At 62.2% G+C, this 57,671-nt stretch carries 34 protein-coding genes and 1 pseudogene (1 of these 35 running past the window's edge); 21 read left to right on the forward strand and 14 right to left on the reverse strand.

Annotated elements, in window-relative coordinates; all coding sequences use genetic code 11:
- Nucleotides 1-133: 133 nt before the first annotated feature.
- Genes HX855_RS30215 through HX855_RS30225 form a run of 3 tightly spaced genes read right to left on the reverse strand, consistent with a single transcriptional unit; the run spans nt 134 to nt 2,583 of the window.
- The gene (locus HX855_RS30215; RefSeq protein ID WP_177083002.1) at nt 134-940 is read right to left on the reverse strand and encodes a sulfite exporter TauE/SafE family protein; all 807 of its coding nucleotides are present in this window, start codon (nt 938-940) and stop codon (nt 134-136) included.
- A 10-nt stretch (nt 941-950) separates the two neighbouring features.
- Complete coding sequence (locus HX855_RS30220) at nt 951-2,195, reverse strand: FAD/NAD(P)-binding oxidoreductase (protein ID WP_177083004.1); 1,245 nt, start codon at nt 2,193-2,195, stop codon at nt 951-953.
- 52 nt (nt 2,196-2,247) lie between these two features.
- On the reverse strand, nt 2,248-2,583 hold the full coding sequence (locus tag HX855_RS30225) for a helix-turn-helix transcriptional regulator (protein ID WP_010166774.1): 336 nt from the start codon (nt 2,581-2,583) through the stop codon (nt 2,248-2,250).
- 86 nt (nt 2,584-2,669) lie between these two features.
- On the opposite strand from HX855_RS30225, the gene HX855_RS30230 reads away from it, so the two are divergent.
- Entirely contained in the window at nt 2,670-3,533 is an 864-nt protein-coding gene (locus HX855_RS30230) for an MBL fold metallo-hydrolase (protein ID WP_177083006.1), read from the forward strand.
- Between the two features lie 7 nt (nt 3,534-3,540).
- On the opposite strand, the gene HX855_RS30235 is transcribed toward HX855_RS30230, so the two are convergent.
- Nucleotides 3,541-4,764: an HD-GYP domain-containing protein gene (locus tag HX855_RS30235; RefSeq protein WP_177083008.1), complete on the reverse strand. Its 1,224-nt coding sequence runs from the start codon at nt 4,762-4,764 to the stop codon at nt 3,541-3,543.
- Nucleotides 4,765-5,454: 690 nt separating this feature from the next.
- Nucleotides 5,455-5,937 carry an Lrp/AsnC family transcriptional regulator gene (locus HX855_RS30240; RefSeq protein ID WP_017476898.1) on the reverse strand — a complete coding sequence of 161 codons (483 nt, stop codon included), beginning with the start codon at nt 5,935-5,937 and terminating at the stop codon, nt 5,455-5,457.
- A gap of 195 nt (nt 5,938-6,132) precedes the next feature.
- On the opposite strand from HX855_RS30240, the gene HX855_RS30245 reads away from it, so the two are divergent.
- The 5 genes from HX855_RS30245 to HX855_RS30265 all read left to right on the forward strand — a co-directional run bounded on the left by HX855_RS30245 (nt 6,133) and on the right by HX855_RS30265 (nt 12,344).
- Nucleotides 6,133-7,368 carry a 3-methyl-2-oxobutanoate dehydrogenase (2-methylpropanoyl-transferring) subunit alpha gene (locus tag HX855_RS30245; protein WP_177083010.1) on the forward strand — a complete coding sequence of 412 codons (1,236 nt, stop codon included), beginning with the start codon at nt 6,133-6,135 and terminating at the stop codon, nt 7,366-7,368.
- Between the two features lies 1 nt (nt 7,369).
- Nucleotides 7,370-8,428, forward strand: a complete 1,059-nt coding sequence (locus tag HX855_RS30250; RefSeq protein WP_177083012.1) for an alpha-ketoacid dehydrogenase subunit beta — start codon at nt 7,370-7,372, stop codon at nt 8,426-8,428.
- Entirely contained in the window at nt 8,429-9,703 is a 1,275-nt protein-coding gene (locus HX855_RS30255; protein ID WP_177083014.1) for a dihydrolipoamide acetyltransferase family protein, read from the forward strand.
- Between the two features lie 3 nt (nt 9,704-9,706).
- On the forward strand, nt 9,707-11,086 hold the full coding sequence (lpdA, locus tag HX855_RS30260; RefSeq protein ID WP_177083016.1) for a dihydrolipoyl dehydrogenase: 1,380 nt from the start codon (nt 9,707-9,709) through the stop codon (nt 11,084-11,086).
- 238 nt (nt 11,087-11,324) lie between these two features.
- Nucleotides 11,325-12,344 (forward strand): branched-chain amino acid aminotransferase, encoded by a 1,020-nt coding sequence (locus HX855_RS30265; RefSeq protein WP_003212864.1) that lies wholly within the window; start codon nt 11,325-11,327, stop codon nt 12,342-12,344.
- Nucleotides 12,345-12,496: 152 nt separating this feature from the next.
- Here HX855_RS30265 and HX855_RS30270 read toward each other — a convergent pair whose 3' ends face one another.
- Nucleotides 12,497-13,393 (reverse strand): GNAT family acetyltransferase, encoded by an 897-nt coding sequence (locus HX855_RS30270; RefSeq protein ID WP_177083018.1) that lies wholly within the window; start codon nt 13,391-13,393, stop codon nt 12,497-12,499.
- Between the two features lie 299 nt (nt 13,394-13,692).
- On the opposite strand from HX855_RS30270, the gene ctlX reads away from it, so the two are divergent.
- The 7 genes from ctlX (at nt 13,693) to HX855_RS30305 (ending at nt 19,733) form a co-directional block, all read left to right on the forward strand.
- Nucleotides 13,693-14,619, forward strand: a complete 927-nt coding sequence (gene ctlX / locus HX855_RS30275; RefSeq protein ID WP_177083020.1) for a citrulline utilization hydrolase CtlX — start codon at nt 13,693-13,695, stop codon at nt 14,617-14,619.
- 11 nt (nt 14,620-14,630) lie between these two features.
- Nucleotides 14,631-15,677, forward strand: a complete 1,047-nt coding sequence (locus HX855_RS30280) for an ornithine cyclodeaminase (RefSeq protein ID WP_177083022.1) — start codon at nt 14,631-14,633, stop codon at nt 15,675-15,677.
- A gap of 367 nt (nt 15,678-16,044) precedes the next feature.
- Entirely contained in the window at nt 16,045-16,824 is a 780-nt protein-coding gene (locus HX855_RS30285) for an ABC transporter substrate-binding protein (protein WP_177083024.1), read from the forward strand.
- Nucleotides 16,825-16,962: 138 nt separating this feature from the next.
- On the forward strand, nt 16,963-17,664 hold the full coding sequence (locus tag HX855_RS30290; RefSeq protein ID WP_010166737.1) for an ABC transporter permease: 702 nt from the start codon (nt 16,963-16,965) through the stop codon (nt 17,662-17,664).
- Complete coding sequence (locus tag HX855_RS30295; RefSeq protein ID WP_177083026.1) at nt 17,661-18,374, forward strand: ABC transporter permease; 714 nt, start codon at nt 17,661-17,663, stop codon at nt 18,372-18,374. Before HX855_RS30290 ends, HX855_RS30295 begins: the two co-directional genes overlap by 4 nt.
- Before the next feature lie 3 nt (nt 18,375-18,377).
- Nucleotides 18,378-19,223 carry an ABC transporter ATP-binding protein gene (locus HX855_RS30300; protein WP_218175719.1) on the forward strand — a complete coding sequence of 282 codons (846 nt, stop codon included), beginning with the start codon at nt 18,378-18,380 and terminating at the stop codon, nt 19,221-19,223.
- Between the two features lie 12 nt (nt 19,224-19,235).
- Nucleotides 19,236-19,733 carry an Lrp/AsnC family transcriptional regulator gene (locus HX855_RS30305; RefSeq protein ID WP_088423914.1) on the forward strand — a complete coding sequence of 166 codons (498 nt, stop codon included), beginning with the start codon at nt 19,236-19,238 and terminating at the stop codon, nt 19,731-19,733.
- 117 nt (nt 19,734-19,850) lie between these two features.
- Here the strand turns inward: HX855_RS30305 and HX855_RS30310 are convergent, their stop codons facing one another.
- The 4 genes and pseudogenes from HX855_RS30310 to HX855_RS30325 form a co-directional block, all read right to left on the reverse strand.
- Nucleotides 19,851-20,684, reverse strand: a complete 834-nt coding sequence (locus HX855_RS30310; RefSeq protein WP_177083028.1) for a TIGR03915 family putative DNA repair protein — start codon at nt 20,682-20,684, stop codon at nt 19,851-19,853.
- Nucleotides 20,681-21,901: a putative DNA modification/repair radical SAM protein gene (locus tag HX855_RS30315; RefSeq protein ID WP_177083030.1), complete on the reverse strand. Its 1,221-nt coding sequence runs from the start codon at nt 21,899-21,901 to the stop codon at nt 20,681-20,683. The genes HX855_RS30310 and HX855_RS30315 overlap by 4 nt, the downstream gene beginning before the upstream one ends.
- Nucleotides 21,902-22,489: 588 nt before the next feature.
- Entirely contained in the window at nt 22,490-23,827 is a 1,338-nt protein-coding gene (locus HX855_RS30320; protein WP_177083032.1) for a lysine N(6)-hydroxylase/L-ornithine N(5)-oxygenase family protein, read from the reverse strand.
- 139 nt (nt 23,828-23,966) lie between these two features.
- Nucleotides 23,967-24,464 (reverse strand): annotated as a pseudogene (locus HX855_RS30325) (sigma-70 family RNA polymerase sigma factor); the annotation flags it as partial.
- A gap of 239 nt (nt 24,465-24,703) precedes the next feature.
- On the opposite strand from HX855_RS30325, the gene HX855_RS30330 reads away from it, so the two are divergent.
- The 3 genes from HX855_RS30330 to HX855_RS30340 are packed head-to-tail and all read left to right on the forward strand — an operon-like array spanning nt 24,704 to nt 29,252.
- The gene (locus HX855_RS30330; protein ID WP_177083036.1) at nt 24,704-25,876 is read left to right on the forward strand and encodes an efflux RND transporter periplasmic adaptor subunit; all 1,173 of its coding nucleotides are present in this window, start codon (nt 24,704-24,706) and stop codon (nt 25,874-25,876) included.
- Nucleotides 25,877-27,850, forward strand: coding sequence for a MacB family efflux pump subunit (locus HX855_RS30335; RefSeq protein ID WP_177083038.1), 1,974 nt, complete (start codon nt 25,877-25,879; stop codon nt 27,848-27,850).
- Nucleotides 27,851-27,857: 7 nt separating this feature from the next.
- Nucleotides 27,858-29,252 (forward strand): efflux transporter outer membrane subunit, encoded by a 1,395-nt coding sequence (locus tag HX855_RS30340; protein WP_177083040.1) that lies wholly within the window; start codon nt 27,858-27,860, stop codon nt 29,250-29,252.
- A 61-nt stretch (nt 29,253-29,313) separates the two neighbouring features.
- On the opposite strand, the gene HX855_RS30345 is transcribed toward HX855_RS30340, so the two are convergent.
- On the reverse strand, nt 29,314-30,933 hold the full coding sequence (locus HX855_RS30345) for a PvdJ/PvdD/PvdP-like protein (RefSeq protein WP_177083042.1): 1,620 nt from the start codon (nt 30,931-30,933) through the stop codon (nt 29,314-29,316).
- A gap of 208 nt (nt 30,934-31,141) precedes the next feature.
- On the opposite strand from HX855_RS30345, the gene pvdM reads away from it, so the two are divergent.
- From pvdM to HX855_RS30370, 5 genes are all read left to right on the forward strand, one after another.
- Nucleotides 31,142-32,512, forward strand: coding sequence for a pyoverdine-tailoring dipeptidase-like protein PvdM (pvdM, locus tag HX855_RS30350; protein ID WP_177083044.1), 1,371 nt, complete (start codon nt 31,142-31,144; stop codon nt 32,510-32,512).
- Entirely contained in the window at nt 32,509-33,789 is a 1,281-nt protein-coding gene (locus tag HX855_RS30355) for an aminotransferase class V-fold PLP-dependent enzyme (protein WP_177083045.1), read from the forward strand. Before pvdM ends, HX855_RS30355 begins: the two co-directional genes overlap by 4 nt.
- 46 nt (nt 33,790-33,835) lie before the next feature.
- Nucleotides 33,836-34,753: a formylglycine-generating enzyme family protein gene (locus HX855_RS30360; RefSeq protein WP_177083046.1), complete on the forward strand. Its 918-nt coding sequence runs from the start codon at nt 33,836-33,838 to the stop codon at nt 34,751-34,753.
- A gap of 151 nt (nt 34,754-34,904) precedes the next feature.
- On the forward strand, nt 34,905-36,566 hold the full coding sequence (locus HX855_RS30365; RefSeq protein ID WP_177083047.1) for a cyclic peptide export ABC transporter: 1,662 nt from the start codon (nt 34,905-34,907) through the stop codon (nt 36,564-36,566).
- A gap of 126 nt (nt 36,567-36,692) precedes the next feature.
- Entirely contained in the window at nt 36,693-40,865 is a 4,173-nt protein-coding gene (locus HX855_RS30370; protein WP_256352945.1) for a non-ribosomal peptide synthetase, read from the forward strand.
- A gap of 154 nt (nt 40,866-41,019) precedes the next feature.
- Here HX855_RS30370 and HX855_RS30375 read toward each other — a convergent pair whose 3' ends face one another.
- The 3 genes from HX855_RS30375 to HX855_RS30385 form a co-directional block, all read right to left on the reverse strand.
- Nucleotides 41,020-43,503, reverse strand: a complete 2,484-nt coding sequence (locus HX855_RS30375; protein ID WP_177083049.1) for a TonB-dependent siderophore receptor — start codon at nt 43,501-43,503, stop codon at nt 41,020-41,022.
- Between the two features lie 337 nt (nt 43,504-43,840).
- The gene (locus tag HX855_RS30380) at nt 43,841-47,074 is read right to left on the reverse strand and encodes a non-ribosomal peptide synthetase (RefSeq protein WP_177083050.1); all 3,234 of its coding nucleotides are present in this window, start codon (nt 47,072-47,074) and stop codon (nt 43,841-43,843) included.
- Nucleotides 47,071-57,671, reverse strand: partial view of a non-ribosomal peptide synthase/polyketide synthase gene (locus tag HX855_RS30385; protein ID WP_177083052.1) — the 3' portion only. The gene runs 2,947 nt beyond the window's last position; the window shows 10,601 of its 13,548 coding nt (coding positions 2,948-13,548); its start codon lies beyond the right edge, outside the window; its stop codon occupies nt 47,071-47,073. Before HX855_RS30385 ends, HX855_RS30380 begins: the two co-directional genes overlap by 4 nt.

Genomic DNA, 57,671 nt, shown 5'->3' on the forward strand with positions numbered 1-57,671 from the left:
TGTAAGAGCGGAACCCTAGGCAGCCGTTACCTAAATAACGGATATGTACCCCACCTCCCCCCCCAATACGCACCAACCAACCCAGCCACCGCCAGATCGCCCCGCTGCGGACGTCGATCAAGGTGCAGCCGGCTCAGAAGGCAGCCCGCCACAACATGCCCACCGCCACCAGCACACACAGGCTGGCGAAGCCGACTTGCAACGTACGCGCCTTGATCACCGAGCACAGGCGCCGCCCCGCCAGCATCCCGACAATGCTCGAACCGATAAACACCCAGCCCATCGGCTCGATACTCACCCCGGCATGAAACGCCCCGATCACGCCAATCAGCGAGATCAGGCTGATCACCATCAGCGAGGTAGCGACGATGCCACGCATCTGCACATCAGTCAGTTGCTTGAACGCCGGCACAATCAAAAAGCCTCCACCCACACCGAGCAAACCCGACACCGCCCCCGTCACCGCACCAAGGGCCGCCAGGGTGGCGGTGCACTTGGCGGTCCAGGAAAAGCGCCCCGTCTGCTGGTCGAGCATGCAGTTCTTCTGGCCCCAGGACGCAGTGCCGTGGTCGCTCGGCCCGGCCTCACGCTTCTCACGCTGCAGCATGCGCCAGGCCACCAGCACCATCAGCGCACTGAACAGGCCCATCAGGACGTTCTCCGGCATCTGATGGGCAAAGAACACCCCCAACGGCGAAAACAGCGCGCCGAGCAGGGCAATCAGCAGCGCCGCGCGGTAACGCACCAGGCCATGGCGCAACCCATCCAGAGCACCCACCGCAGCGGCCGCACCCACCGCGAACAACGACACGGGTGCGGCCTGGGTCATGGTCAACCCCAGCCCCAACACCAGCGCCGGAACGCCCAGAATGCCGCCTCCGGCACCGGTCAAGCCCATGACCAACCCCATCAACACGCCCAGAACACTTGCCAGCAACATAGGGTTTGCCTCAATCCACCTTGGCCAGACGGGTCAGCCACTCGCGGCCCTTAAGCATCCCGTTCCAGTAGAACCACGGCAGGAAGCTCGCCTTGAGGAACCACGCCGAACGCCGCGCCACGGTCGGGTCGAGGGGAAAAGTCGGCAACAGCTTGCCGCCATAGCCGAACTCGGCCAGTACCACCTTGCCCTTCTCCACCGTCAGCGGGCAGGACCCGTAGCCGTCGTACTTGAGCGGCATCGGTGCCTGTTTGCGCAGGGCCAGCAGGTTCTCCGCGACCACCACGATTTGCTTGCGCACCGCCGCGGCGGTTTTCGCATTGGTGGTGGAGCACACATCCCCCAGGCCGAAGATGTGCGGGTAGCGCACATGTTGCAGGCTCTGAGGATTCACTTCACACCAGCCGGCAGCATCGGCCAGCGGGCTCTGGCGGATAAAGTCCGGCGAGACTTGCGGCGGGACCACGTGCAGCAGGTCAAAGGTTTTTTCTTCAACCCGCACATTGCCTTCAGCGTCCTTGATTTCGAACCAGGCCTTGCGCGCCGGGCCGTCGACCTTGACCAGGTTGGAGTTGAACGCCAGTTGCGCCGAGTACTTTTCGACGTACTTCATCAGCGGCGGCACGAAGGTCGCCACGCCAAACAGCGCGGCGCCGGCCAGGTTGAACTCAACGTTGATGTTTTTCAGGTCACCCTGCCTGAGCCAGTGATCGCAGGACAGGTACATGGCCTTTTGCGGGGCGCCGGCGCATTTGATCGGCATGGCCGGCTGGGTAAAGAGCGCCTTGCCATTTTTGAGTTGCTGCACCAATTGCCAGGTGTAGGCGGCGTGTTGGTAGCTGTAGTTGGAGGTCACGCCATGCTGGCCAAGGGTCTCTGGCAGGCCTTCGATCTTTTCCCAGGCCAGGCGCAGGCCCGGGCACACGATGAGGTTTTTCCAGGTGACGCGCTGCCCGCTGTCGAGTACCAGGGTGTGCTCATCGGGCAGTAATTCACTGACGGCCGCCTGGATCCAGGTGACGCCATTGGGCAGCACGTCGGCCATGGGGCGCATGGTCTTTTTCACGTCATACGCACCGCCGCCCACCAGAGTCCAGGCCGGCTGGTAATAGTGGTGGTCGCCGGGTTCGATCAGGATGATGTTCAGGTGCGGGTCACGCTTGAGCAGGCTGGCCAGCAGGCCGATGCCTGCCGAACCGCCACCGATGACAACGATATCGCCACTGATGGTTGGGCCCCAGTGTTGGTCGTTCATGGTCTATGGCCTTTGTTTTAAAAGTGCACACAAGGGTCGCTGCCGTACGGCGTCACGCCCAGCTTTTTATCACTGCGCCGCAGTACAGGCCGGACAGCGTCTTCATCACTTGAATCACTTCGTGGCTGGCCAGCCCGTAGAAAATGTATTTGCCTTCCCGACGGGTGGCCACCAACCCTTCGTCCCGCAGGATGCCCAACTGTTGCGACAGCGTTGGCTGGCGCACGCCGGTCATGGTTTCCAGCTCGCCGACGTTGCGCTCGCCCTGGGTCAACTGGCACAGAATCAACAGCCGGTCTTCATTGGCCAGGGCCTTGAGCAAGGCGCAGGCCTTGGACGCGGAGGCACGCAATTGCGCGACTTCGCCTTCACTCAGGTTCGATTCCATTTGCGTGGGGCTCTCTCTGTCACTTAAGCTCAAAACATTATGTGTAAACATAAAGTGATTGTAACTACTTATTTGGGACAACCGTCATGCCAGCGTTGATTCAATCCTTTCTGGACGAGGCGTCGTCGACCTACACCTACGTCGTCTATGAAACGGACGGTGGCCCGTGTGCCGTCGTTGATTCGGTGCTCAACTACGACCCGGCCTCCGGACGCACCGGCACCGGCCAGGCAGACCAGGTGATCGCGTTTGTGCGCGAGCATGGCCTGCAAGTGCAGTGGTTGCTGGAAACCCATGCCCATGCGGATCACTTGTCGGCGGCGCCGTACCTGCGCCGGCAGTTGGGGGGCAAGATCGCGATTGGCGCGTCCATCAGCAAGGTGCAAGGGGTGTTCAAAAACCTGTTCAACCTGGAGCCGGCGTTTCGGGTGGATGGCTCGCAGTTCGACCATCTGTTTGCGCCCGATGAGGTGTTTCACATCGGCAACTTGAAGGCCCAGGCGTTGCATGTGCCAGGGCATACGCCGGCGGACATGGCTTACCTGATCGATGACCAGTTGATTCTGGTGGGCGACACGTTGTTCATGCCGGATGTGGGGACAGCGCGCTGCGACTTCCCCGGTGGGGATGCGCGCCAGCTCTATGGGTCGATGCGCAAGCTGTTGGCCTTCCCGCCTGACACCCGCCTTTATGTGTGCCATGACTACCCGCCTGAAGGCCGCGCCGCCAAATGCCTGACCACGGTGGCCGAGCAGCGGGCGGGCAATATTCATGTGCATGACGGGGTGGATGAGGCGGCGTTTGTAGCAATGCGCACCACGCGGGATGCCGGGTTGGGCATGCCGACGTTGTTGCTGCCGGCGATTCAGGTGAATGTGCGGGCCGGCGTGATGCCGCCGGCGGAAGACAACGGCGTGGTGTACCTGAAGATTCCGCTGAATCAACTCTGAGCCGGTACTAGTCGAAATACGAAGACGGGGTTTGCGCCAGCCCCGACCACAACTCATCGATGTTTTTAAAGCCCCATTCGTTGGCGCTTTCCCGCCCTACGATTGTGTCAGGCTGCTCCGCCAGGTTTAACACCTCCTGCACAATCGGTAATCGCGAACGCGCTGAGAAAAACACCTTGACCACGGGCTTGAGCAACGACTTCTCGTTTTGCTCAATCACCACGCCAATTCGTCCACTTTTCAGTCGAACCAAGGCGCCTACAGGATAAATGCCCACACACCGGACAAACGCCTGAAACACGCGGGCGTCAAAATGACCTTTCCACTCCGCCATCTTCTGAATCGCATCGGCCGGGTTCCATCCTTGCTTGTAGGGGCGGTGCGAAGTAATCGCATCGTAGACATCGCACACCGCGCCCATTTTCGCGAACAGGCTGATTTGCTCCTGAATCAACCCGTAGGGGTAACCGCTACCGTCGCACTTTTCGTGGTGATGCAAGCACACATCGAGGACACGCTCGCTGATGTGCGGGCACGTGCGCAAGATTTCCGCGCCCTTTACCGGGTGGCTGCGGATCGTTTCGAATTCAGCCGCGGTCAATGCTGCCGGCTTGCTCAGGATAGTTTCAGGAATGGCCATTTTCCCGACATCGTGGAGCAACCCCGCCATGCCTGCTTCCTGCACCAGGGCTGGCGACAGGTCCAACTGGCGGGCCAGAGCGATCATCAATCCACTGACCGCGACCGAGTGCATGTAGGTATATTCGTTGGCTTTTTTCAAACGAGCCAGGCTGATCAATGCATGGGGATGGCGCAGCACTGACTCGGAAATGTCTCCCACCAACTGGGTCAAATGGGTGGGCTCAAAAGCCCGCCCCATGCGTAAGTCACTGAACATCTCGGTGATACTGTGCTTGGCAAAAGCACATACTTTCAGGGCGCGAGCCATCTCACCCTGCATATCCTTACGCGTCGAAACAGCCTTGCGTTTCGACGCTACTGACTTCTTTACCGGCCCCTCCAGGCACATCGTATCCACGGGCCCCACATCACAGCCTTTAAGGGTGTCGATCCAGACCCCCTGAACCCGTGACGCCAGCAACCGTTGCAAGTCATCGCGTCGGTTCAGCAAAAAGCTGCTTTTCCAGAAAGCATGCTCAAGCCACGATCCCTCCAGCTTATGGATGTGCATCCCAAGTCTTACTTGGGATAACAAAATACATCTCAACATATGCCATACCCCCTTCGGGTTTTGAGCCAGATCAGCTCATCGAACATTTCGATACGATCTGCTTAACGTCAGCAGCCCGCCTGAAGAACTCCTGATTGATGGTTGACCGGCGTCCGAACAACTCTGGACCGACAGGCCGAACTTATAAAGGATCGAGTCTATTCTGTCGGCCAGGCGAATACCGGGCAGCCAGTTAGTTTCAATATTCATCACTGAAGAATAAATCTTATTTAGCTTTATCAGCGTCACACTTCATTTTATTAACAACAGAACGCAAATCACACCAAAGTGGGCATGAGACGCAAGTTGAACTTCAAGGACCTCACGGGCATTGTTTTCGCTCTTTACCCTGACGGTCAAACCTACGTAACTAGGGACATTTCCATCAAGACCGGCGTGTTCTCGAGCGCGAAAACAATAGACAATCGAGTCAAATTAAAATTCTGGAGCGTACGACAAATAAGCGTTTGGTCTTCCATTGCTCACCCCCCTTAAAGTTGGAGCTTATCATTACATTATGCTGTGTATACCTAATCAGCCCTGAAATAACAAAGTCCAACCAAAGAGCAGTTACATTGAGTGAAACCAAGTTGATCCACCTATCTAAACGAATAGAACCTGTACTACGTTATATAGCGATGACCCCAACGCCCCACGCAAAATCCGTCCAGTTTGCGACGTGCCACAACTTCAGACCATTAAGCCCCCAGGCGGCAACGGCAGCGCGGTCTTGTAGCGCACCTGCTTGAGGGCAAAGCTGGAGCGGATGTTGGCGACGCCCGGCACCTTGGTTAGGAAGTCCATCATGAAGCGCTCCAACGACTGGATGGTCGGCACCAGCACCCGAATCAGGTAGTCAGGGTCGCCGGCCATCAGGTAGCACTCCATCACTTCCGGGCGATCCGAAATCGCCCCTTCAAACTGCTGCAACGCCAGTTCGTTCTGTTTTTCCAGGCTGACGTGGATAAACACATTGACGTGCAGCCCCAGCAGGTCGGCGTCCAGCAGCGTCACCTGGTCGCGAATCAGTCCCAGTTCTTCCATGGCCTTCACCCGGTTGAAACACGGCGTGGGCGACAGGTTGACCGAGCGGGCCAGGTCGGCGTTGGTGATGCGGGCGTTCTCCTGAAGGGCGTTGAGAATGCCGATATCGATACGGTCCAGTTTGCGCATGAGACAAAACCACCTGTTTATTATGTTTATGCAGTTTTTTTATCCCCAAATGATCTCCAACGCAACGAAACAGAGATAAATATTCTTCTTCGCCGAGCCTATGATTGTTGTAGGACAAGATTTCTTCTACCCGGAGAAGGACTGTCAGCTACCGCGCCCACTACAAGAAATTCACAAGATAGAGCGTAGAAAGCCATGACTCAGCAGTACGAACCACTGCGCCTGCACGTTCCCGAACCCTCGGGCCGCCCAGGCTGCAAGACCGACTTTACCTACCTGCGCCTCACCGACGCAGGCACGGTGCGCAAGCCCCCCATCGACGTAGAACCTGCCGACACCGCCGACCTGGCCAAGGGCCTGATTCGCGTGCTCGACGATCAAGGCCAGGCCCTGGGCCCGTGGGCCGAAGACGTATCGGTCGAGATCAAGCGCCGTGGCATGCGCGCCATGCTCAAGACGCGCATCTTCGACAACCGCATGGTGGTCGCCCAGCGTCAGAAGAAAATGTCGTTCTATATGCAAAGCCTCGGCGAAGAAGCCATCGGCAGCGCACAGGCCCTGGCCTTGAACATCGACGACATGTGCTTCCCCACCTACCGCCAGCAAAGCATCCTGATGGCCCGGGACGTGCCGCTGGTCGACCTGATCTGCCAACTGCTGTCCAACGAGCGTGATCCGCTCAAGGGCCGCCAGTTGCCAATCATGTACTCGGTAAAAGACTTCGGTTTCTTCACCATTTCCGGCAACCTCGCCACCCAATTCGTACAGGGCGTGGGCTGGGGCATGGCTTCGGCGATCAAGGGCGATACCAAGATTGCCTCGGCCTGGATCGGCGATGGCGCCACCGCCGAATCCGACTTCCACACCGCCCTCACCTTCGCCCACGTGTACCGGGCCCCGGTGATTCTCAACGTGGTCAACAACCAGTGGGCGATCTCCACCTTCCAGGCCATCGCCGGCGGTGAAGCCACGACCTTTGCCGGACGCGGCGTGGGTTGCGGCATCGCCTCCCTGCGGGTGGACGGCAACGACTTTGTCGCGGTGTACGCCGCCTCTGCCTGGGCCGCCGAACGCGCCCGCCGCAACCTGGGGCCGACCCTGATCGAGTGGGTGACCTACCGCGCCGGCCCGCACTCCACTTCCGATGACCCGTCCAAATACCGTCCCGCCGACGACTGGAGCCACTTCCCCCTGGGCGACCCGATTGCCCGCCTCAAGCAGCACCTGATCCAGATTGGCCAGTGGTCCGAAGAGGAACACGCGGCGGTCAGTGCCGAGCTTGAAGCCGAAGTGATCAAGGCCCAGAAAGAAGCCGAACAGTACGGCACCCTGGCCGGTGGCCAGATTCCAAGCGCCGCGACCATGTTCGAAGACGTTTATAAAGAGATGCCGGAGCACTTGAAGCGCCAGCGTCAAGAGTTGGGGATCTGACATGAACGATCACAACAACACTATCCAGCTGGAAACCGCCATGACCACCACGACCATGACCATGATCCAGGCCTTGCGCTCGGCCATGGATGTGATGCTTGAGCGCGACGACAACGTGGTGGTGTTCGGCCAGGACGTCGGTTACTTCGGCGGCGTGTTCCGTTGCACCGAAGGCCTGCAGAACAAGTACGGCACCTCCCGGGTGTTCGACGCGCCGATCTCCGAAAGCGGGATCGTTGGCGTGGCCGTCGGCATGGGCGCCTATGGCCTGCGGCCGGTGGCCGAGATTCAGTTCGCCGACTACGTGTACCCCGCCACCGACCAGATTATTTCCGAAGCCGCCCGCCTGCGTTATCGCTCGGCCGGCCAGTTCACCGCACCGCTGACCATGCGCATGCCCTGCGGCGGCGGCATCTACGGCGGACAGACCCACAGCCAGAGTATTGAAGCGGTGTTCACCCAGGTCTGCGGCCTGCGCACGGTGATGCCGTCCAACCCTTACGACGCCAAGGGCCTGCTGATCGCCTCCATCGAAAACGATGACCCGGTGATCTTCCTCGAACCCAAGCGCCTGTATAACGGCCCGTTCGACGGCCACCACGACCGCCCGGTAACCCCGTGGTCCAAGCACCCCCAAGCGCAAGTGCCGGACGGTTACTACACCGTGCCCCTGGATGTGGCCGCCATCGCCCGCCCGGGCAATGACGTGACCATCCTCACCTACGGCACCACGGTGTATGTGTCGCAGGTCGCCGCCGAAGAAACCGGCATCGATGCCGAAGTCATCGACCTGCGCAGCCTGTGGCCGCTGGACCTGGAAACCATCGTCAACTCCGTGAAGAAAACCCGTCGCTGCGTGATCGTTCACGAAGCCACCCGTACCTGCGGGTTCGGCGCCGAGCTGGTGGCGCTGGTGCAGGAGCATTGCTTCCACTACCTGGAAGCGCCGATCGAGCGCGTCACCGGCTGGGATACCCCGTATCCCCACGCGCAAGAGTGGGCGTATTTCCCTGGCCCGACCCGAGTGGGCGCGGCTTTGCATCGGGTTATGGAGGTCTGAATGGGCACGCACGTTATCAAGATGCCGGACATTGGCGAAGGCATCGCAGAAGTTGAATTGTCGGTGTGGCACGTCAAGGTCGGCGACCTGGTAGTAGAAGACCAGGTGCTGGCGGATGTGATGACCGACAAGGCCATGGTGGACATTCCTTCGCCGGTGCACGGCAAGGTGATTTCCCTCGGCGGCGAGCCGGGCGAAGTCATGGCAGTGGGCAGTATTTTGATCAGCATTGAAGTGGAAGGCGCGGGCAATACCCGGGAGTCGGCGTTGTCGGCGGTGGTTGAAGAGGTCGCGCCGGCACCCGCACCGAAAGTGGAAACAAAGGCCGCGCCAGTGGTTGAGCCGAAGCCGGCCGCCAAGCCTGTGGTAGCGGCACAGGCCCCGGTAGCCCGCGAGGTCGATGAACGCCCGCTGGCCTCCCCGGCCGTGCGCAAACATGCGCTGGATGCTGGCATCCAGCTACGACTGGTCCAGGGTTCCGGCCCGGCCGGCCGGATTTTGCATGAAGATTTGGACGCTTACTTGCTCCAGGGTCCGGCGAAAAATACCGGGGCCTCCAACCCGTACGCCGAGCGCAACGACGAGCAGCAAATCCCCGTGATCGGCATGCGCCGCAAGATCGCCCAGCGCATGCAGGACGCCACCCGGCGCGCCGCGCATTTCAGCTATGTGGAAGAGATCGACGTCACTGCCCTCGACGAGTTGCGCGTGCACCTCAACGAGAAACACGGTGCTACCCGCGGCAAGCTGACCCTGCTGCCGTTCCTGGTGCGGGCCATGGTCGTCGCATTGCGCGACTATCCGCAGATCAACGCGCGTTATGACGACGAAGCCCAAGTCATCACCCGCCTCGGCGCGGTACACGTGGGCGTCGCCACCCAGAGCGACGTGGGCCTGATGGTGCCGGTGGTGCGTCACGCCGAAGCCCGCAACCTGTGGGGCACCGCCGAAGAAATCAATCGTCTGGCGAATGCGGCGCGCACGGGCAAGGCCAGCCGCGATGAACTGTCGGGTTCGAGCATTACCCTGACCAGCCTCGGTGCGTTGGGCGGGATTGTCAGCACACCGGTGCTGAACCTGCCGGAAGTGGCCATTGTCGGGGTCAACCGGATTGTCGAGCGGCCGATGGCGATCAAGGGCCAGATCGTGATCCGCAAGATGATGAACCTCTCCAGCTCCTTCGATCACCGGGTGGTCGATGGCATGGACGCGGCGCAATTCATCCAGGCCATCCGTGGCCTGCTCGAACAACCCGCCAGCCTGTTCCTGGAGTAACCCATGTCTCAAACATTGCACACCACGCTGCTGATTATCGGCGGTGGGCCTGGCGGTTACGTGGCAGCGATTCGCGCCGGCCAACTGGGCATCCCGACCATTCTCGTGGAAGGCCAGGCCCTGGGCGGCACCTGCCTGAACATCGGCTGCATTCCGTCGAAGGCGCTGATCCACGTGGCCGAACAGTTCCAGCAAACCAGGCACCACAGCCAGGGTTCACCGCTGGGTATCAAGGTCGATGTACCGACCCTCGACATCAGCAAAAGCGTGGAATGGAAAGACGGCATCGTTGACCGCCTGACCACCGGCGTTGCCGCGCTGCTGAAGAAACACAAGGTTCAGGTCATCCAGGGCTGGGCCAAGGTGGTGGATGGCAAGACCGTCGACGTCGGCGACCAGCGCATCCAGTGTGAACACCTGCTGCTGGCCACCGGTTCGAAAAGCGTCAACCTGCCGATGCTGCCGATTGGCGGGCCGATCATCTCCTCCACCGAGGCCCTGGCGCCGACACACATTCCCAAGCGCCTGATCGTGGTGGGCGGCGGCTACATCGGCCTGGAACTGGGGATTGCCTATCGCAAGCTCGGCGCCGAGGTCAGCGTGGTCGAGGCGCAGGACCGGATCCTGCCGGCCTACGACGCCGAACTGACCCAACCGGTGGCCGAATCCCTGAAGCAACTGGGGGTGAAGGTGTTCCTGAAGCACAGTGTCACCGGCTTTGAGCACAACACCCTGCAGGTGCGTGACCCTGGCGGTGAGACGCTGTCGCTGGAAACCGACCAGGTATTGGTTGCCGTTGGTCGCAAACCCAACACCCAGGGCTGGAACCTCGAAGCCTTGAACCTGGACATGAACGGCTCGGCGATCAGGATCGACAGCCGCTGCCAGACCAGCATGCGCAACGTCTGGGCGATCGGCGACCTGAGTGGCGAACCGATGCTCGCCCACCGCGCCATGGCCCAGGGCGAAATGGTGGCCGAACTGATCAGCGGTAAAACCCGCGAATTCAACCCGGCAGCGATCCCGGCGGTGTGCTTCACCGACCCGGAACTGGTGGTGGTCGGCAAAACCCCGGACGAGGCCAAGGCCGCCGGGCTGGACTGCATCGTGTCGAGCTTCCCGTTCGCCGCCAATGGCCGGGCCATGACCCTGGAGTCGAAAACCGGCTTCGTGCGGGTGGTGGCGCGCCGCGACAATCACCTGATCGTCGGCTGGCAGGCAGTGGGCGTTGGCGTCTCGGAACTGTCCACCGCCTTCGGCCTGAGCCTGGAAATGGGCTCACGCCTGGAAGACGTGGCGGGCACCATCCACGCCCACCCGACCCTCGGCGAAGCAGTACAAGAAGCGGCGCTGCGAGCCCTGGGGCATGCATTGCACATGTAACAGGCGCCCCCCCCAACTAACGGGCGACCACACCCAACTGTAGGAGCGAGCTTGCTCGCGAAAAACCCGAGAACACCGCAGGTCATCAGGTTACCAGCGTCATCGCTCACGGCCTACGCGCAAGCTCGCGCCTACAGGGGGTGCGAACGCACCGGGGAATGAAGTATTGTTGCGCCCATCCAGAAATAAACCATAAGCCTGCCTTCGACCAGGCGGTTGACAAAAGATAGAGGGTGTCATGGGTAACGAAAGCATCAATTGGGACAAGCTGGGTTTTGACTACATCAAGACCGACAAGCGTTTCCTCCAGACCTGGAAAGACGGCGAGTGGCAAAAAGGCACCCTGACCGACGACAACGTGCTGCACATCAGCGAAGGCTCCACCGCCCTGCACTACGGCCAGCAATGCTTTGAAGGCCTCAAGGCCTACCGCTGCAAGGACGGCTCGATCAACCTGTTCCGCCCGGACCAGAACGCCGCGCGCATGCAGCGCAGCTGTGGTCGCCTGCTGATGCCACAAGTGCCGACCGATGCCTTTATCGAAGCCTGCAAGGAAGTCGTCCGCGCCAACGAACGTTTCATCCCGCCGTACGGCACCGGCGGCGCGCTGTACCTGCGCCCGTTCGTGATCGGCACCGGTGACAACATCGGCGTGCGTACCGCGCCGGAGTTCATCTTCTCGATCTTCTGCATCCCGGTCGGCGCCTACTTCAAGGGCGGCCTGACCCCGCACAACTTCCTGATCTCCGGTTACGACCGTGCAGCTCCCAACGGCACCGGCGCAGCCAAGGTCGGTGGCAACTACGCCGCCAGCCTGATGCCCGGCTCCCTGGCCAAAAAAGCCAACTTCGCCGACTGCATCTACCTCGACCCGGCCACCCACTCGAAGATCGAAGAAGTAGGCTCGGCCAACTTCTTCGGGATCACCCACGACAACAAGTTCGTCACCCCGAACTCGCCGTCGGTGTTGCCAGGCATCACCCGCCTGTCGCTGATCGAGCTGGCCAAATCCCGTCTGGGCCTGGAAGTGGTTGAAGGCGACGTGCTGATCGACAAGCTGTCGGACTTCAAGGAAGCCGGCGCCTGCGGTACCGCCGCCGTGATCACCCCGATCGGCGGCATCGAGTACAAAGACAAGCTGCACGTGTTCTACAGCGAAAAAGAAGTCGGCCCGGTCACCCAGAAGCTCTACAAAGAGCTGACTGGCGTACAGTCCGGCGACGTTGAAGCGCCTGAAGGCTGGATCGTCAAAGTCTAAGCAACCGGCTGCCAGCGACACCACAAAACCAATGTGGGAGCTGGCTTGCCTGCGATAGCGGAGTATCAGTCGACACGTTTATTGACTGACCCACCGCCATCGCAGGCAAGCCAGCTCCCACATTTGGTTTCCAGCGTTTGGAAAATCGGGCTTCAGGCCTTATCCATCGGAATATTTTCCAGGATCTTCTTGCCCATGCTGATCCTCGGCTCCGCGCCATACCCCAGCGCCTCATAAAACCCCATCACCGCGTCATTGCCGCTGGTGATCTGCAGGTTGATCTTCATACAACCCAACGCCGTCAACGCCTGCTCCGCATGCCGCACCAGCGAGGCGCCCAAGCCCTGGCGGCGATAGTCGTTATGCACCGCCACCGAATACAGCCAGCCACGATGCCCGTCGTAGCCGGCGAGGATGGTGCCGATCACGACCTTCTTGTCGGTGGCCACAAAGAACAACCCATCATTGACCGCCAGCTTCTTGTCGATCGCCAGGCCCGGCGTGTTGTGCGCCGCGTCATAACCAAACGCCGCCTGCCACAGCGCCACCACCTGGGCCCGATGCGCACGGTCGCGATACACGCCGATGGGATGTCGCGAGGACAACGCCTTCTCCATCACCAGCGTGCGCTCATTGCCGTGGTAAACGTCGCGCACCGTATGGAAACCCAGCTTGGTGTAGAACGGCTCGGCGGTCAGGGAAGACGGCACATGCAGCGAGGTCACCCCGGCTTCCCGGGCGCGCAACTCGATCTCAATCATCAATAAGCGCCCGATGCCCTGCCCTTGCAGCGCCGGATTGACGAACACCGAGCGCACCACATTGGCGTCCAGCGCGGCAGTGGCAACGATCACCTCACCCTGAAGGGCCACCAGCACCGTTCGACGCGCCAGCAACCCCACCACTGCCTCCGGGGTAAAGTTGCTCGCCACCCGCGCAATCACGTCAGCCGGGTAATCCCGGGCGTTGCTGTCATGCAGGGCCGCCAGTATGACCTGGCTGATGCCCTCGGCATCGGTGGTTTGGGCGAGACGAACTTCAGTGGGCATGGGCACTCCTTAATGACGGACTCAATTCCTGCAGCGCCCCCATACTAATGTGGGAGCTGGCTTGCCTGCGATAGCGGTCTGTCAGTCGATACTTGATTGACTGTCAGACCGCTATCGCAGGCAAGCCAGCTCCCACAGTTGATCAGCTTTGTTCCTTCAACCGCACCCAGCAGCCGATTCGGCTGCCCCACCCCGCTTTTCAGCTTTCCCGGCTGAGCCACCGCCTCACTTCAGCCGGGATTCTTCCTTCACACCGCACAAAATAGCCTCACTGCCCAACTCCATGGACCCGTGCACCCATGCAAACCACCAACACCGTCCTGATGATCCGCCCGGCGCACTTCGCCTTTAACCCGGACACCGCGATCAACAACCGCTTCCAGCGCGCGCCCCTCGACCCCGTGGCCGCACAGCAGAAAGCGCTGGAAGAGTTCGACGGCTATGTCGACACCCTGCGCCACCACGGCGTGGAAGTGCTGGTGGTACAAGACACCCCCGCCCCCCATACCCCGGATTCGATTTTCCCCAACAACTGGTGGAGCAGCCACGCCGACGGCAGCCTGGTGCTGTACCCGATGGAAGGCCCGAACCGACGACTGGAACGGGACAAAGGCGTGCTGCAAGTGCTGGAGCAACGCTTCGCGATCCACACCACCATCGACTTCAGCCACCTCGAACACCAGAACATGTTCCTGGAAGGCACCGGCAGCATGGTCCTCGACCGCCAGCACCGCATCAGCTACGCCTGCCATTCCGGGCGTACCCATCAGGATGCCCTGCGCCAGTTCGCCGAACGCCTGGACTATCAGGTGTGCGTGTTCCACGCCGTCGACCGCCACCAGGCACCCATCTACCACAGCAACGTGATGATGAGCGTTGGCCGCGACCTCTCCGTGGTGTGCCTGCAAGCCCTGCCCGACGACCAGGAGCGTCAGGCCCTGGAGCGCTCCTTGCGCGACACCGGCAAAGACATCGTCGCCCTGGACTTCGACCAGTTGGAAGCCTTCGCCGGCAACATGCTGGAAGTCCATGACCGCGACGGCCAGCCGCTGCTGGTGATGTCGGCCAGCGCCTGGGGCTCACTCAAGCCGGCCCAGCGCCAGCACGTAGAGCGCCACACCCGGCCGGTGGTGGTGAACATCGACAACATCGAACGCATCGGCGGCGGCAGTGCCCGCTGCATGTTGGCGGAAGTGCACCTGCCGGCCCGCCCCTCATTTCAATAAGGAGTCTTCCCATGACCCGCTATATCGACGTCAACGACTTGAGCTACCTGGTTTCGCAAAAAGGCCTGCAAACCTGCATCGCCGAGATGGCCGAGTACATCCGCGCCGACTACCTGCGCTGGCAGGACTTTGAAAAATGCGCACGCCTGGCCAACCACTCCCCCGAGGGCGTGATCGAGCTGATGCCGGTGTCCGACGCGTCGCTGTACGCCTTCAAATACGTGAACGGCCACCCGAAAAACACCCAGAGCGGCATGCTCACCGTCATGGCCTTCGGCGCACTGGGGGATGTAGACACCGGCACACCGGTGCTGCTGGCGGAAATGACCCTGACCACCGCGATCCGCACCGCCGCCACCTCGGCCCTGGTGGCGCGCTACCTGGCCCGGGACAACAGTCGCAGCATGGCGCTGATCGGCAACGGTTCCCAGAGCGAGTTCCAGGCCCTGGCCTTCCACACGATGCTGGGCATCAATGAAATCCGCCTGTTCGACATCGACGCCAAGGCCACCGCCAAATTGGCCGCCAACCTGAAAGCCTTCCCGGCGATCAAAGTGATCCTGGCCGGCAGCGTGGCCGAAGCGGTGAAAGGCGCCGACATCGTCACCACCGTGACCGCCGACAAGGCCTACGCCACCATCCTGACGGACGAGATGATCGAACCCGGCATGCACCTGAATGCCGTGGGCGGCGACTGCCCGGGCAAGACCGAGCTGGACCGACGCATCGTCGAACGTGCGCGGGTGATCGTCGAGTACGAACCCCAAAGCCGCATTGAAGGCGAGATCCAGCACATGCCGGAAGATTCGCCGGTCACCGAGCTGTGGCAAGTGATCAACGGCCAGGCGCCTGGCCGTGAAAACCCGCGCCAGGTCACCCTGTTCGACTCGGTGGGGTTTGCCATCGAAGACTACTCCGCCCTGCGTTACGTGCTGGACGTGGCCAAGGCCCTGGACGTGGGCAGCGAACTGGAACTGGTGCCGGACCTCGCCGACCCCAAAGACCTGTTTGCCCGCCTGGCCCAAGCGCCGGCCGCACAGCAGAAAAAGCGCGCCTGAGACCGCTCTGGCCTGCTGCTTTGCGTGAGAGGCAGGCCGGAAAAAGTCGACAGACAAGCCGATTTAGCGGGTGCCGCAGCCGTTTCCGCTGTGACCCGCGTTTTAACAGCACATTCCGCGCGCCGCAGCGAGGGTAAACGACACAAAAAACGCACCATCTTGAAGCATTCTCTCTGGCAAGAAACATCCCAATGTGGCGAGGGAGCTTGCTCCCGCTGGAGTGCGTAGCGCTCCCGGGATTTTGGGGCCGCTGCGCAGCCCAGCGGGAGCAAGCTCCCTCGCCACAAAAGACAACTCACCCTAAAAAATCGCTCAGCTTCAACTTTTCTACTGCCCTGACATCAATTACAAAATATAGGGAATACACATGACTCCGCTCCGATCACTTTTCGCTGCGCTGCTCCTGCCATTGGCCGCCACGGCTGCCCAGGCTCAGGAATGGAAAGAAATCCGCTTTGGGGTCTTCCCCGAATACCCACCGTTTGAATCGGTCGCCGCCGACGGCAGCCTGCAAGGCTTCGACATCGACCTGGGCAACGCCATCTGCGCCAAGCTTGAAATCAAATGCGTGTGGGTCCACAACGAATTCGACGGCATGATCCCGGCCCTGCGCGCGCGCAAGTTCGACGCCATCATGTCCTCCATGGCCGTGACCCCGGCCCGCCAGAAAGTCATCGACTTCAGCGACCGCCTGTTCCTCAGCCCGACCTCGGTGATCACCCGCAAAAGCGCCGACTTCGGCGACACTCCCGAATCCCTCAAAGGCAAGCAGGTCGGCGTGCTGCAAGGCTCGCTGCAAGAGGCCTATGCCCGTGCGCACCTGGCAAAACTTGGCGCGCAGATCAAGGCGTACCAGTCCCAGGAACAGAACTACGCCGACCTGCAAAACGGTCGCCTCGACGCCACCCTCACCGACAAGCTCGAAGCCCAGCTCAACTTCCTGTCAAAGCCTGAAGGCGCCGACTTCAAGACCGGCCCGGCCTTCAAGGACCCGACCCTGCCGCTCGACATCGCCATGGGCCTGCGCAAGAACGACAAGGACCTGGTGGAGCTGATCAACAAAGGCATCGCCGCCGTCCAGGCCGATGGCACCTACGCACAGATCCAGAAGAAATACTTCGGCGATCAGGACATCTACAACGAGTAACGGCCACTCCGCCCCTGTGGGAGCGGGCTTGCCCGCGATGGCGGTGGTTCAGGCACACATATGCCAACTGCCCCACCGCCATCGCAGGCAAGCCAGCTCCCACAGTAAATGTCTGCGCCCCATCGAGATCTCCCCTCCATGAATGAATTCCTCAACTTGCAAGGCTTCGGCCCGCTGCTGGCTCAGGGTGCCTGGATGACGGTCAAGCTGGCGTTCCTGGCGCTGGTGCTGAGCCTATCCCTGGGCCTGATCGCCGCCGGTGCCAAACTGTCCAGCGTCAAGCTGCTGCGGGTTCCGGCCACGCTCTACACCACGCTGATTCGCAGCGTGCCGGACCTGGTGCTGATCCTGCTGATTTTCTACAGCCTGCAACTGTGGCTGAACGACCTGAGCGAAATGCTCGGCTGGGCCTACTTTGAAATCGACCCGTTCACCGCCGGTGTCATCACCCTCGGTTTTATCTACGGGGCGTATTTCACCGAGAACTTTCGCGGGGCGATTCTCAGCGTGCCGGCCGGCCAACTGGAAGCCGCCACCGCCTACGGCCTCAGCCGCTGGCAACGGTTTCGCCTGGTGCTGTTCCCGCAGCTGATGCGTTTTGCCTTGCCAGGCCTTGGCAATAACTGGCTGGTGCTGCTCAAGTCCACCGCGCTGGTGTCGATCATCGGCCTGTCAGACCTGGTCAAGGCCGCGCAAAACGCCGGCAAGACCACCAACGACCCGCTGTATTTCCTGATCCTCGCGGGCCTGGTGTACCTGGTGATCACCACCCTCTCCAACCGCATTTTCAAACGCCTGGAACGGCGCTACAACGTCGGCATCAAGGGGATGGCGCGATGATCGAACTGATCCAGCAATACGGCCTGGCTTACCTGTTCACCGACGGCAGTGGCTTCTCCGGGGTGGCGATGACCCTGTGGCTGTTCATTATCTCGGTGGTGCTGGGCTTCTTTCTGTCGATCCCGCTGGCCATCGCGCGGGTGTCGGAGCACTTCTGGATTCGCTGGCCGGTGGAGGTCTACACCTACCTGTTTCGCGGCACGCCGCTGTATATCCAGTTGCTGATTTGCTACACCGGCCTCTACGGCCTGGACGTGGTGCAGGACAACGCCCTGCTCAACCAGTTTTTCCGCAATGCGCTGAACTGCACCCTGCTGGCGTTTGTGCTGAACACCTGCGCCTACACCGTGGAAATCTTTGCCGGGGCGATCCGCAACATTCCCCACGGCGAGATTGAAGCGGCCAAGGCCTACGGCCTGCACGGCTGGCGCCTGAACTTGTTCGTCGTGGTGCCCGCCGCGCTGCGCCGTGCACTGCCGGCCTACAGCAACGAAATGATCCTGATGCTGCACGCCACGTCCCTGGCGTTTACCGCCACCATCGCCGACATCCTGAAGGTGGCCCGCGACGCGAATGCCGAAACGTTCCTGACGTTCCAGGCCTTCGGCATTGCGGCCCTGTTGTACATGCTGCTGTCCTTTGCACTGGTGGGCCTGTTTCGACTGGCCGAACGTCGCTGGATGCGTTTTCTTGTTCCGACCCGAGGCTAACCCATGAATCAGTCCGCGCAGGCCCTGGCCGCTTACCCCACCGATGTACGCCCTGGCGCCAAACCGGTGGCCGTGGCCGAAAACGCCCACGTCAAACTCCAGGTCGAAGGCCTGCACAAACGCTATGGCGAACATGAGGTGCTCAAGGGCGTCTCACTGAACGCGCGCAACGGCGACGTAATCAGCCTGATCGGCGCCAGCGGCTCCGGCAAAAGCACCCTGCTGCGTTGCATCAACTTCCTCGAACAGCCGGACGCCGGGGTCATTACCCTGGACGGCATCAGCATCGAAATGCAGCAAGGCCGCGCCGGCACCCGCGCGCCGCACCAGGCGCAATTGCAGAACCTGCGCACGCGCCTGGCCATGGTGTTCCAGCACTTCAACCTGTGGAGCCACATGACCGTGCTGGAAAACATCACCCTGGCCCCGCGCCGCGTGCTGGGGGTGAGCGCCGCCGAAGCGGAAAAACGTGCACGGATGTACCTCGACAAGGTCGGCCTGCCGGGCCGCGTGGCGGACCAATACCCCGCCTTCCTCTCCGGCGGCCAGCAACAGCGCGTGGCCATCGCCCGCGCCCTGGCAATGGAACCGGAGATCATTCTGTTCGACGAACCCACCTCGGCACTCGACCCTGAACTCGTAGGAGAAGTCCTTAAAGTCATACAGACGTTGGCTGAGGAAGGTCGTACCATGCTGATGGTCACCCACGAAATGGGCTTTGCCCGACAGGTGTCCAGCCAAGTGCTGTTTCTGCACCAGGGCCGCGTCGAGGAGCAAGGCGGAGCCGACATCCTCGACCAGCCGAACAGCGAGCGCTTGCAGCAATTTCTTTCCAACCGATTGAAGTGAACACCAGACCCCATGGATACCAAGGCCACCGGACCGAACGCTTCCCCTGTGCTGGACCGCATTGATGAAGCCATCATCGACGTGTTGCGGCACCAGGGGCGCATCACCTACGAAAAACTCTCGTCGCTGGTGCACCTGACGCCCAGGCCGTGCCTGGAACGGGTGCGCAAGCTGGAGCGCCGCGGGATCATCCGGGGGTATGGGGCAATCATCGATGTGCAGATGGTTTCGCCGGGGTTGTCACTGCTGGTGCTGGTGGCCCTCTCCAACCAGAGCGGGCGTTCGGCGCAGAAAGCGTTCGAAGCGTGTGTCAAAGCCTGCCCGCAAGTGTTCGAGTGCCAACTGATCAGCGGGCCGTTCGACTACAGCCTGCGCATGCGCTGCCGGGACATGGAGCACTACCGGGTGCTGACGGAAACCTGGTTGAACAATGATGAATTGCACATTGATAAGTTGGTGGCGCATCCGGAGTTGGCGGTCGTAAAAAACACCGCCACCGAACTGGCCTAATCCTCACTTCCCGAAACACTGAAGATCAAATGTGGGAGCTGGCTTGCCTGCGATAGCATCACCTTGGTGTAACTGAAACACCGAGTTGTCTGCATCGCAGGCAAGCCAGCTCCCACATTAACCGTGCCCGCTTGAGATTCTCTTACCCGGCCTGGCCCCAATCATCTTCGCCTGCCCATCCCGCTGCTTGCCCGTGCGCGCCTCGCTGATCAACCCCGGAATCAACTTGCCCTCCGGCAGATTCTTCCAGAACCGGCTCGGCAAATGCCCTTCCATCACCTTGGGGTTCAACCGCGCCGGGTTAAAGATATGGCTGTAATACGTCAGCCACATCGCACTGTGGGGGTCCTCGACATTCTGCGCCAACTGCTGCCATTCCACCGGGCATCGCCGCTGGTGAATCAACTGCTCACCATCGTAATAAACCCCATCCAGGGGCGTGGCGATCATCCAGCGATGGCGGCCCATGCGCCCGACAAAATGCTGGCTGGCCACCTTCAAGATATCGTGGGCCGGCTCATGCCACGCCACATATTCAGGCAACTCCGGCCCCGCCCCTGCCGGCAACGCGATAAACCGCACAAACGCATGCAGGTGATGGGCCTCCCGCTGCACCTGCTTGATCCGCCGCTGCAACTCGCTGCCCAGCTTGTCTCCCGACATCATCGCCGTGCGGTCACCATGGCTGACCCGCCATAACACCTCATACAGCAGGCTCCAACGCTGCTCACCGTGATAACACGCGGCAGATTCCAGCAGTTCCAGCAGCGCCTTGGGAATGCGCGCCTGGAACGGCCCGCACTCGGCGGGGTACTGCTCGTCCGTGGCAAACAGGTCCGCCACCTCGGCAACGCCCCAACTCACATGGCTTGGGTCAATCTGATGGCTGAGCAACCAGCGCGCCTGCTCGCGCCAGGTGCTGAACAGGTTGTCGCATTCCAGGCTGATCATCCCCACAGCCCCATTTGCTGCGGCTGCGGACGGTCTCGCAGTTGTTCACGCAGCAGCACACTGGTGCTTTCCGCTTGCTGGGGGTGGTAGTCGCTGGTGATGAAAAACGGCTTGGCCTTGGCCAGCACGCAACGCATGCGGGCCAGGTCTTCGAAACGGATCTTGCGCTGGCGACGCAGGTCCACCAGCCGCTGGGTGGTGCGCAGGCCGATCCCGGGAATGCGCGCGATCAGGGTTGGCTCGGCGCGGTTCAGGTCCAGCGGGAACACCTCGCGGTGCTCCAGGGCCCAGGCCAGTTTCGGGTCGATGTCCAGGGCCAGGTCACCCGGCCCTTCAAACAGTTCATTGGCGCTGAACCCGTAACTGCGCAACAGGAAATCCGCCTGGTACAGACGGTGCTCGCGCATCAGGGGCGGCGCGGCCAGGGGCACGCTTTTCGGGCTGTTGGGGATCGGGCTGAACGCCGAGTAATACACCCGGCGCAATTTGTAATTGCCGTACAGCGCCTCGGCACTGTGGAGGATGGTGCTGTCGTCGGTGTCATCGGCGCCGACGATCATCTGTGTGCTTTGCCCTGCCGGCGCGAAACGCGGCGCGCGGGGTTCGTTGAGCACGGTCTGCTCGCCGGTATAGATGGTGTGCATGGCCTGCTTGATCGAGACAATCTGCTTCTCGGGCGCCAGGGTTTGCAGGCTCTTGTCGGTCGGCAATTCGATATTCACGCTGAGGCGATCGGCATAGCGCCCCGCCTCGGCAATCAGCGCCGGGTCGGCTTCGGGAATGGTCTTGAGGTGGATATAGCCGCGAAAGTCATGCTCCTCCCGCAGGAGCTTGGCCACCCGCACCAACTGCTCCATGGTGTAGTCGGCCGAGCGGATGATGCCGGAGCTGAGAAACAGCCCGCTGACACAGTTGCGCCGGTAGAAGTCGAGGGTCAGGGTCACCACCTCCTCCGGGCTGAAGCGTGCGCGGGGCACGTCGCTGGAGCGGCGGTTGACGCAGTATTGGCAGTCGTAGAGGCAGAAGTTGGTCAGCAGTACCTTGAGCAAGGACACACAGCGACCGTCGGGCGTATAGCTGTGGCAGATGCCCATGCCGTCGGTGGAACCCAGCCCCGCCTTGCCTTCCGAGCTGCGCTTGGGCGCGCCGCTGCTGGCGCAGGAGGCGTCGTATTTGGCGGCGTCGGCGAGGATGCTGAGTTTTTCGATCAACTGCATGGGGCTTCTACCGATACTGGTTTTTTGTACAGTACCAGCAGCTACGCTCCAATTCCAGTGCCGTCTGTAGGAGCGAGCTTGCTCGCGAAAAACCCGAGAGCGCCGCGTTGAATCAGGATGCGAGCGTCATCGTGGGCGACCTTCGCGAGCAAGCTCGCTCCTACAGTGGGAAGTGGCCGGTCCTCAGCTAGCGGTCGCCATGTAGGAGCGAGCTTGCTCGCGAAAAACCTGAGAGCGCCGCGTTGAATCAGGATGCGAGCGTCATCGTGGGCGACCTTCGCGAGCAAGCTCGCTCCTACAGTGGGAAGTGACCGGTCCTCAGCTAGCGGTCGCCATGTAGGAGCGAGCTTGCTCGCGAAAAACCCGAGAGCGCCGCGTTGAATCAGAATGCGAGCGTCATCGTGGGCGACCTTCGCGAGCAAGCTCGCTCCTACAGTGGGAACTGGCCGGTCCTCAGCTAGCGGTCGCCATGTAGGAGCGAGCTTGCTCGCGAAAAACCCGAGAGCGCCGCGTTGAATCAGGATGCGAGCGTCATCGTGGGCGACCTTCGCGAGCAAGCTCGCTCCTACAGTGGGAAGTGGCCGGTCCTCAGCTAGCGGTCGCCAGCAACAGATCCTGCACCGAACGCCCCTTGCCGCGGCTGCGGTCGTGCTCGTACAGCGACGCGGCAATCTCGTCGGCGCGGATCGGCAGGATCGACAGCAAGGTGTCACTCAAGCCATGGCTGGCCTGGCTGAAACCCTGCATGTAGATACCGGCCTTGCAGCGCTCGTCGGTGACGATGCGGTAGTCGCGGCTGACTTCAAAGTCGCCCATATAGTCCGCCAACGGTGCCAGCAACTGACGATGCATCTGGCGCTCGTAACCGGTGGCCAGCACCACGGCGTCGTAATGGTTAAGGCTGGTTTCGCCGGTGGCGTTATTGCGCAGCGCCAATTCCACACCCAGCGCCCCGGCCGTGGCTTTTTCCACGGTGGTCAGGGTGCGGAACGCGTGACGGGCGATGCCGGAGACTTTCTGGCGGTAGAAGATCCCGTAGATGCGCTCGATCAGGTCCAGGTCCACCACCGAATAGTTGGTGTTGTGGTACTCGTTGACCAGCCGCTCGCGCTCGCTGCCGTTCTGTTGGAACACCAGGTCGGTGAATTCCGGCGAGAACACTTCGTTGACGAACGGGCTGTCGTCCGCGGGCTTGAGGGCCGAACCCCGCAGGATCATGTCCACCTGCACCGACGGGAAGCTGTCGTTAAGGTCGATGAACGCTTCGGCCGCGCTCTGGCCGCCACCGATGATCGCAATGCGCATCGGCTTGCCGTCGACACACGGCTGCTGAGCCATGCGCGCCAGGTACTGGGAGTGATGGAACACCCGCCCATCCTCCTTGAGCCCCTTGAACGAGGCCGGAATACGCGGCGTGCCACCGGCGCTGACCACCACCGAACGGGTGGTACGCACATGCTGCTCACCCTGGCCATCCCGGGAAATTACCCGCAGTGCCTCGACCTGCTGCTGATGCAGGATCGGCTCGATGGCCAGCACTTCCTCACCATACCGGCTCTGCGCCTGGAACTGCCCGGAGACCCAGCGCAGGTAGTCGTTGTACTCCATGCGGCACGGGTAAAAGGTGCCCAGGTTGATGAAATCCACCAGGCGGCCGTGGGCTTTCAGGTAATTGACGAACGAATACGGGCTGGTGGGGTTGCGCAGGGTCACCAGGTCCTTGAGGAACGAAATCTGCAATTCACTCTGGGTCACCAGGGTGTTGCCGTGCCAGCGGTAGTCGGCCTGCTTGTCGAGAAACAGCACGTCCAGCTTGCCCTGGGCTTTCTCGCGTTCCTGCAGGGCGATGGCCAGCGCCAGGTTCGAGGGCCCGAACCCGATACCGATCAGGTCGTGAACGGCGGGCGATGCAATTGCCTGTGTCATTCCAGTGTCCTCTGGATAAGCCCCGTGGCAGTGGGGCAGGAAAGCCTCAGAGACCTGAAGACTGAACAACAGGTCGTGTGTTGATAGGAGACGAGGACAATGAAATAAAATTTACCCGGCTACGGTTTGGACGACGCCCTTAGTGCGCATCCCACTCACGCATGCGTACCCGGCAATGCTTCATGGCATTGACGATGTGCTTTTCCACCACGCTGCGTGAAATGCCCAGGCGCTCGGAGATTTGCACATGTGACAGGCCTTCAAGCTTGCGCAGCAGGAAGCTGTCCCGGCACACCGCAGGCAGCTCGGCCATGGCCCGCTCGAGCATGGCCAGGCGTTGCTCGTGATCCAGGCTGCTGTGGGGTGAGGCAACCGTGAATCGTTCTTCGCTGTCGAGCACCTCCAGCGGCTCCGCATGGCGCAGGACATTGCGCCGGTGACCATCAATCACCAGGTTCAACGCCGTGCGGTACAAAAACGCGCGGGGCTGTTCGATCGGCGTATCACTGGCGCGGGCCAGCACGCGGACGTACGTGTCATGCACTACATCTTCGGCCACCTGTCGGTTGCCCAGCTTGGCGTTCAGGAAACTCACCAACTCGCGATAGTAGTTTTCCAACATGACTCCCGACCGCGTGGCGGCGGTATTAGGTCCTTGGGACGTAGATCACGGCCAGCTCGATGGTGGCAGTTTGAAGTGTGTGTAATTTATAGTAATTCTCATCTAGTTTTAAACAAGACTTGCGTCACAACCGATTATTTTTGTCTGCGGGACCTGTAACCATGTGTGTAACCGCCTAAATTGCCGCGCATTTTCCTCGTCTACCTGTCAGCTTCCCGCGCCTGCGGCCCGATCTTTCCTGGCTGGAACTCTGCATGAAACGTCCTCGACCTGCCCGACGCGCCCTGTTTGTGGTCGCATGCCTGATCCCCGTTATCGCTGTCGCCGCCTGGCAGGTCCTGCCGTCGGGCCGGGACACTCTGGCGACCGTCGTCGTGACCCGCGGCGATATAGAAAGCAGCGTTACGGCGCTGGGTACCCTGCAACCGCGACGCTATGTGGACGTGGGTGCCCAGGCCTCCGGGCAGATCCAGAAGATTTACGTCGAGCCCGGCGATCAGGTCAAGGAAGGCCAGTTACTGGTGGAGATCGACCCATCGACGCAAAAAGCCAAGCTGGACGCCAGCCGCTACGCCATTGAAAACCTGCAGGCCCAACTGCAGGAGCAACGGGCCCAACACGAGCTGGCACAACAGAAGTACCAGCGCCAGCAACGCCTGGTGGCCGGCAACGCCACCCGCGAGGAAGACGTACAAACCGCCAAAGCCGAACTGAACGCCACCCAGGCCCGGGTCAACATGTTCCAGGCGCAGATCGGCCAGGCCAGGGCCAGCTTGCGCAGCGACGAAGCGGAACTGGGCTACACCCGCATCTATGCGCCGATGAACGGTACCGTGGTTGCAGTGGATGCCCGGGAAGGCCAGACCCTCAACGCCCAGCAGCAAACCCCGCTGATCCTGCGGATCGCCAAGCTGTCGCCAATGACCGTGTGGGCCGAGGTATCGGAAGCCGACATCGGCCATGTCAAACCCGGCATGACCGCTTATTTCACCACCTTGAGCGGTGGCGCCCGACGCTGGACCAGCACCGTGCGTCAGATCCTGCCTATCCCGCCCAAGCCCCTGAACGAAACCAGCCAGGGCAGCGGCAGCCCCAGCAGCGCCAGCAAAAGCGGCACGGGCCGGGTGGTGCTGTATACCGTGCTGCTGGACGTCGACAACACCGACAACGCGTTGATGGCAGAGATGACCACCCAGGTATTTTTTGTCGCAGGCGAAGCCAGAAACACCCTGACAGCGCCCGTTGCAGCCCTGCAAAGCAGCCTCAAGGCTGACAGGCAGATCGCCCGGGTGGTGGCGAAAAACGGCAGCATTGAACAGCGCGAAATCCGCCTGGGCCTCAGCGACCGCCTTCGGGTCCAGGTGCTGGAAGGCCTGAACGAAGGTGATCACCTGTTGATCGGCCCGGCCGATGGCAGCGGGGGTTGAATGTCGACCCCACTGATCGAACTCAAGGGCATCCGCAAATCCTACGGCGGTGGTGACACGCCCCAGGTTGACGTACTGCGCGGCATCGACCTGTCGATCCATGCCGGTGAATTCGTGGCGATAGTCGGCGCCTCCGGCTCCGGCAAATCCACTTTGATGAACATCCTTGGCTGCCTCGACCGCCCCACCGAGGGCGATTACCTGTTCGCCGGGGAAAACGTCGCCCAGCTGGACAGCGACGAACTGGCCTGGCTGCGCCGCGAAGCCTTTGGTTTCGTGTTCCAGGGTTACCACCTGATTCCGTCGGGCTCGGCCCAGGAAAACGTCGAGATGCCGGCCATCTATGCCGGCACGCCGGCGGCCGAACGTCACGCCCGCGCGGCCGCCCTGCTCGATCGCCTGGGCCTGGCGTCACGCACCGGCAACCGCCCGCATCAACTCTCCGGTGGCCAGCAACAACGGGTTTCGATTGCCCGCGCCTTGATGAATGGCGGGCATATCATTCTCGCCGACGAGCCTACCGGCGCACTCGATAGCCACAGCGGCAAGGAAGTCATGGCGTTGCTCGATGAGCTGGCCAGCCAGGGCCATGTGGTGATCCTCATCACTCACGACCGGGAAGTGGCGGCCCGGGCCAAACGCATCATCGAAATTCGCGACGGGCTGATCATCAGCGACAACGCCCGGGACAACCCCGAAGCCCGGACCCGCGCCAATCCCGGCGCCCTGCAGGCGGTGGACCTGCGCAAACGCCTGAGCGAAGGGGCGCAAGCCTCCGGCGCCTGGAAAGGCGAGCTGGTCGATGCGCTGCACGCTGCGTGGCGGGTGATGTGGATCAACCGCTTCCGCACCGCTCTTACCCTGCTGGGAATCATCATCGGCGTGGCGTCGGTGGTGGTGATGCTGGCGGTGGGCGAAGGCAGCAAACGCCAGGTGATGGCGCAAATGGGGGCGTTCGGTTCGAATATCATTTACCTCAGCGGCTCGGCGCCCAACCCGCGTACGCCGCCCGGGATCGTCACCCTCGACGATGTCCACGCCCTGGCCACCCTGCCGCAGGTGCAACGGATCATGCCAGTCAATGGTTCCAACGCCGGCGTACGCTTCGGCAATGCCGATCACCTGAGCTATGTCGGCGGCAACGACACCAACTTCCCGGCGATCTTCAACTGGCCAGTGGTGCAAGGCAGCTACTTCACCGAAGCCGATGAGCGGGGCGCAGCCGCCGTCGCGGTGATCGGCCACAAAGTGCGCACCAAGCTGCTCAAGGATGTCGCCAACCCGATCGGCCAATACATCCTGATCGAGAACGTGCCCTTCCAGGTGGTGGGCGTGCTCGCGGAAAAAGGCGCCAGCTCCGGCGACTCGGACAGCGACAATCGCATTGCGGTGCCCTACTCCGCTGCCAGCGTGCGGCTGTTCGGCTCACGCAATCCGGAATACGTGGCGATCGCCGCCGCCGACGCACGCAAGGTCAAGGAAACCGAACACGCCATCGAGCAATTGATGCTGCGCCTGCACAACGGCAAGAAGGACTTCGAACTGACCAACAACGCTGCGATGATCCAGGCCGAGGCTCACACCCAGAACACCTTGTCGCTGATGCTCGGCTCGATTGCCGCGATCTCACTGCTGGTAGGCGGCATCGGCGTGATGAACATCATGCTCATGACCGTGCGCGAGCGCACCCGCGAGATCGGTATCCGCATGGCCACCGGCGCCCGCCAACGCGACATCCTGCGCCAGTTCCTCACCGAGGCGGTGATGCTCTCGGTGGTCGGCGGCATCGCCGGCATCGCCCTGGCACTGATCGTCGGCGGCGTGCTGGTGCTCAGCCAAGTCGCCGTGGCGTTTTCCTTGCTGGCTGTACTCGGGGCCTTTGGCTGCGCCCTTGTGACCGGTGTTGTCTTCGGCTTCATGCCCGCCCGCAAAGCTGCCCGGCTCGACCCGGTCACGGCCCTAACCAGTGAATGATCGACCTATGAAACCGCGCCTCAGCCTGTTGACCGTATGCCTGATCCTCAGCGCCTGCGGCAGTCCCGTTCAACGCCTGGACAGCGGCATTGCCCCGCCGGCCGCCTGGCAGTCACCCCACAGCGCCAGCACCGAACGCGATGACGTGCGCTGGTGGACACGATTCGCCAGCCCCCAACTCAATCAATTGATCGAGCAGGCCCAGGTCGGCAGCCATGACCTGGCCGCCGCCATCGCCCGTGTGCGTCAGGCCCGCGCCGATACGGTGATCGCCGGTGGCTCGCAACTGCCGGAGCTCCAGGGCACAGGCAATGCCAACCGCCAGCAACTGATGCATGGCAATGGCTATCGTCAACTGGACGCCGACAGCAGCAACAAGGCCGTCGATTACTTCGATGTGGGCCTGAGCGCCAGTTACGAGATCGATTTCTGGGGCGGCAAACGCGCCTCGCGCGACAGTGCCGGGTTCAGCCTGCAAGCCAGCGAGTTCGACCGTGCCACGGTCGAGCTGACCTTGCTCAGCGGCGTCGCCAACAGTTATGCGCAGTGGCTGTCCCTGCAGGAACAGAGTCGCATCGCCGAACTGAACCTGGCCAACGCGCAAAATGTCCTGCAACTGGTGCAGACCCGCTATAACGCCGGGTCCGCCACCGCCCTCGAACTGGCCCAGCAAAACGGCCTGGTCGCCGCCCAGCAACGGCAATTGCCAACCGTCCGGCAACAGGCCCGGGAAGCACAGATCAGCCTCGCAGCGCTGCTCGGTCGCCCGGTGCAGGCGCTGCCGTCCAGCCACGAATCCTTCGATCAATTGCAATGGCCGCAGATAGATGCAGGCCTGCCCAGTGAGTTGCTGGCTCGCCGCCCGGACATCGCCCGGGCCGAAGCCCAACTGGCGGCGGCCCAGGCGAATGTCACCGTGGCCCGTGCCGCCATGCTGCCCAAAATCACCCTGAGCGCCAGCCTCGGCTCCGGCGCCAACCAGGCTGACGACTTGCTGCGCAGCCCGTTCTACAACCTCACCGCCGGCCTGGTCGCACCGATATTCAACAATGGTCGCCTGGGCGCCGAGCGTGACAAGGCAACGGCCCGCCAGGAAGAACTGCTGCACACCTATCGTGGCGCAATCATCAACGGTTTCGCGGACGTGGAAAAAGCCCTGAACAGCATTCGCGGTCTTGATGACCAGCGTCAGTGGCAAAGCGAAGAACTGAACCAGGCGCAGACCGCCTTCACCATCGCCCAGGCTCGCTACCAGGCCGGGGCCGAGGATTTGCTCACCGTGCTTGAAACCCAGCGCACGCTGTATGCGGCGCAGGACCAAAATGTACAACTGCGACTGTCGCGGATGCAGGCGAGTATTGCCCTGTACAAGGCTATCGGCGGCGGGTGGCAGGCGCAGTAGTGGATTGACGTCTGCAGCGTGCAATCGCGGGCAGGTTCGCGATTGCACCACAACCCGGGCGTCAAGCCGGGCTGGTCTTGGCCTTCAGATTACGCGCATACCACGGCCGCTGCGGCACGCGACGGAACAGGCTGGCGAGCTTTTTCTCGTCGTTGAGGAAGGTGATGCCTAACGCCAGCTTCATGGTTTCCGGGTCCATCTCCACGGTCTTGCCCCTCTGCAATCCCGGCGTGGTGCTGCAACCGTGGGTGTCCGGTCCGAGCCACGGGTCATCGACTTCAACCCAGCGCCCTGACGCAAACCACGGTACACCGTTGACCACCAGACGGCTGACCTCACCCGGATGGAAACGCTCGTGGGCACGGAACCAGTCTTCGATACGGTCGTCGATCCAGCCATGGAAGTGCCAGAACACCGGGTTGACGTGGGACGAAAACGGATCGCCAAGGAAGTCGTTTTCCAGGCCATACCAGCGCGGGGCGAAATCCGCCGGGTCACGGGCAAAGGGCACCGGCTGACCGTTGGACGGGTCTCGCGGTACCGAGGCCCAGCGCATGTGCAGCCAGTCGTGCAAACCCAACTCGACCTCCGAGCCGAACTGGCCCAGCGTCAGGTTGGCCAGGTAGGCCGGATCGCGGTATTGCGACTCCCAGACCTGGAAATTACTTTCATAGGTCTCGGCCGTTTTCAGGTCACTGACCCAACGGCTGTACTCGTCATCACCGTCCGCGAGCCAGGGCGGCGGCAGCGCCGTGCCGTCATGGTTATCGAAGTAACGGGCGAACCCGACGCGATCGCGAATAAGCTCCGGCTGCGGTAACGGGAAGTATTCCCAGGACGGCAGGTCCTGCATCGAACGCGCCGTGCCGAGCATGTGCCGGTGCATGAAGAAAAAGTCCACGCCCGAGCCGTTGCGGTCCTTGCGCGGCCCACGGGCATCGCGCTCGTTGTCCCGGGGGCCGGGCTGCCAACCGATGCCGCGCAGGGCATCACGCTTGTCCTTGGCCAGGGTGTGCCACTTGTCTCGCGTCGCGTGCCACAACTGGTGAAACAGGCGATGTTCGGGAGCGATCAGCCAGGCCAGCAGCGTCGGATTGAGCGGGGTGCGCTCGCGGGCTTCGGGGAACAGCCGTTTGACCGCGACAAAGCCGTTGTCCTGTACGGGCAACGCCAGCGATCGGTCCAGGCGCCACGCCTTGCCACTGAGGGTGCCTTTGCCCGCATTGCCGAAGTTGGCCCAGACCTCGTCCAGAATCATCTCCAGTTCATAGCTGACGAGCCCGTCGGCACCCACCAGCCGCCAACTCAGCTTCGCCGCGTCAGCACCGGCCAGATCACCCAGAATTCGATAACGGGGTGTTTCGCCGGAACGCAAACGCTCCGCCGTATCGAGGAAGCCGCAGACCCCACGCCCCTTCTGGCCGATGTCGAGGAACACTTGCAAGCCCTGCGCCGGCAATCCTTCAAGGCCCGCGTCATGGCCTTCGAAGCGAATATCCCAGACCCCGCGCAAGGCACTGGCCAGGCGTTGCCCAGCCAGGTCCGCGACGTCGAATGACGCTTCGCCAGGGGTGATCGTCGGATCCGGCTTCGTCCATTCACGGTGCCCGAAATAAGCCGCAGGCACCGCAGCGCCGGTCACTGCCAGACCCGCCATGAACCATCGTCGAGAAATCTTCATTGCCCTACCTGTGTCAGCCGTGAAGCAGGCTTTATCCAAGCTAGAACGTTTGCTCCCGGCACAAATTTATGGCGCGGTGCAAAAGAGCAAGCCGCCGCCCACCGCAATCTTTTGGCAGCCGCCTAAATTCCCTGGCCAATCACTCGTCCCCTCCAGATAGCAAAGGCTTTGCGCCTGCACCTCGATGGCGAACCCGACTGAGATGGCAATGACAAAACCACGTTCGAAAAAGGCTCTATTCATCGGCCTGCCTTTAGCCCTGGCAATCAGTGCCGGTGCAGGCTTTGCCGTATGGCAATACTGGTTCAAGGACGACCTCGGCTATCCGGTCAAAGTCATGAAACAGGCGGATGAATTACACGAACGCATGCTCTCCTTCGACAGCCATGTCAGCCTGTTGCAGAACTTTGGCACCGACGGCCACGAAGCCGACAAGGAGGGTACGGGCCAGTTCGATCTGGCCAAGGCCAGCCGTGGACGGCTGTCGGGCGCGGCGCTGACCATTTTCGGCTGGCCCGAAATGTGGAACGGCCCCGACGCGCCGCACAAGCCCACCGCCGGCTTCATTGATGAAGCCCGCAACCAGCAGGAAATCCGCTACAGGATCATCTCCGGCATGGTGCGCGACTTCCCCAATCAAGTAGCGATCGCCTACACCCCCGACGACATGCGCCGCCTGCATGGCGAAGGCAAGTTCGCGATTTTCATCAGCATGCTCAACGCCTATCCGCTGGGCCATGACCTGAACCTGCTGGACATGTGGACGGCACGCGGCATGCGTATGTTCGCTTTCAGCTACATCGGCAACAACGACTGGGCCGATTCGTCGCGCCCGCTGCCGTTCCTGAATGATTCGCCGGACCCGCTCGACGGACTTTCGGATTTGGGCAAGCAAGCTGTCAAGCGCCTGAACGACCTGGGCGTGATCATCGACGTGTCGCAGATGTCGACCAAGGCACTGGAACAAGTCGCACAGCTGAGCCGCACGCCCCTGGTGGCCTCGCATTCGGCGCCAAGGGCGATGGTAGACATCCCGCGCAACCTCAGCGACAAGGAAATGCAGCTGATCAAGAACAGTGGGGGCGTGGTACAGATCGTAGCCTTCTCGCAATACCTGCGCCCGCTCACCCAGACCACCCAGGACCGCCTCAACGAACTGCGCAAGACGTTCGACCTGCCGCCGCTGCCGAACCTCGCGATGGCGCTGATGCCGGGCGACCCGATCATAGCGGCGTGGTCGGAACAGAAGTTCGGCCAATACGCCAGCCGTCTCTACGCGATCCTCGAAGACGAGCCGAAGGCCAGCCTCAAGGACTTGGGCGACGCTATCGAATACGCGGTGCGCAAGATCGGTATCGACCACGTGGGCATCAGTTCCGACTTCAACGAAGGGGGTGGCGTCAAAGGCTTCGAGAACGTCGGCGAGGTGCGCAACGTGACCGCCGAACTGCTGTCGCGCGGCTACTCCGAGGCTGACATCGCCAAACTCTGGGGCGGCAATTTCCTGCGGGTCTGGGACCAGGTCGAGAAAGCCGCAAAACCGGCGCTGGCCACTGCCCAGGAAACCCCCAAGCCATGAGCAATCGTCGTGAGTTCCTGAAGCAGGCCGGTGTGCTGGCGGCGGCATTGCCATTGGGCGCCAGCCTGCCTGCCCTTGCCGGAGATGCTGCGCCGCCGCCTTTAACCGGGGACAAATGGGCACCCTTGCGTCAGCTGTTCGACCAGGACCCAAACTACCTGCACTTCTCCAACTTCCTGATCACCTCCCATCCCAAACCTGTGCGCGACGCCATCGAGCGTCACCGCGCCGCCCTCGACAAGAACCCCGGCCTGGCAATGGACTGGGACCTGGGCGTGATCGAAGAACGCGAAGAAAACGTCAGGGCCTGGGCCGGTCGCTATCTGCAGGCCAATGCCAAACAGATCGCCCTGACCGGCAGCACCACCGAAGGGCTGGCGACGATTTACGGCGGGGTACATGTGCGCCCGGACCAGGAAATCCTCACCACAGCCCACGAACACTACGCCGTGCACACCCTCCTCGCCCTGCGCAAGGAACGGGATGGCACGCTGGTGCGCAAGATCCGGCTGTTCAAGGACCCGCAGAGCGCGACCAAAGCCGAAATGCTCGCCGCCATCGATACCGCCATCCGCCCGCAGACCCGGGTACTCGGCATGTGCTGGGTGCATTCGGGCAGTGGCATGAAGCTGCCGATCGCCGACATCGGCGCCCTGGTCGACAAGCACAACCAGGGCCGCAGCGATGCCGACCGGATCATCTACGTGGTGGATGGCGTGCACGGCTTTGGCGTGGACAACCTGAGCTTCCCGCAGATGAACTGCGACTTCTTCATCGCCGGCACCCACAAATGGCTGTTCGGCCCACGTGGCACGGGCATTGTCTGTAGCCGTTTCGAAGAGGTCCGGTACGTCACGCCGATCATTCCGACCTTCTCCGAAGCCACGGCGTTTTCCACCACCATGACGCCCGGTGGCTATCACTCGTTCGAACATCGCTGGGCACTGGACGAAGCCTTCAAGTTGCACCTGCAACTGGGCAAGGCCGAGGTTGAGGCGCGCATTCACGGGCTCAACAGCTACCTGAAGCAACGCCTGCTGGAACACCCGCAAATCGAACTCGTCACCCCTTTGAGCCCGGAGCTGTCTGCCGGCTTCACCTTCTTCCGGGTCAAGGGCAAGGACTGCGACAAGATCGCGGCCTACCTGATGCACAACCGGGTGATCGCCGATGCCGTCGACCGCGATGTCGGGCCGGTGGTGCGCACGGCGCCGGGCCTGCTCAACGACGAGGCGCAGATCGACCGTTTCATGGCACTGCTGGTGACCCAGCTCTGAGCCTCGGCCCCCGTGAATTCCTTTCAACCTGTTATCGAGAGAAGTGATGAACAGTGAGCTGCGTAGTTTTTCCTTGATGTCGCTGCCTGCGCTGACGCTGGCCGCCCTGCTCGCCAGCCTGCTGCCAGGATTGGCACAGGCAACCGAGCCGCCCACACCCACGCCGGGCAAAGTTTTCAAGGACTGCAGGGACTGCCCGGAAATGGTCGTGCTGCCCTCCGGCACGTTCACCATGGGCACGCCGGAGGACGAGGTCGGCCGCGAGCCGGACGAAGGCCCTCTGCACCCGGTAACGTTCGCCAAACCACTGGCCATCAGCCGCTTTCAGGTGCTCAAGAGCCAGTGGGACGCGTACCTCGCCGACACCGGTTATGTGATGCCTGACGGCGACAATCGTCCCGGGCGCGCGTGCAAGGCCGGGATTCCCGACTATTCGGGCAGCGACCCGAAAAAACAGTACACCGACCGGCATCCGGCGGTGTGCATGGACTTTGCCGAAGCCGAGGCGTATGTCGCATGGCTGTCGAAAAAAACCGGCAAGGCGTACCGGCTGGTCAGCGAGTCCCTGCGCGAATATGCGGCACGCGCCGGCAGCACTGGGCCCTTCCCCTTTGCGTTCGATGACGGCAAGGCGTACAGCATCGCCAAACACGCCAACACCTACGGCGCCGCCGATGGCTATAACTTCACCTCGCCGGCCGGCAGCTTCCCGGCCAACGCTTTCGGCGTCTACGACATGCACGGCAACGTCTATGAGTGGACAGCCGACTGCTACAGCGAAGACTACGTCGGCGCGCCCAGTGACGGCAGTGCCTGGGTGACGACTGGAAATTGCAAGCTGCGGCGCATCCGTGGCAACGACTGGGGCGAGGCACCGGTGTTCTCGCGCTCAGGCAATCGCAACGCCACCTACGCCGACACCCGCGGCGACTGGATCGGCTTTCGCGTGGCACGGGACTTGTAACCACACCCATTGCAGCGGCGCCGGCCGCTCACTCGTCGCCTGAGCTCTCGATAAACCCGCGGGCGGCTAAATCGCCGCCCGCGGGTTTCGTCTTTTAACCAGCCTAATCCTTGAAACGTTGCCGTCAGCGGCACTAGAAGTGGAACCCTCCATGACCACAAAATCCCGCGGAGCCATCAGTGAAGTCCTCGGCCTGCTCAAGCCCTACCGGGTCGTCGTGGTGCTGTCGATCTTGCTGGGCATGCTCGGTGGCGTCAGCGTCACCGCCCTGCTGGCGACCATCAACACAGCCTTGAATGGCACCGGCAGCCCGTCCACCGAAGTGCTGATCACCTTTGCCGGCCTGTGCGCATTCGCCCTGCTGACGTCGATCCTGTCCGACATCGGCACCAACCATGTCGGCCAGCACATCATTGCCGGCCTGCGCAAATCCCTCGGCGAGAAAGTCCTGCTGGCGCCCATCGAGCAGATCGAACGTTTTCGCAGCCACCGGCTGATCCCGGTGCTGACCCACGACGTCGACACCGTCAGCGACTTCGCCTTTTCCTTCGCGCCACTGGCCATCGCCTTCACCGTGACCCTGGGCTGCCTGGGCTATCTGGCGTACCTGTCGCTGCCGATGTTTGCGCTGCTGCTGGTGGCCATCGTTATCGGTACCGTCGTGCAATACATCGCCCGTGCCAAAGGCATCAGGGGTTTCGAACAGGCGCGCGAGGCCGAGGACGAACTGCAAAAGCACTACAGTGCGATTGCCGCCGGCGCCAAGGAACTGCGGATCCATCGCCCACGCCGCCAACGCATGTTCAGCCAGCGCATCGAAGGCACCGCCGACTACATCTGCAATACCCACATTCGTTCGATCAACACCTTTGTCGTGGCCAAGACCTTCGGCTCGATGCTGTTCTTCGTGGTGATCGGTCTGGCGCTGGCCCTGCAATCGCTGTGGCTGGGCACCGATAAAGCCGTGCTCAGTGGTTTTGTGCTGGTGTTGCTGTACATGAAAGGCCCGCTTGAATACCTGGTCACCACCCTGCCGGTGGTCAGCCGCGCCAACATTGCGTTCAAGCGCATCGCCGAACTGGCCGAACAGTTTTCCTCGCCCGAGCCGCACCTGTTGCTGCGCGAGGCTGCACCGGTGGATAAACCCGTGGTGCAGCAACTGCAACTGCACAACGTGCACTACGCCTTCCCGCCGGTCCAGGGCAGCGCCGCGTTCGAACTTGGCCCGGTCAACCTGAACATCGCCCAGGGCGACATCGTATTCATCGTCGGGGAAAACGGCGGCGGCAAAACCACCCTGATCAAACTACTGCTGGGGCTCTATGCACCGCAGCGCGGTGAAGTCCTGCTCAACGGCCAGGTCGTCGATGCCGCGGCCCGCGACGATTACCGTCAGCTGTTCACCACGATCTTCGCCGACTACTACCTGTTTGATGACCTGGTGCAGGGCGAACACCAGGTTTCGGCGGACACCGACCGTTATCTGGAGCGCCTGGAAATCGCCCACAAGGTGAGCATTCAGGACGGAGCCTTCAGCACCACGGACCTGTCCACCGGCCAGCGCAAACGCCTGGCACTGATCAATGCGTGGCTGGAGGAGCGTCCGGTGCTGGTCTTCGATGAATGGGCCGCCGACCAGGACCCGGCCTTCCGCCGAATCTTCTACACCGAGCTGCTGCCCGAGCTGAAGCAACTGGGCAAAACCATCATTGTGATCTCCCACGACGACCGCTACTTCGATGTGGCCGATCAACTGGTGCGCATGGAAGGCGGCCGGGTCGTCACCCATAAAAAGCCCCTCGAAACCGCCTGAGGGGTTGCGCCTTCCCCGCCGTCAGGAGAGTCGTCCTGGCGGCCTTCAACCTGAATGTTTATCGCCGTGGACCCGACTGTCGGCAACGCTGTCAGCGATCACGGTGCTGCCAACCACGAGAGCCCGATGAACGACTTACTCGATGATGAGGTACTGGCGCTGCTGATGGCAGATGCCGGCGAGCAATCCCAAGGCATCATTGCCCGCCCCCACCCAGAACGGGCGCCACTCTCATTCGCCCAGCAGCGCTTGTGGTTCGTGCAACAGCTGAATCCCGACAGTGGCGCCTATAACCTGCCGCGCGCCGTGCGCCTGACCGGCGCACTGCACGCGCAGCGTCTGGAAACGGCACTGAACGCAGTCGTTGAGCGCCACGATGTGCTGCGCAGCGCGATTGTCGAGATCGACGGCGTGGCGATGCAAGTGGTCGATGAGCACGCGATGTTGACGCTCCTGACCGAAGACCTGCGCCACCTCGACGCCGAAGCACGGGAGCAGCAGATTGCCCAACGCACGCGCGCCGAGGCCGCCAAGCCCTTCGATCTGAAGCAGGCACCGCTGATACGCGCAGCCCTTTTGCGCGTCGCGGATGAAGAGCACCTGCTGCTGTTGACGATGCATCACATTGCCTCGGATGCGTGGTCCAACGCGATTCTGATGCAAGACCTTACCCGGGCGTATGCACAAGCCGCCGTCGGCACTCACTCGCCCTTGCCACGCCCGGCTATTCAGTACGCCGACTACGCCAACTGGCAGCGCGGTGACTATCTCCACAGCCCGGCGTGCAAAGCCAGTGCCGAATACTGGCAACACTATCTGGGCCAGTCCCTTGCGCCCCTCGACTTGCCGGTGGATGTACCCCGCAACGACCAGCACCGTCATCCGGCGGGCAACCAGGATTTCAGCCTGCCCGCGCCGCTGGTCCAAGCCATCAACCGCGTTTGCCGGCAGCACGGGCTCACACCCTTCGTCGTTGCGTTAGGCGCCTGGCAACTGCTCTTGAGCCGCTACAGCGGCCAATACGATTTCACCGTGGGCGTGCCCAACGCCACGCGCAACCGCAGCGAGATCCAGGACCTGGTCGGCTTCTTTGTCAGCACCCAGGTGTATCGCGTGCGCATCGATCCGCAAATGTCGTCCACGGACTTTTTGCTGCGCCTGCGCCGTGAGTCCATGGCGGCGCTGGATCATGCCGATTATCCGCTCGAGCTGAGCTTCGACGACCTGCAGCTGCAAAGCAGCCAACAGATCAACCCGTTGTTCCAGGTGCTGTTCAACTGGCGCACCGAGGCCGCAGGTACCGGGCCGTTGGACCTGGGTGAGCTGACCCTGGATTTCCTTGATGCCGGCATCGGACAGGCCAAGTTCGACCTGTCCCTGGACGTCAGTTACACCCTGAACCGGATCGACGCCAATATCGAGTACAGCCGCGACCTGTATCACTCCGCCACCATCGGGCGACTGGCCGGGCACTGGCAAAATATGCTGCAGGCTCTCACCGAACAACCGGGCATCGCCGTCGGCGAACTGCTGTTGTTGAGCGAGGCCGAGCGCCGCCAGCAACGGCAAGAATGGAATCCACCCGCGTCCACGTTACCGGCTGAGGGTGTTCATCAGCGGTTCGAAAACCAGGCACTGGCCACCCCCCACGCCCTCGCGCTGATTTGCGACGATGTGCGCCTGAACTACGCCCAGCTCAATTCGGCCGCCAACGCGCTGGCGCACACCCTGCTCGCGTGGGGTGTCGGCCCGGAAGTGCGGGTGGGCATCGCCGTCGAGCGTTCCGCGCACATGATCGTCAGCCTGCTGGCGGTGCTGAAGGCTGGCGGCGTGTATGTGCCACTCGACCCGCAATACCCGCAGGAACGCCTGGCATGGATGATCGAAGACAGCGGCCTGAGCGTCCTGCTGAGCCAGCGCGCCTTGCTTGAGCGCCTGCCGTCGGTGCCTGCGGTCAACGTGCTGTGCGTCGATGAGCGGGCGTTGCTCGACAGCCCGCAGAGCGAGAACCCGGTCTGCCGTACCCAAGGCAATAACCTGGCGTACGTGATGTTCACCTCCGGCTCCACCGGCCGCCCCAAAGGCGTGGGGATCACCCAGGCGGCACTGGCTGGACACGCCCAAGTGGCCCTGGATTTCCTTGGCTTGACCCCACAGGATCGCTCGCTGCAATTTGCCACGTTCAACTTCGATGCGTTTGTCGAGCAACTCTATCCGGCGCTGATCTGTGGCGCTTCGGTGGTCCTGCGCGGGCCGGATATCTGGGACAGCGACACCTGGTATCGGCAACTGCTGGACAAGCAGTTCACCGTCAGTGACCTGACCACCACCTACTGGAACATGCTGGCCAAGGATTTTGCCGCAGCCGGGGTTCGCGACTACGGCCCGTTGCGCCAGGTGATCGTGGGCGGTGAAGCCATGCCGCCGGAAGGCGTCGCCGCCTGGGGCAAGGCCGGGCTGGGCCACGTACGGCTGCTCAACACCTACGGACCGACGGAAACCACGGTCAGCGCCACCGTGCTCGATTGCAGCGATTACGTCAGCGGAAAAACCCCGCTGCCGAAAACCATGCCGATCGGCCGCCCCCTTGCCGGACGCGCCATCTATCTACTCGACCCCGGCGGCCAGGCCGTGCCGGTGGGTGTCGTCGGCGAGCTGGTCATTGCCGGCGACCTGTTGGCCCGAGGCTATTTCCAGCGCCCGGAACTGACTGCCGAACGCTTCATGCCCGATCCGTTCAGCGCCGATGGCGGACGGTTGTATCGCACCGGTGATCTGGCCCGCTATCGCGCCGACGGTGTGATCGAGTATGTCGGCCGGCTTGATCATCAGGTCAAGATTCGCGGTTTCCGCATCGAACTCGGGGAGATCGAATCATGCCTGCTGCAATCCCCCGCCGTACGCGAAGCGCTGGTGGTGGCCAGGGAAGGTACGGCGGGCTTGCAACTGATCGGCTATGTGGTGCCAAGTGACCGTCAATCGTCGAGCGATCAACGCGATGAACTGCGCGATGCCCTGAAGGCTGAATTGAGAAGCCGCTTGCCCGGCTATATGGTGCCCAGCCACCTGCTGGTATTGACGGCCATGCCTGTCAGCCCTTCCGGCAAAGTGGATCGCAAGGCGCTGCCATTGCCTGACCTCAACCAGCCCCACGCCCGTTTCAAAGCCCCGCAGACGCCACTGGAACAAGCGCTGGCTGAACTCTGGCAGGAAACGCTGCACGTCGAGCGGGTAGGCCTGGATGACAATTTCTTCGAGCTGGGCGGACATTCGATCCTGGCCATCCAGTTTATCGCCGCACTCAACACACGCCTGGGCATCAAACTCGCCCTGCAGCACATGCTCGCTCACACGACGGTGGAAGCCCTCGCCCGGTTCATTGCCATGGAGCATCAACAGCAAGCGCAATGCGTGGTCGAACTGTCGACCTCTGCCAGCGGCGCCCCGCCGTTGTTCTGCCTGCACCCCAGCGGCGGTATCGTGTTTTGCTATCAACCGTTGGCCAAACGCCTGAGCCCGCACGCGCGTACGTTCGGCGTGATGCACAAGGGCTTTGCCGACAAACACGCCCACGCCCAGACCTGGCCGCAGATGATTGCCGAATACACGCGCCAGATCGTCGACCAGCAGCCCGAAGGCCCTTATCGCTTGATGGGCTGGTCACTGGGCGGCGCCATCGCCATGGACATTGCCGCCGAACTGGAGCATCAGGGGCATCAGGTGTCCTTTCTCGGCCTGGTCGACACCACATTGCCGGACAGTGCCTTGCCCGCCGATTTGCCACGCAAGCCACTGGAAGAGGACAACCCCGAGCACTTCAGCGCGCAAAACGAACTGGCGACCGCCGTGGAGATGTTCAGCCTGATGTTTGCCCACCTGGAAGAACCCGCGGCGCGTTTCGTTGCCGAGAACCCAGGCATTGACCTCAAGGGTTTCTACCACTGGGCCAGTCAGCAGGCGGCGACGAGTGAACAGGACATGGTGGCGACCCTGGACGCGATCAAACAGGAAATCATGAACGCCCAGGCGTTCGCGATCCATGATCGCCTGGTGAAATCCTTCGATGCCTTTACCCTGCCGACGCTCAAGGTCCAAGCCAGTTGCTGGTGGTCGCTGTCCCACAAGACCCTGGAGCAAGTGTTGCATTCAGAACAGGTGTTGCGTGAGCACACCGTCAGCGGTCAGTTGCAAGGCAGCGTTCATTCACCGCTGCCCCACCGCAGCATGATCTACGGCGAATCCTTGCTGGCGTCGTTCGAAAGCGTGTTCCTCGCCTGCGAGAAGGCGCTGCACGACTGAGTGATCGAACGCGGCAGCACCCAACGCAGCAGTCTTTGGCTTCTGCGTTTTTTTATGCCCGCAGGTTTATCCCAGGCAAAAGCCGAGCACAAAAAAACCGACCCACGCTCCTGGTTCAGGGGCGTGGGCCGGTTGTGTGCAACCCGTCAGTGCATCAGAACTGCGGGGTGTACTTCACGGTGAACATCAGGTTGCGCGGGTCACCGAAGTTGTTGTTGCCATCGAGCTGGTTGTAACCCGCCGCGATGTACTTCTTGTCGAACAGGTTGTTGGCATTCACCGCCAGGCCGATTTCCGGGCTTAGCTGGTAGCCGACGCGGGCATTCCACACGGTGTAACCTGGCACGTCGTAGGTGTGCTCATACCCCAGGGTATGGCTTTGGGTCGTGAAGCCCAGCCCCGTGCTGACACGGTTCCAGTCACCGGTGAACTGATAGTTGCCCCAGACGCGCAGCATGTGTTTTGGCGTCCAGGTACTGAACACCTTGCCTTCGTTGGCCGGGTCGTCGAGGTATTTGGTGGTGTTGTAGGTGTAGCCGGCGAACAACTGCAGGTTGTCGACGACTTCACCGCTGATTTCCGCATCGATACCCTGGCTGCGCACCTTGCCTGCGGCAACCGAGCAGTACCAGCCATCGCAGACCATGCCCCCGGCGAGGTCATTGAGCGCACGGTTTTCCTGGTCATAGCGGAAGATGGCAAGGGAGGTATTGACCCGACCATCCATCAACTCGCCCTTGAGGCCGATTTCGTAGTTGCTGCCGATCACCGGTTTGAGCACCGTGCCGTTCACATCCCGCGCAGTCTGCGGCTGGAACACGTCGGTGTAGCTGGCGTAGACGGCCCACTCGCGGCTCAGGTCATAGACGATACCGGCGTAAGGCGTGACTTCCCCGGTTTCGGTTGAAGTGCTTGGAGCATTCGGGGTGATGCCAGCGGCTGAGGTCTGGGTCTGGGATTTATAGCTGTAGTTGTACCAACTGACACGGGAGCCGAGGACCAGCGTCAGGTCGTCGACCGGCTTGACCCGCCAGCTGCCGTAGATGCCCTTTTGACGGATGTCGTATTTGCTCAGGGTTCCGCGACCGCCCGCCGTATTGATCAAACCGTCGTAGCTGATCGGCGCGCGATCGTGGTTGAGATCAAAGATAGTGTCGCTGCTGTTAGTGAACGTACGGGCCAGACGGTCGTCGGTTTTCAACTGCGAGTAGTTGCCACCCAGCATGACTTCCTGCTGCATCGACAAGGCTTCGAACTTGCCGGTCAGGTTCATGTCGAGACCGACCTTGGTGGAGTCGAAGTCGGTGACGAAGTTCGCATATTGCACACCGCTGCCATCCGGCTCGAGACCGTCACCGGCACTTTGTACCCGCTGGTTTTTCGACTGGTTGTCTTCCGTCATGCGCACCGCACCGACCTTGAACGACCAATCGTCGTTGAAGCGATGCTCCAGATCGGTGTACAGCGTGGTGACGTCAATGTCCGAATGGTTCCAGCGAGCGCCGGTGTACGTCGAGCGCGAGATATCGGGCATGGAACCGTCGGCGTAACGTGGCAAGCCGCGGATCATGGGGCGCGAGTCGCCATCGGAGCGGCTGACCGCAACGCCCAGGGTGGTGTCTTCGCTCAGGTCGAAGTCCAGCGCACCGTACAGCGAAAGCGTGCGGTCCCACACGTGGTCGATAAACGAATTGCTCTGGTCCTGGTCGGCAACAAGGCGGCCGCGAATCGTACCGGTCTGGTTCAACGGGCCACCGGCATCCACTTGCAGACCGTAGTGGTCCCAGGAGCCGGCCTTGCCGGTCACCGTCACGGTGGGGGCCGCCTGGCCGCGCTTGCGCACCAGGTTGATCGCGCCACCCGGGCTGCCGGTGCCTTGCAACAGGCCGGAGGCGCCACGCAGGATTTCCAGGCGGTCGAAGAAAATCAGGTCCTGGGTTGCCCAGTTGCCCAGCGCATAGGTGTTACGCGGGATCGGCACACCGTCGTATTGCCAGTCGTCGATCTGGAAACCGCGTGAAGAAATGATCAGGCCCTTGCCGACACCCTGCAGGCCGACGACGCCGGTGGTCTGGTTGAGCGCGTCCTTGAGGTCGACCAGGTCCTGGTCGTCCATCTGTTTGCGGGTCATCACGGTGACCGACTGCGGAATTTCCTTGAGGGTGTGAGTGCCCTTGCCGATCGTCACGGCGTGGGAGGTGTACGAATTGCTGCCTTCCGTTGTCGCACCGGCCTGCTGTGCGCTGATGTTGGTCGCGCCCAGTTCCAGGCCTTGCGTGACGCCCCCACGCACCAGCATCAACGTAGTGCCCTCGGTGCTGTAGCGAACGTCGGTGCCCTTGAGCAACTCTGCGATGGCCGCCTGCGGGCTCATCTTGCCGCTGACCGAATGACTCTTGAGGCCGGCCATGTCGTCAGCGTTGTAGATCACTTGGCGGTTGGCCTGCTGACCGAACGCTTGCAAGGCTTGCGGCAGCGGTTGCGCCGCAATATTGAAGCTGGCGTCTTCAGCCATTGCCTGAGCGCTGAGCGGTAACGCGCAGACCAGCCCCAAACCGGTCAACACTCGGCGCGACCGCAAGCTGCGGGACATGACGAGTGCCTTGAACAGGGGTTTCAACTCATGAATTGCTGACATCGTGCTCTCTATTATTGGTAAAAGTGGAAGTCCATTTGGCCGAAAGGCCCGCTGCTGTCAGCGCAATTGAGCCCGCACTGTCGAACCCCTTGGGGCAACGTTTAGCGTCTCGCTGGCCGCGCCCTCCCCGGTCACGGTCATCTGGCTGAACAACGACGAAATCTTTTCTGCTGAACGTGCTCGGTGCCTGGGCTGCCCTGCCCGACCGGCTTTGCTCACATGCCTTAATAAGACGCAGCACCCGCCAAAAACCGGAATGAGTTTGTTTATCATTCATGAAAACAGTTAAAAAAAAGGCCGACGCGGTTGGGCGACGGCCTTTTGTTGCTTGGGGGTATCAGCTGGTTTGCGCAGCCTTGGCGGCCTGCAACTGACGAGCCTGCTCGGCCAGACGAGCCTTTTCCTCAGGGCTCATGGCATCCATGCGCAGGCGCACCTGGGCGATTTTTTCCAACTGGCCCGGGCTGCCTTCCACCGTGCGCAAGGCCAACGCCAACGACGCCACGGTGGGATGATCAAAAACCAGCCCCGGATGAACGTCGCACTGCAACAGCTTGCGAATACCGGCCACCAACTTGATCACCAGCAGGGAATGACCGCCAGCGGCGAAAAAGTCCCGGTCGATGCCCAAACGTTCAAGCCCCAGTAACTGCGCCATGCGCGATGCGAGTAATTGCTCAAGTGCATCCCGTGGCGCAGCGCCTTCGTCATCGGCCGACGTACCCGCCAGCTGCTGCAACGCCTTGCGATCGATCTTGCCGTTGGCCAGCCGCGGGAAACGCTCGATCAGTTGCAGGTGCTGCGGCACCATCACACCCGGCAGGCGTGCGCTCAGTTCGGCACGCACGGTATCCAGCAAACCTGTAGTCACCGAAGGTTGCGCCACGACAAACGCCAGCAACCCCTGGCCAGCCGACGCTGCCGGCAACACCAGTGCCTCGGCGATCTGCGGCAAGCGCAGCAACTCGGCCTCGATCTCGGCCAGTTCAATACGGAAGCCGCGCACCTTGACTTGCTGATCACGCCGGCCGTGCAACTGGATAGCGCCGTCTGCGCGATAACGCGCCAGGTCGCCGGTGCGATACAGCCGCTGCGCCGGGTCAAACGGGCTCTCAATAAACGTCTGTGCATCGGCCTGTACGTTGAGATAACCACGGCATAACTGCGCGCCACCCAGGTACAACTCGCCCAAAACGCCCACCGGTGCCAGGCGCCGATCAGCCTCCAGCACGTAAACCTGGTTATTGCCCAGCACCTGGGTCAATGCCGAGCAATCGCTGGCCGCACCGTCCAGTACCAACGGATGAACCATCACGCCGACCGTCGCTTCAGTGGGCCCGTAGTGGTTGAACACGCGGCAGTCAGCGCGCAACCGCGCAATGCGTTCGATCAACGTGGGCGCAATCGGCTCGCCACCCAGCACCAGCGTATCCGGCAGGCTCGCCCGCTCGCTGTCGAGCAGTGCGGCGAGATGGGACGGCACAATCTTCAGGCAATCGATCCGTTGCTGTTGCAGGTACTCGGCGAACAGTGCGCCGTCCTGCATCTGCTCATCACTGGCGACATGCAGGGTCGCGCCATTGAACAACGCCCCGAACAACGTGGTGTTGCCCAGGTCCGCGGCCACCGTCGAACTGAACCCGACGTTTTTGCATGGGGCCAACCCCAGCGCCTGGCTGGCTTGAGCGGTGTAGTTGAGCAGTTGCTGATGCTCGATCACGACCCCTTTCGGCACGCCGGTAGAACCGGAGGTGAACAGCACATAAGCGATATCGTTGCCCTTGGTAGCGAGCGCCGGTAATGGCCCATCCGCCGGACGAAGTTCCGTCAGGGCCAGTGCCTTGTGCGGTTGCCCCTGCCACGCGTTCAGATGCGCAGCGTCCGTCAGCAGCAAGGCGGCACCGGCCTGCTCCAGCATCAGCGCCTGACGCGCCTGCGGCCACTGCACATCCAGTGGCAGATAGGCCGCACCGATGCGCCAACTCGCCAACATCGCGATCAGCAGATCAGCCGAGCGCGGCAACGCCAGCGCAACCAGTGAACCCTCACCCAGGCCCTGGGCCTTGAGGCCTTGGGCGACGCCGTCGACCCGGGCCTGCAACTGGCCGTAGCTCAATTGCAAACCTGCTTCGGTGAGCGCAAGGGCATCCGGGGTGCCGTTCGCCAGATCCGCGATGCGCTGCGGCAGATAACGGCCGTCGGCCAACGCCTGGGGCAGCGGATTGATTGCCAGCAGGCGCTGTTCTTCCGCGCCGCTGAGCAGGTTGAGGTGGGCCAGCGCGGTGTGCGGCGTGGCAAGGATCGAATCCAGCAGCACGCCAAACTGTTCCAGCACGACGCTGGCCGTAGCAGGCGAATATCGTGCGCCCGCGTAATGCAGCTCAACCGCTGCCAGTTGCCGGGCATCGTCCAGCCGAAGCTGTAGCCGTAACTCGAATGTGTCCGGCAGGGCAATGGCCGAATCGGCTGCCGTCCAGCGCAAGCCCCCCCTGCTACGGCTGGCGGGGCCGGCTTGGCCAAGGCTGAAACCATAAGCCGGGCGGGCCGCATCGGGCGTCAGTTCCGGCGTCCAGTACTCCTGCCAGGTGCGATGCGCTTCAAGGCGCGTCGCCAGTTGTCCCAGCCACTGGCTGAAGGGTGTTTCGGCAGCCAATGAAAGGCACAACGGCAGGGTTTTCTCGAACACACCCACGGCGCTGGCGAAGTATTCATAGTCGCTGCGGCTGTCATGCCGGGTACCGACCAGGATCTGTTCAAGTCCGCTCAGCCGCCCCAGTAATACCCACCACGCGCCTTGCAGCACGATCGCCAGTGGCTGATCGAGCTGCTCGGCCAAGCGTTGCAGGCCGTCACGCTTCGCGGCGTCCAGTGTCAGCGAAAGGTGTGCGTCAGCCGCCCCAATGACAGGACTGGCGCTGCGTGCTGCCAGCCATGGTGTAGCGATATCTGCCGGTGCGCCTTGCAGGTGTTGCTGCCAATAAGCCCGGGCGGTCGCCGCGTCTTCATCCAGCACCACCTCACTGCGCCATTCCAGATACTGAGCGAACTCACCCGGCATGTCGTCGTCCGCCGGTTGAGTCCCGTCGTAGGCGTGCTGCACGTGCTCAAGCAATAGCCGCAGCGAGGGCGTGTCGGCGTTGTAGCGAGCGATGCCCAGCAGCAACTGCCATTGCTGCGGCGCCAGACGATAAAGCACCGCCTGGACACTGGCCGATTCGCCGGCCACAAATGCACGGCTCATCGACTCGTTGATCTGCGCCTGAACGTCCTCGGCGCGTTGCTCACCCGCCTGAATGGCCAGTGGGAAGCGTCCATTATGGGTTGCAGCCTGACGCAATCCATGGAACCCGGCGACTTTGCCTAACCGCGTCAGCAGCATGGGGTGTTGCGACACCAGCGTGTCGAACGCAGCCTGCAAGCGCTGCACGTCGAGATCGCCGTCAATGACCACGCTCAGCCAGCGCAACGCTTCGCCACAGGTCGCGGTATTCGACAGCTGCTCCAGCTGCGCCTGTTGCTCGGGCGTCAGGGCGAACCCCGGATCCTGGGCGTCCATCATGAACTCGTTCATGCTCCGGTTTCCTCGGTATTCAGTGCACCCTGGGCGTTCTGCCCCTTGCCCGATGGGCGTTCAAGACGGCTGTGGTCGTACATGTCGCCCATGGCGACCACGATCTTGCGCGGCCCTTCGAACGGGTCACGGGCGTGGGCCACCAGCATGTTGTCGAGCAGGATCGCGTCGCCTTTCTGCCAGTCGAAGCGCACTGCGCATTCTTCATACAACTCGCCGATGCGCCGCATCACGTCATCCTCGATCGGTGTGCCATCGCCGTAATACACGTGGCGCGGCATGCGCTCGGGGCCGAACATCGCCAACAGGTCTTCACGCACATCCGGCTCCAGCCAATAGATATGATGCAACTGCACCTGATTGAAGAATGACTTGGCGCCGGTGATCGGGTGACGGATCACCGCCGGCCCCGGGGTGCGGGTTTGCAGCTCGTTATTGTCGAGCCAACGCCATTCAATACCGCCAGCGCGGCAGCGGGCTTCGACGTCGGCGCGGTCTTCGGTCTTGAAAAAGTGCTGCCACGACACATCGAGGTTGTCGGTGAAGGTACGCACGTAAAGCAGGCCCTTGGACTCGAATGTGTCCCGCAGGTCCGCCGGCAGTTTTTCGTACATCAAGCGGCAATCCACCACCGGTGTCGCACCGCCAACGGGGGCAGCCTGCTCGCAATAGAACATCTGCTTGCGCGGCCAGCGGTCCTGATGCGAGCTCTCGTTATGGAACAGGATCATCTTGCGTTCCGGGTAGGGCGTGGAACGGTAAGTGTTCTTGCCGCCTTCCTTCTTCGGCAGATCGCCATACTGGCCGTACAAACCCGGCTGGATCGCCTCGGCGAAGGCTTCAAAGCCCTGAATGCCGTCGAGGTCGAAGCCGCGGAACAGAATGCCGCCGTGGGTGGCGAGTTTCTCTTCGATCAGCGGGCGGTTGTTCTTGATCCACTCGACCAGGTCCAACTGCGGTTCGTTCGGCTCAACCAACAGCGGGAACGGCTCGGGCGCAGCGATCAGCGATTCGCGAACCGGTGCCGGGCGAACCTTGGCCACCGGGGTGGCGCCCCGCTTGAGAAACTTGCCCAGTTTGTCGGCCTTGGGTCCGGGGGCAGCAGGCGTGGTGGCCACTGCTGAATTGTCGACTGGCATGCTGATAGCTCCCAATTGAATGTCCTGATCAGCGACGATCTGTTCCAACAGGGCTATCCAGGCCTGAACCAGGTACTGAATGCGCTCGTGTCCGAACAAGGTTGTGGCGAATTGCCAATTACCCAGCAATTGCCCTTCTTCTTCGTCAACGAACAACGCCATGTCGAATTTAGAATGGGTCTGTAGCGCTGCCAGTGGTTCGACGCTCAAACCGCCCATGGACGGGGTGCGGCCCGGCAGGTTGTTCATCACGAACAGCACCTGCACCAGCGGGTTCATGCCCTTGTGTCGCGGCACGCCGCAGCGTTCGACGATCATGTCCAGCGGCAGGTCCTGATGCTCCAGCGCGCCGAGCAGGTTGTCCTGGGTATCGGCGAGGAACGTGGCAAACGTCGCGGCGGTGTCGAAGCGTGAACGCAGCGGCAGCACGTTGACGAAGAAGCCGATCAGTTGCTCCAGTTCCGGCTGCTCGCGGCCGGCAACGTCGGCACCGACCACCATATCGGCGCCCTCGCCAAAGCGGTGCAGCAACACCTGGAACGACGCCAGCAACGTGCTGTACAAGGTCACGCCAGCCTCGGCGGAGACCTTGCGCAACGCCTGGCTCAATTCGCTCGTCAGACGGAACTGCACGGCATCGCCGTCATACGACGCCACGGCGCCGCGCGGCTTGTCCAGCGGCAAGCCAAGCTGGCCGCTGTAGCCGTCGAGCTGCTCTTTCCAGTAAGCCGCCTGGCGCCCGAGGATGCCCTGGCGCTCCAGCGCCTGTTGCCACAAGGCGAAGTCGGAATACTGCACCTCCAGCGCCGGCAATGGCGTGGCATCGCCTGCCTTGTCCCGTTCGTAGCGCTGCACCAGTTCATTGATCAACACGCCCATCGACCAACCGTCAGAGATGATGTGATGCATCGAGAACAGCAACACATGTTCGGTCGGTGACAGATGCAGAATGCGCCCGCGCCATAACGGCGCCTGCTCCAGATCGATCGGTGTGCGCGCATTCTCCAGCGCCGCCTGGGCGACATGTTCTTCCTGGGCACTGCGCGATAACGCCGACAGATCGATCAGCGGGAAATCGACATCGACCTGCTCGGCAATCAGTGCCACCGGATCCCCGTCGTCATCCTGGGCGTACGCCGTGCGCAGCACCTCATGGCGACGCACGACTTGCGCAAAGCTGCCCATAAACCGTTCGATCGACAGCTCACCGCGCAAACGCAAGGCCAGCGGCATGCCGTACGCCGAGCTGCCACCGGACAACTGTTCGGCAACCCACAAGCGGCGCTGCACCAGCGACAACGGCGCGCTGGACTTGGGCCCCCAGGCCTTGAGCACCACGGCATGGCTGGCCGAACCGTCGAGCGGTTGCGTCTGCTCTTGCGCCATCCAGGCCGCCAGATCCTTCAGGCGCGGATGATTGAACAGGTCGCGCAGGCTCAACGGGCCGACACTCAGTTTGCGCAGGCGCGACACCGCTTGAGTGGCCAGCAACGAATGCCCGCCCAATTCGAAGAAGTGGTCCTCACGCCCGACCCGGTCGAGTTCCAGCACGTTCTGCCAGATTGTCGCGACCTGCTGCTCAAGCGCTCCGACCGGTGCCACGAACTCACCGTCCGCCACGCGGGCGTCGATTGCCGGCAGCGCCTTGCGATCGACCTTGCCGTTCGGTGTCAGCGGCAGGCTGGCGAGAAACAGCATGTGCGCCGGGATCATGTAGTCCGGCAAATGCTCATTGAGTCGCGCCTTGAGGGTTTCGCGCAGGTTGGCCTGAACCGCGGCGCCAGCGTGCGCGATGGCCGGATCGTCGAACACCACGTAGGCAACCAATTGCGCGGTCGAAGCACCCGGCTGTGCGACCACCAATGCCTGGCGCACGTCCGGCACCTGCAGCAGGCGCGCTTCGATTTCCCCCAGCTCGATACGGAAGCCACGCACCTTGACCTGATGGTCGATACGGCCGACATACTCGATCACGCCGTCCGCCCGATAACGGGCCAGGTCTCCGGTACGGTAGAGACGCTCGCCATGGGCGGCGAACGGATTGGGCACAAACTTCTCGGCGGTCATGGCGGCACGACCGAGGTAACCACGTGTGATGCCCGCGCCCGACAGATACAGTTCAGCCGCCACACCCAGCGGCGCCGGCTGCAAGTCGCCGCCCAGCAGGTAGCTGGCGGTGCCCGTCAATGGCCGCCCGATGTTCGCCGTACCACCCGCCTCGCGCCGGGTCCAGGTCGAGTAGGTGGTGTCTTCCGACGGGCCGTACAGGTCGTAGACATGCTCGATGCCCGCCTGCCGGTACAGCGTATCCACCAGGTGCTGTTTCAGCGGTTCACCGGCCAGGTTGATGATGCGCACGCCTGGCGGAATCTCGCCGGCGTCCTGCAGGGCATTGATCGCAGAGGGCACGGTGTTGATCAGGCGCACCTGATCGCGGGCCGCCAGGTTCGGCAGTTCCAGCGCGTTGCGCGCGATTATCAGCGAGCCACCGTTGGCCAGCGTGACAAACAGCTCCCACACCGACAGGTCGAAGCACACCGAGGTCGACGCCAGTACGCCTTGAATGTCGTCACGGCTGTAGACGGTTTTCGACCACTCGATCAGCGCCCGCACGTTGCGATGAGTGATCGCCACACCCTTGGGTTTGCCGGTGGACCCGGAGGTGTAGATCACGTAGGCGAGATTGTCCGCCGTAACGCCGGTAACCGGTGCGTCCGACCGATAGTCACCCAGTTGCAGGTGATCGACACACACGACTTGGGTATCGCCGCTCACCGTCAGCGTCGCTGCCACGCCGGCTTCGGTCAACAACACCCGCGCGCGGCTGTCCTCCAGCATGTAGGCCACACGGTCGGCCGGGTAGTCCGGGTCCAGCGGCACATAGGTGCCACCGGCCTTGAGTACCGCGAGCAATGCCACCAGCAAGCTGTCGGAGCGCTGCAGGGCCACACCCACCCGTGATTCCGGGCCCACGCCACACTCGATCAGCCGATGGGCCAAGCGGTTGGCGCGAATATCGATGTCGCCATAGGTGAACGCGGCAGTGCCGAAGGTCACGGCCAGCGCGTGCGGCTGGGCCGACACCTGGCGCTCGATCATCTGGTGAATGCACAGCGCCTCGACGCGTTGGGCGTCAATGCGGTTCCAGTCGTGCAACATCTGTTGCCGTTGCGTGGCTGCAAGCAGATCCAGTTCACCCAGGCACTGCTCGGCACTCACACTCATCTGTTGCAACAGTTGCTGTAACTGGCTGGCCAGGCACACCACGGTATCGGCAGCGAAACTGGCCTGTTGGTAGCCAAAATGCACGGTCATCTGCTGATCAAGATTGACCATCAGCGTCAGTGGGTAACTGGTCTGCTCGTAACGGTCGACCTCGCCAAAACGCAGGTCATCGGCTGCGGCCTGTTGCAGCGCTTCGGCGATCGGGTAGTTCTCGAACACCAGGATGTTATCGAACAACGCCTCGCCGCTCTGCCCGGCCCAGCGCTGGATATCGAACAACGGCGTATGTTCCTGCTCACGCAGCAACAGGTTTTGTGCCTGAACTTGCTGCAACCATTCGTGCAAGGGTTGCTCGGCGCGCGGGCTGGCGATGACCGGCAGGGTGTTGATGAACAGGCCGATCTGCCCTTCGACGCCCTGCAGCTGCGCCGGACGACCCGACACAGTGGCGCCGAACGCAACGGTGTGCTGCCCGGTATAACGCTGCAGAAGCAGCAGCCACGCGGCTTGCACAAGGGTGTTGACGGTGATTTTCTGCGCCCGGGCAAAGCGGTTGATCTCAGCCGTCACGGCACTGTCCAGCGTCAGCAAATACTCACCCTGACCGGCCACCGAGGTCTCCGTGCGACGCATCACCGCGTCGGCCAGCAGCGTCGGTGCCTCGAAATCAGCCAGTTGGCCCTTCCAGAAGTGCTCCGTGACCTGCGCATCTTGCTGCGCCAGCCACTCGATGTAATCGCGATAACGCCCTGCCCCCACCGCCGGTGCATGGCCGTGATAGCGCTGCAGCACATCACCCAGCAACTGCGAGTTACTCCAACCGTCCATCAGAATGTGGTGGGAGGTGTAGATCAGTTGATAACGCTCGGCCGCCACCCGCACCACCACCAGCCGCAGCAACGGCGCGGCGTGCAGGTCAAAACCCTGCAGACGTTGCGCAAGTTGCAGCTCATTCAGGGCCTGGGGCAAGTCGGCGCGATCACGCCAGTCAAGCACGCTGAACGGCACGGCCAGGCCCTTGTGTACCACTTGCAGCGGCCGTGGCAGATCACCTTCCCACATGAACCCGCTGCGCAGCACTTCATGACTGTCCATCGCCGCTTGCCAGGCATCACGGAAACGCTCGACCTGCAAGCCATCAACCGCCACGCACAGCTGGTTGATGTAGTCGCCCGACTGTTGCGCGTAGAGGGTGTGGAACAACATGCCCTGCTGCATCGGTGACAACGGATAAATGTCTTCGACCCGGTGTGGCGCGGTCGGCAAGCCGTCAAGTTGCGCCTGGGTCAGGCCCGCCAGCGGGAAGTCCGACGGCGTCAGGCCTTCGACGCCCGGGGTCAGGCAATGCTCGATCAGCGCGGTAAGCTCCCTGGCGTAATCCTGCGCCAGCGCCTCGATCACCGTGCTGTCGAAACGCTCGGTGCTGAAGGTCCAGCCCACGCGCAGCTCGCCACCATAGACCTGGCCATTAAGCGTCAGCCAGTTGCCCAGGGGCGCGTCCGGGCTCTGGTCGAGGCCGGCGTTGTCCGGCGAAGGGACAAACAACGCGCCGTCATCGCCCTCGAAACTGCCGTCGAACTGACCGAGGTAATTGAAGGTGATGCGCGGGCTCGGCAAGGCGCGCAGGCTCTCTTGCGCCTGAGCCTCACCGAAGTGGCGCAATGCACCGAAACCGATGCCTTTGTTGGGGATCGAGCGCAGCTGCTCCTTGATCTGCTTGATCGAGTCGCCGGCTGTCGCCGCCGGTGTCAGGCGGACCGGGAACAGGCTGGTGAACCAACCCAGGGTGCGGGTCAGATCGACACCGCCGAACAGCTCTTCGCGACCATGGCCTTCAAGCTGGATCAGCGTCGAGGCCTGCCCGCTCCAGCGACCGACAATCCGTGCCAGTGCCGTCAATAACAGGTCGTTGACCTGCGTGCGATAAGCCGCCGGGGCTTCCTGCAGCAGTTGCCGGGTCAGTTCGCTGCCGAGTCGGGTCTGTACCGTTTGCGCCATTCGATTTTGCTGGCCGGCGTCCACACGCTTGCAGGGAAGATCGGTGCTGACATCCCTCAGGCAGGCTTGCCAGTAAGCCAACTCTTCCTGCAACGCCGGGCTGTTGGCGTAGCGCTGCAAGTGCTCGCTCCAGTCTTTGAAGGCACTGGTCTTCGCCGGGAGGCGCATCGCCTTCCCGTTGATGAGCTGCTGATAGGCGCTTTGCAGGTCCTCAAGCAGAATCCGCCAGGACACGCCATCGACCACCAGGTGATGAATCACCAGCAACAGACGCTGACTGCCATCGGCAAGCGTCGCCAGCACCGCCCGCAATAACGGACCGTGTTGCAGGTCGAGGCTGCGTTGCGCGTGGTTGCCCAGCGCTTCAAGGGCCGCGGCATCGGCGACGTCTTCTTGCCACAACAGGTTCTGCGGCACCTCTGCGACCAGACGATGCTCGGCCTGCCACAAGCCATTGTGCTGAGTGAAGCTCAAGCGCAGGGCATCGTGATGAGCCACCAGTGCCTGCAACACCTGTTCAACCTTGGCCGCCTCCAGCGCCTGGCGAGGCCTGAGCAGCACCGACTGGTTCCAGTGATGGCGCTCGGGGATCTGATCCTCAAAGAACTGCTGTTGAATCGGCAGCAGCAACGCGGCGCCGGTCACCGGGTGTTGATCGATATTCGATTCGCCGCCCAGTTGCGCCACCAGCGCCAGACGTTGCACGGTCTGGTGCTGGAACAGGTCTTTCGGACTCAGACGGATCCCGGCCTGACGGGCGCGGCTGACCACCTGAATCGAGATGATCGAGTCACCGCCCAGTTCAAAGAAGTTGTCGTTGAGCCCCACTTGCGGCAGCTTCAGCACGTTCTGCCAGATGTCGGCCAGGCGCTGTTCCATATCGCTTTGCGGCGCCTGATAAGCCTGTTGTGCCTGGCTCGCATCCGGCGAGGGTAACGCGGCGCGGTTGAGTTTGCCGTTGGCGGTCAGCGGCAGTTGCGCGAGCAACAACAGGTGCGCCGGGACCATGTGGTCCGGCAGGTTGGCCTTGAGTTCAGCACGCACTTTGTCGCGCCATTGGGCCTGCTCCCCCGCATCGGCTTCAAGCAACGACGCTTCATCCGGCACCAGATACGCCACCAATTGCTGGCCACTCAAGCCCGGTTGCGCCAGCACCACGGCCTGGCGGATCGCCGCGTGTTCCAGCAGGTGCGCTTCGATTTCCCCCAGTTCGATACGGAAGCCACGAATCTTCACCTGATGGTCGATACGCCCGATGTACTCGATAACGCCATCAGCGCGATAACGGGCCAGGTCGCCGGTACGATAAAGACGACCACCGTCAGCCGCGAACGGGTCGGGAATAAAGCGCAAGGTCGTCAGGTCCGCTCGGTTCAGGTAACCCCGCGCCAGACCGGCGCGCCCGATATACAACTCGCCGATGCAACCCTTGGATACCGGGTTCAGATCACCGTCGAGCAAGTACCACGACAGGTCGGGAATCGGTTCGCCGATGGGGCTGCTGGCGTCACGTTGCAGGTCGGCCATCGACAAGGGGCGATACGTCACGTGCACGGTGGTTTCAGTGATGCCGTACATGTTGATCAGCCGGGGTGCCTGATCGCCGAAGCGCTCGAACCACGGGCGCAGGCGCTTGACCTCCAGCGCCTCGCCGCCGAACACCACGTAACGCAAGGCCAGTTGCAAGTTCGCGTGTTCCGGCGCGCAAGCGACCTGCATCAGTGGCCTGAACGCCGAGGGCGTCTGGTTGAGCACGGTGACCTGTTCACGGCAGAGCAACGCGAAGAAGTCTTCCGGCGAGCGGCTGACCTCGTACGGCACCACCACCAGTTTGCCGCCGTACAGCAGCGCACCGAAGATCTCCCAGACCGAAAAATCGAACGCGTAGGAATGGAACAGGCTCCAGACATCCCGGGCGCCGAAGTCGAACCACGCCTGCGTGGCGTTGAACAGGCGCAGCACGTTGTGATGCGCCAGCAAGGTGCCTTTGGGCTGGCCGGTCGAACCCGAGGTGTAGATCACGTAAGCCAGGTTGTCGGGGCTCATGGGCACGTGGGGGTTGCTGTCGCTGTAGCCTTTGAGGCCGTCACGCGGCTGATCGAGCAGCAGGCTGCGGACCGAATCCGGCAGCGGCAGACGCTCGAGCAAATGGCGTTGGGTCAACAGCAGGCCGATGCCGCTGTCGCCGATCATGTAGCTCAGGCGCTCTTGCGGGTAGCTCGGGTCCAGTGGCACATACGCGCCACCCGCCTTGAGGATGGCCAGCAGGCCGACGAGCATGTCCAGGCTGCGTTCAACCGCCAGGCCGACACGCACGTCCGGCCCTACTCCGCTGTCGATCAGCGCGTAGGCCAGTTGGTTGGCGCGGGCGTTGAGTTCGCCGTAGCTCAAGGCCTGGTCGCCATAGGTCACGGCGATCGCGTGTGGCGCGCGTGCCGCCTGGGCCTCGATCCGTTGATGCAGGCACTGCTCGCTCGCAAAGTCGGTGACCGCCGGGTTCCATTGCAACAGGGTGGCCTGGCGTTCGGCGGCGTCGTGCAGGGGCAGTTCGGCGATGCGCTGGCCGCTGTCGGCAACGATGCCTTGCAGCACGTTGATCCAGTGCTGCGACAGGCGCGCAATCGTCGGCGCGTCGAACAGATCGGTGGCGTAGGTCAGCTCGGCCCACACGTTATCGGTGGACTCGAAGGTGTTCAGGGTCAGGTCGAACTGCGCCGTGTTCGAGGCCCAGTTCAGGCCTTCGATCTCCAGGCGTGGCAAGCGTGTTGCGACCTGGGCCTGGCGGGTCTGGCTCTGGTGGTTGTGCAGCACCTGGAACAGCGGGCTGTGGCTCAGGCTGCGTTCCGGTTGCAACGCATCGACGAGTTGCTCGAACGGCAGATCCTGATGGGCCTGGGCGTCGAGCACGGTGTTTTTCACTTGCTGCAACAGGCTGCGGAACGACTGCTGGCTGTCGAACTCGGCCTTGAGCACCTGAGTGTTGACGAAGAAGCCGATCAGGCCTTCGGTTTCCACCCGGCTGCGGTTGGCCACCGGTACGCCGACACGAATATCGGCCTGGCCGCTGTAGCGGTGCAGCAGGGTCTGGAACGACGCCAATAACAGCGCAAACAGCGTGACGTTTTCGCGCTGGGCAAGCTGTTTGAGCGCCGTTGCCAGTTCGGGGCTCAGCGGGATATCACGACGGGCCCCGCGATAGCTCTGCTCCGGTGGACGCGCACGGTCCGTCGGCAACTCCAGCAACGGTTGATCACCGTTGCCCAGTTGCGCCGTCCAGTAGCTCAATTGCCGCTCGCGCTCCCCCGCATCCATCCACTGCCGTTGCCACACGGCATAGTCGGCGTATTGCACCGGCAGCGCCGGCAATGGTGCCGCCTGGCCCTGACTGTGGGCGGCATACAAGGTCACCAGCTCGTCGACCATGATGCTCATCGACCAACCATCGGAAACGATATGGTGCAGCGTGATGATCAGCGCATGGTCATCGGCGGCCAGGCGCAACAGCTTGACCCGCAGCAGCGGGCCTTGTTGCAGGTTGAACAAGTGCCGGGTTTCTTCGGCGACCAGCGCTTGCAGCGTGGCTTCATCCAGGTCTGCCGCGACGTTTTCCACGTTCAGCGCCAGGGCAACCTGGGGCTGGATCAATTGCAGGGTGCGCCCTTGCTCCTCGACGAAACACGTGCGCAACGATTCGTGACGGGCAATCAGCGCCTCGAAGCTGCGCTGCAACGCGGGCAGGTCCAGCTCCCCACGCAGGCGCAGCGCGGCAGGCACGTGATAGGCCGTGCTGGTGGGTTCCAGTTGCCAGAGAAACCATTGCCGTTCCTGGGCATAGGACAGCGCCAGTGGTTGCAGGCGTGGCAACGCGACGATTGGCGGTTGCTGATGCGCCTGCCCGACACCGAGGGCAGCGACAAAATCCTCCAGAACGCTGTGTTCGAACAGCGTGCGCAACGGCACTTGCACGTTCAGCGCCTGGCGTACCCGCGAGACCACTTGAGTGACCAGCAACGAATGGCCGCCCAGCTCGAAGAAGTGGTCGCCCAGGCCCACGCGTTCCAGCTTGAGCACCGCTTGCCAGATCTCGGCGACGCGGTGCTGGGTGGCGGTGTGTGGCGCGCGGTAAGTCGATTGCAACAGGCTGGCATCCGGAGCCGGCAGGGCTTTGCGGTCAACCTTGCCGTTGGGGGTCAGCGGCAATTGCGCGAGGAACAGCAGGTGCGCCGGAACCATGT

This window comes from Pseudomonas sp. IPO3778, assembly GCF_013386825.1.
Classification (GTDB): domain Bacteria; phylum Pseudomonadota; class Gammaproteobacteria; order Pseudomonadales; family Pseudomonadaceae; genus Aquipseudomonas.

What these genes read in the sequence shown, in the direction of transcription:
- HX855_RS30270 (WP_177083018.1), bottom strand. Translation starts at nt 13,393, where the DNA reads ATGCCCACTGAAGTTCGTCTCGCCCAAACCACCGATGCCGAGGGCATC.
- HX855_RS30300 (WP_218175719.1), top strand. Translation starts at nt 18,378, where the DNA reads ATGAATCAGTCCGCGCAGGCCCTGGCCGCTTACCCCACCGATGTACGC.
- HX855_RS30245 (WP_177083010.1), top strand. Translation starts at nt 6,133, where the DNA reads ATGACTCAGCAGTACGAACCACTGCGCCTGCACGTTCCCGAACCCTCG.
- HX855_RS30220 (WP_177083004.1), bottom strand. Translation starts at nt 2,195, where the DNA reads ATGAACGACCAACACTGGGGCCCAACCATCAGTGGCGATATCGTTGTC.
- HX855_RS30340 (WP_177083040.1), top strand. Translation starts at nt 27,858, where the DNA reads ATGAAACCGCGCCTCAGCCTGTTGACCGTATGCCTGATCCTCAGCGCC.
- HX855_RS30230 (WP_177083006.1), top strand. Translation starts at nt 2,670, where the DNA reads ATGCCAGCGTTGATTCAATCCTTTCTGGACGAGGCGTCGTCGACCTAC.
- HX855_RS30365 (WP_177083047.1), top strand. Translation starts at nt 34,905, where the DNA reads ATGACCACAAAATCCCGCGGAGCCATCAGTGAAGTCCTCGGCCTGCTC.
- HX855_RS30235 (WP_177083008.1), bottom strand. Translation starts at nt 4,764, where the DNA reads ATGTTGAGATGTATTTTGTTATCCCAAGTAAGACTTGGGATGCACATC.
- HX855_RS30360 (WP_177083046.1), top strand. Translation starts at nt 33,836, where the DNA reads ATGAACAGTGAGCTGCGTAGTTTTTCCTTGATGTCGCTGCCTGCGCTG.
- HX855_RS30345 (WP_177083042.1), bottom strand. Translation starts at nt 30,933, where the DNA reads ATGAAGATTTCTCGACGATGGTTCATGGCGGGTCTGGCAGTGACCGGC.
- HX855_RS30370 (WP_256352945.1), top strand. Translation starts at nt 36,693, where the DNA reads ATGAACGACTTACTCGATGATGAGGTACTGGCGCTGCTGATGGCAGAT.
- HX855_RS30225 (WP_010166774.1), bottom strand. Translation starts at nt 2,583, where the DNA reads ATGGAATCGAACCTGAGTGAAGGCGAAGTCGCGCAATTGCGTGCCTCC.
- HX855_RS30250 (WP_177083012.1), top strand. Translation starts at nt 7,370, where the DNA reads ATGAACGATCACAACAACACTATCCAGCTGGAAACCGCCATGACCACC.
- HX855_RS30265 (WP_003212864.1), top strand. Translation starts at nt 11,325, where the DNA reads ATGGGTAACGAAAGCATCAATTGGGACAAGCTGGGTTTTGACTACATC.
- HX855_RS30335 (WP_177083038.1), top strand. Translation starts at nt 25,877, where the DNA reads ATGTCGACCCCACTGATCGAACTCAAGGGCATCCGCAAATCCTACGGC.
- HX855_RS30295 (WP_177083026.1), top strand. Translation starts at nt 17,661, where the DNA reads ATGATCGAACTGATCCAGCAATACGGCCTGGCTTACCTGTTCACCGAC.
- HX855_RS30315 (WP_177083030.1), bottom strand. Translation starts at nt 21,901, where the DNA reads ATGCAGTTGATCGAAAAACTCAGCATCCTCGCCGACGCCGCCAAATAC.
- HX855_RS30255 (WP_177083014.1), top strand. Translation starts at nt 8,429, where the DNA reads ATGGGCACGCACGTTATCAAGATGCCGGACATTGGCGAAGGCATCGCA.
- pvdM (WP_177083044.1), top strand. Translation starts at nt 31,142, where the DNA reads ATGACAAAACCACGTTCGAAAAAGGCTCTATTCATCGGCCTGCCTTTA.
- HX855_RS30330 (WP_177083036.1), top strand. Translation starts at nt 24,704, where the DNA reads ATGAAACGTCCTCGACCTGCCCGACGCGCCCTGTTTGTGGTCGCATGC.
- HX855_RS30290 (WP_010166737.1), top strand. Translation starts at nt 16,963, where the DNA reads ATGAATGAATTCCTCAACTTGCAAGGCTTCGGCCCGCTGCTGGCTCAG.
- HX855_RS30380 (WP_177083050.1), bottom strand. Translation starts at nt 47,074, where the DNA reads ATGAACGAGTTCATGATGGACGCCCAGGATCCGGGGTTCGCCCTGACG.
- ctlX (WP_177083020.1), top strand. Translation starts at nt 13,693, where the DNA reads ATGCAAACCACCAACACCGTCCTGATGATCCGCCCGGCGCACTTCGCC.
- HX855_RS30285 (WP_177083024.1), top strand. Translation starts at nt 16,045, where the DNA reads ATGACTCCGCTCCGATCACTTTTCGCTGCGCTGCTCCTGCCATTGGCC.
- HX855_RS30310 (WP_177083028.1), bottom strand. Translation starts at nt 20,684, where the DNA reads ATGATCAGCCTGGAATGCGACAACCTGTTCAGCACCTGGCGCGAGCAG.
- HX855_RS30280 (WP_177083022.1), top strand. Translation starts at nt 14,631, where the DNA reads ATGACCCGCTATATCGACGTCAACGACTTGAGCTACCTGGTTTCGCAA.
- HX855_RS30375 (WP_177083049.1), bottom strand. Translation starts at nt 43,503, where the DNA reads ATGTCAGCAATTCATGAGTTGAAACCCCTGTTCAAGGCACTCGTCATG.
- HX855_RS30240 (WP_017476898.1), bottom strand. Translation starts at nt 5,937, where the DNA reads ATGCGCAAACTGGACCGTATCGATATCGGCATTCTCAACGCCCTTCAG.
- HX855_RS30355 (WP_177083045.1), top strand. Translation starts at nt 32,509, where the DNA reads ATGAGCAATCGTCGTGAGTTCCTGAAGCAGGCCGGTGTGCTGGCGGCG.
- HX855_RS30305 (WP_088423914.1), top strand. Translation starts at nt 19,236, where the DNA reads ATGGATACCAAGGCCACCGGACCGAACGCTTCCCCTGTGCTGGACCGC.
- HX855_RS30320 (WP_177083032.1), bottom strand. Translation starts at nt 23,827, where the DNA reads ATGACACAGGCAATTGCATCGCCCGCCGTTCACGACCTGATCGGTATC.
- lpdA (WP_177083016.1), top strand. Translation starts at nt 9,707, where the DNA reads ATGTCTCAAACATTGCACACCACGCTGCTGATTATCGGCGGTGGGCCT.
- HX855_RS30215 (WP_177083002.1), bottom strand. Translation starts at nt 940, where the DNA reads ATGTTGCTGGCAAGTGTTCTGGGCGTGTTGATGGGGTTGGTCATGGGC.